Below are 57671 nucleotides of genomic sequence, written 5' to 3' on the forward strand. Positions count from 1 at the left end.
TAAAATTGACTACCCCCATGTTAAAATCCCTCCATTAATTTTTTGTCGCTAAATTGCGCCTTTTGCTTGTAAAACGGGTGTGATTTTTTCATCAATTTCCACTTTTGATACAATATTTTTCAAATAGATGATCGCTGTTTTTTCCTCATCAATGCTAAATTTCTCGAATTGTGATTGGAAATTTTGAGCAGTGATAATGATATCCGGATTCATAGAAACAGCCGATGAGATATCCGTATGCTCTAGTTTTGCCTCGACTCCTTTTTGATTTAACACATCTTCTGCCGCCATTTGCGCTGCAAAACTACTCCCCAATCCTGCACCACAAACAAATAGAATCGTTAGTTTTTTCATGATGATTTGCTCCTGTCTTGTTTATTTTTGTGTTTCTTTCATACTTTCTTCATACAAAATCGTTTCAAATTCTGTTACAGTCGTACATTGAGCTAAACGGTTTATCTTCGTCTCGTCATTGATCAATTCAATTAAGCTTTTCATAATATTCAAGTGAGAAAATGAATCGACTGCGGCTAAACAAAAAATAATACTTACCGGATCATTCTCCTCATTTCCAAATACAACGGGTTCGGCCATGGTCGCGACACTGATTCCTAGTTTATTCACGCCATCATCTGGTCGTGCATGAGCCAAAGCTAAATGTTTTCCGATCACAATATATGGACCAAACTCTTTGACTGAGGCAATCATAGCCTTGATATAGGATTCTTCAATACTCTTGTCTTTTAACAATGGACGCGCAACGCTTTGAATCGCACACTCCCAATCTGGACATTTTTCTAATAATAAGATATCGCTTTGTTTTAAGACATCTCTCAGCATCGGCTGCAACTCCTTTTTATTTATCTTTAAATTGTTCTTATCAAATGCTTCTTCTAAACTTTGATAAATTTCACTAGAAACGATTCCGCCACTTGTCTTGATCAAATCAAGTACTGCATAAAATAAGTCTGTAGAATCCTTCCCATTATTGATCAAGCGTTGAACTTGTTTATTTCGTTCTAAAAATTCTTGAATGTTTTGACGACTTTCTTCTTTAATGATCGGATCCAAAACTAGAATCGGTAATTCTTGATAGGTCAAGTTGACTGTTGAAAAAATCAAATCGACATCTAGTTTTGAGATCAGTTCCATTTCTCCAGAACTTAAAACAGCTACTACCTCAATGTTGAATAACTCTTTTAGATTTTCTGCTAATAATTTTCCTGTTGCTATTCCGTGGTTACAGATCACAACTGCTTTGTACGTGTATTTCAACTCTTGATTGATCGCACTAACCGATGTAGAAAAATGAATCGTCAAAAAGGCAATTTCATCATCACTCAATTCATTTTTCGTAATAGCTTCGATCGTTGGTGCAAATTTTTTTATGGCTAAATATATCGAAGCATAGTAGCGCTTGATGTTTTCTTTTAAAGGATTTAAAAGTTGGATTTCACTTTTGACTCTATTGATCAAACCAGCCATGTGTCGATATAATCCTTCGTGTAGTGATTCTTCTTTTTTTGAAAAGGGTATTTTTGTCGCTTGTTCGACAGATTGAATGAGCTGGATCGATAGCAATTGTGCTTGGACCCATTCAACAGAAGTACTCATGCTGCCTGTTTGAATCGTCTCTAACATAAACACAATATAATTTATTTCAGCTGTTGGCGGTCTAACTGCAAGTGTTCAGCATAATTGATCTATAAAAGACCGAATCTTATTTTGAACACTATCCGCTATTTCCCAAGATGACGTCACGATCAACTCCTGCCTAAAATAACGACTCAGCCAAACTGTAGTGAACATAACAGAATGATTTCGATAAATATCTTCTCGTGGAGAAATTGATTGATGGTAGACTTGATCTATTTTTTTTAGTATATTTTTAGGCATGTAACGAAATAACTGCTTTTCTGAAGTTGTCAGTCCCATCTCACTTTCATCAATAAACTGCAAATTGTCTATCGCTTGATTGATCAAATCATAAATCATCGTACGAATGGTTCGCTCTGATCCTTTTAAGACGATTCCTTGTTTTGGCATACTCAAAACTTCGATACCATACCTCAAAAGAATCGTTCGAACTCTGCGCATATCTTCATCCATCGTACTTTTTGAAATTTGGTACTCACTTTCTTTTTGGTATAAAAAAATAGGTTGTTCAGACAAAGAAAAAGCCAAAATCAAGTCAAAAATCCGTTCTTCCCGATTCAAATAATCAAATTCATTCTTTTCATCAATCAGGGGTTCCAACTTCGTTCTTTCCTTTAGTTGTAAGGCTAAAAACATTCCTCTTTTTCTGATTGTTTTTATTTCTGGTAGTTCTTGATTTGCTAGAAATTCGTTAATTTCCTTAATTTCATTTCTAATAGTTCTGTTACTGACTCGAAAATCTTCACTTAACTCTTCTAAAGTCACTGGATAGTCTGACCAAATAAAGCGTTTTAGGATTTGTATTGTTCGATCTTTCATCTGTTTCTCTCCTTGTCTGATTTCAGTATATAGCTGTTTGCTGCAATTGATTAGTAGAGATTGTTGCAACATTTACTTGCAAAAATGTAAGCGTAATCATTTTCGAGCAAATAAAAAAAGCTAATTTTAGTATACAAAAAAGAGCATAAAAAAAGTCTAGTTCCATTTTTTTCGGAACTAAACTTTTTTTGACTGTTCGTTACGCTACAGTAAATTTTGTTTCAGAAAGCGAACGCTGTAGCTCATCATTTGAAATTTCTTTGTCACTAATCACGACGGCTGATTTATTTTTTAAATCAACACTAGCTGATTGGACACCTGCAATTTTTTCAAAATTTTCTTTGACGATCGTTACACAACCATCGCATTTCATTCCGTTGATCGTTACTGTTTTTTCCATTGGTAAACACTCCTTATCCTTGTTTTAATTGTACTGCTTTAACTCACTAAATGACACTGACACTGACCAGGAATACAGTTGCAAGGTACTTCTTTCACTGCGGTTTTCTGTTTCTCTTTAAGCAGTGTTTCTAATCGGGTAATATCGTCAACACTCAATAAACTGTCAGTGATGATGGATTCAAGAACTTTACCGACTTTTTTGCTACAAACTTTTGTCAACAGCTCTTGTGAAAGTATTTCAATGCTAGAGCGTTCTTCTACTAAAGGAAAATAAATAAACTTATTCCCAGTCCGCTTTGTGCCCAACATTCCTTTATCGACTAAACGGCTTAGCAACGTTTTAACTGTCGTACTTTTCCACTCAGTCTTTTCATTCAGAGCTGCAGTGACTTCTTTACTCGTCGTTTCTTTCGTTGTCCATGCAACACGCATGACTTCCCACTCTGCATCTGTGATCTTTAATGATTTTTTCTTTTCTGACATAAAAAGTCTCCCTTTTACTATTCTCTTGCTTAACAGCACAAAGAACTACATCCGTAGTCAATCACTAAATTAATAATAACTCTTTTTTATACGTTTGTCAAAGAGGAGAAAGTCATTTGTGAATAGACAAAAAACTTCCGTTAAATTTTCAGAAGTTTTTCAATCTTGTTTTATTGAAAAGAGAGTTTCTTTATTGTTTCAATCAAATGCTCAGCAGTTAAGCCATATTCTTTTTTCAGTAATTCTGGATCCCCGGATTGGCCAAATCGATCTTGAATTCCGATTTTTATCACTTTTGTTGGATAATGTTCTGAAAGATATTCACAGACAGCTGAACCTAAGCCGCCGATTACGCTATGTTCTTCTGCCGTAATCAGCCAAGGTGTTTCTTTAGCTGCTTGTAAAACAAGCTTTTCATCTAGCGGTTTAATCGTAGAAAAGTTTAAAACTCGAAGATCAATTCCTAACTGTTTCAATTTTTCAGCAGCAATCAAAGCTTCTTGTACCATCAAGCCTGTTGCTATAATGGTTCCGTCAGAACCTGTTGTCAGTGTTTCTCCTTCTCCAATTTTAAACGTATTTTTTTCTGCGTGGACTCTGGTCACCGGTAACCGACCTAAACGTAAATAAACTGGTCCAGTATGTTCCATGATTGCTTCTATCGCAGCTTCTGTTTCTAAATCGTCCACAGGATTGAGGATCGTCATGCCCGGAATCACTCGCATCAATGCAATATCTTCAATTGCTTGGTGTGAGCCCCCATCTTCTCCCACAGTTACGCCTGCATGCGTCGCAGCAATCGTGACACTCAACTGCGGATACGCCACACTATTGCGAATCTGTTCATAGGCCCGACCAGCTGCAAAGATAGCAAAACTACTCGCAAAAGGACGTTTGCCACCTAGTGCTAGACCAGCCGCTGTACCGATCATATCCGCTTCTGAAATCCCCATGTTATAAAATTTGGTAGGACTCTCTTTTGCAAAAATTTCTGTTTTTGTTGCCGCAGATAAATCTGCATCTAGCACAACTAAATCTGGATGTTCTTTTAGCTTTACCAACATTTCACCATATGCTTGTCTTGTTGCTTTTTTCATTTTATTCAGCTCCCATTAACTCTGCCAAGGCTAATGCTGCTTCTTCATGTGAAGGAGCTTTTCCATGCCACCCGACTTGATTTTCCATAAAACTGATTCCTTTACCTTTGATGGTTTCACAAACAATTACGCTTGGTGCCTCAGTTTCTTTTTTTGCCATCTGAATCGCTTGAGCGATAGCTGATATGGTGTGTCCATTTACCTGCTGTACATGCCAATTAAAACTAGCAAATTTTGCTCCAATATCATTAACGCCCATAATCGCCTCGTTGGTCCCATCGATCTGTAAGCCATTATGATCAATCAGCACAATGAGCCGATTCAAATGATAATGAGCCGCACTCATCGCCGCTTCCCAAACTTGCCCTTCTTGAAGTTCTCCGTCACCTAGCAGCACAAAGGTAAAACAGTCACTATCGTTACTTCTTTTCGCTAATGCTAGCCCATTGGCAATTGATAGTCCTTGACCTAATGAACCACTTGATGCATCAACGCCATAGGTTTTATTTTTATCTGGATGTCCTTGTAAGTGACTGCCAAATTTACGTAATGTCATTAAATCACTTTTTGGAAAAAAACCTTTATCTGCTAATATCGCATATAAGGCTGGGGCACCATGTCCTTTGGATAAAATGAAATGATCTCGATCTCGTTGTTCATAGTTCTGCGTATTAATCGTCATTTCTTGATAATATAAGGTTGTTAAAATGTCGATTGCTGATAAGGAACCACCGGGATGTCCTGATCCTGCAGCCGCTAATGATTCAATAATCATCCTTCTCAATTCTTGCGCTTTTTTTTCTAACTTTTCCATGCCACACATCCTGCTTTAGTTATTCTTTTTCATTTCTTCGTAAAAAACGTTCAGCAACATCCAAGAAGATTCAGCACCAGGATCTTTGTGCCCTATTGCTCGTTCACCAAGGCGCATTGCCCGACCTTTTTTAGCGATTAATGGAATAGTAGATTCGGCTCCTTCCTGCATCATTTGAATTGCTTTTTCCATGACTGTCAGATAATCTTCCTCATTTTTATGGGCTTGTAGATACTCAATCCCTGGCAGCAGTGCATCTAACATTGTCTTATCTTGTAGTTCTGCTTTGCCTCGGGCTTGAATGGCATCAATACCAGACTGAAGCATCTCTACAAATTCTGGGAAGGTTACTTCTGTTTTCCCTTCAACCTCTTTGCCCATTTTTATGAAAAAGCTGCCGTATAAAGGTCCTGATGCTCCGCCTACTTTAGACAGTAAAATCATCCCAGATTTTTTGAGTAATGAATGAATATCTTCTGTTGTCTGATCCAGCTCTTCGATTTCTTTAGAAATACCGCGAAAGCCAATGCTCAAATTGATTCCGTGATCCCCATCTCCGATGTTCGAATCCAAAGAAGTCCAATAATCTCTTTGCTCTTCTGATAGCTCTGCCATCTTTATAAGTGAGTTTTTAAAAAAGGTTTTATTTGCGATTACTTCTGTTGTCATAGCTCATTACTCCTATCTAAAATAAAATTCTTTTAGGTATTAAGTAATAATCAGTTAAAACAATTATTACTCAATACCTAGGTCCTTATTTGATCGTATACCCGCCATCGATCACAAGGTTTTCTCCAGTGATCAAGTTTGATGCATCAGCTGCTAAAAAGAGTGCACAAGCTGCCACTTCTTCTGGGTAGCCAAAACGTCCAGCAGGGATTTGTTTTTTCATCTCTTCACCAACTTGACCTGCCCAAGCTTTTTTCCCTAATTCCGTCAAAATCACCGTGGGAGAAATACAATTCACATTAATATCATATTGCGCCCATTCATAGGCCAGCACTTTTGTCATCGAAACGATGGCTCCTTTGCTTGCACAATAAGCGACATGATTATCTAATGCCACGACTGCTGCTTGTGAAGCCATATTGATGATTTTCCCACCATTGCCACTGATTAGTTCATTTCCAACTGCCTGTGCGACTAAAAAGCTGCCTTTTACATTGATCGCAAATGTTTTGTCCCAATATTCTTCAGACAGATTTTCAGCATCATCTAGTAAAGCGACACCAGCCGAGTTGACGAGCATGTCGATTTTGCCGAAATGACTTTTTGCTGTAGTAACAGCTTGGATTACATTCTTTTTATTGGTGACATCTACTTTGATCCCAAGGCCATTTTCTTTGAATTTTTCTGAAACAAGTTGTTCTGTCTCGTCTTTTATATCAAAAATAACGATTTTAGCCCCTTTTTGTGCAAAAAGCGCTGCGATTGCTTCACCGATTCCGCTTAACCCTCCAGTGATGATCGCTACTTTATCCGTTAAACCAAAATTAATATCATATCCTTTATACTCCATTTTTTGTACTCTCCTTTTTTAAAGTTTCATATACGGCGTATCACATGACATATCCAACAATTCTTTCAATTCTTCATCTAATCTAACGATTGTGATCGACATTCCTACCATATCCATTGATGTTGCATAATTTCCAACTAATGGTCTGTGGAGAACGATGCCTTTCTCTGTTAATACTTCTGCCACGCGTCGATAACAAACATATAAATCCATGACAGGTAGCCCGCCTAAGCCGTTGACCATGACATGGTACTCTTGACCAGCCTTCGCCTGTGCATCTTCTAAAATATAGCGCAACAGCTGATCTACGACTTTATCAGCTGGTTCTAATTTACTTCGTTTGATTCCTGGCTCACCATGAATCCCCATGCCAACTTCCATGTCTCCTTCATCCATTTCAAAAATAGCTTTTCCTGTGACTGGTAAGGTTGAAGAGGATAAGGCAACGCCCATCGAATAAGTGTTACTATTCGCTTTTTCTGCTAAAGCTTTGACTTTATCCAAATCGTAGCCTTTAGCAGCTGCTGCTCCGGCAACTTTAAAGACCGGTACATCCCCTGCAACACCACGACGATCCGGTACATTTTTAGCGGAATAGACATCATCTGTAATCAGGACTGTTTCTACTCTGATTCCATCTTCTGCAGCTAATTCTACACCCATATCAAAGTTCATCACATCACCAGCATAATTACCGTACATGAATAAACAGCCTTTGCCACTATCTACAGCTTTGACCGCATCATAGCAGGCATCTGGGGCTGGTGAAGTATTGATATTACCAACAACCGAAGCATCTGCAAAATTTTCTCCAACATAGCCGATAAATAAAGGTTCATGACCAGAGCCACCGCCGACAATCACACGTACTTTAGGTTCTTCACTCATTTTTTGACTAACTAATACTCTTTTATTATCAGCAAATCGAACATACTCTTCATGTGCAGCACAGTAACCTTCTAACATTTCTTCGACAACTTCATAGCCATCGTTTACTAATCTTCTCATCTAAATCTCTCCTTCATTTTATAAAAATAATGACAATAAGAATCCACCAAGAATACCGCCAGAAACAGCTGCTAAGACATTTCTATACGACTTTTTCACATTGCCTCCAGTTAAAGCTGACGCAACCCAAACACCAACTCCGGCTGCTAACCCCATATCGACCCAGGCTGTTCCAGATTGTGTGATCATCGGTGTCGAAATCCCATGATTGATACACCACACAGTTCCCACAACAAATGCCGCTGCCATCCAACCACCAATTGCACCCCACTGATCAACCATTTTTCCCCAGATCATTCGAACGGCAAATGGAAATAAAAAGCCGCCTAAAACTGTTGCAATCCCTAAACTAATCGTCATGTTTGATTCCCTCCTTTATTCTGTTTCTGCTAAACGATCTAATTCTTTTTCTGTCATGCCAGGTTCTGGCGCAGTTGCTTCATGTTCGGTCTCTTTTGCCATGCTTTTTTCAATCGCTGCTGCAACAATTCCACCAATGACAGCCCCAATAATAACTAAACCAATTGTTGGTAACGAAGAGACGAGGCTTTCTGTCCCATTCATAAATGTGTCTCGCATAATACCACAGACCCCAATTGCTAATCCCATATCAACAAACGCCGCATCATCTTCGTTTCCGACTAAGTTAACGAAATGATTCATAAACCACATCGGACCAATAATGATAAACGCGGCTAAGTAGCCACCAAAAATGCCGAATGCCCCCAATTGTCCCCAAACCGCCATCACTATCATGCCCGCAATCGTGTAGCCGATCAATCCTCGTATGAACTTCATTGTTTTGCTCCTTTTCTTTATAAATGACTTAACTCTGCAACAACTAGTTGTTTATTTTGTGAAACGGATGCTTGAACCGCAGCAGCAAAGGCTCCTTCTACTAAAGGGCAATCCATGATTTCTACTTTATCTTTTAGCCCTTCATCCTCAATTAAATCGATCGCTGTTTCCGAACTCAAAATAGCGCTTCCAATATCACAAAAAATTAAAATATGTTCGCAATCCCGACAACTCTCTATATAGTCCATAATCATCACTGAATTTGTTCCTAAACGTCCATCGCCTGTCCCACCTGCTGAAATAACCCGCACACCGTCTAATTCACCTGTCATCTCTTCAATCATTTCTTTTGTGCCATCTGTAATTTTTTGACTATGGGAAACCAAAATTATTCCAAACATCCTTTACCCTCCTTGATCATTTTGACGGTCTTCACAATATTCGCATAGCGCTCAGGATCATGACCAAATCGTCCGACAAAAACCCCATCAACATTTTCATCTGAAACAATCAACTGAACATTTTCTTGAGAAACAGAACCCCCATAAATGATTCGTGTTTTTTGAGCTGTTTCATATGAATATAACTCTGTTAGACACTCTCTAATAATTCCATGAACTGCATGGACGTGAACAGCACTTGCTGCCAACGTTTTTCCGACTGCCCAAGCTGGTTCATAGGCTAGAATAACTTTTTCAGCTTGTTTATGCGGGACTTGATTCAATGCTAGGAATAATTGCTTCAATAACAAATTTTTGATTTCTTCATAATCCTCACTATGTTCCGACTCCCCAATGCAAAGAACGGGTATTACTTTTTTTTCTAAGGCCAATAACACTTTTTGATTGATCATATCATCACTTTCACCAAAAATCCTTCGTCGTTCGATATGTCCTAATTCGACGTAGGTTCCTTCCATATCCAGTAAAGAATCAATCGAAAATTCTCCTGTATAGGCGCCATAAGCAACCGGTGCCATATTTTGTGCACCTAACCCAATGTTCGTTTCACGGAGCAATACAGAGACTGGATAAAGAACCCCCATACCCGGACACATAAATTGCTCAACTGCCTCGACTTGTCCCGTTAACTCAGAGATTTTTTGAGCAAAATGTTGCGCTTCTTTTAATTGATTTTGATACATTTTTAAACTGATTCCCACAATCGGTTTTCTTTTCGTCATCACTCGCTCCTCCTTTCTTTTCATTCGGAATCCTTAAGCTGTCATTACTTAAAGATTCCGAATTCGTTTCTTACTTAGTAAAATTTTCCCAGTCTTTCATAAAGGCTGCAATGCCTGCATCTGTTAATGGGTGTGACCACAGTTTTGGAAAAATACTGCCAGGAATCGTGGCAATGTCTGCCCCTAATTCAGCAACCTCTTCAACATGTTTCAAATTGCGAATACTAGCGGCGATAATTTCAGTAGAATAACCATATTGATCCAATACATTTCTTAAATTTTTGATCAAGGCTAAACTATCTGTTCCAATATCATCCAGTCTACCTACAAATGGACTAATAAACGTTGCCCCTGCTTTGGCTGCCATCAATCCTTGGGCAACGGTGAAAACAAGCGTCACATTGGTTTGGATATTTTCTTTACTCAAAATATGAACCGCTTTCAAACCTGCTTCTGTCATAGGAATTTTTACCACAACATTCTCTGCCCATTTGGCTATATCGCGGGCTTCTTTGAGCATTCCTTCTGTGTCAAGTGCAATGACCTCTGCACTTACAGGACCTTCTACAAGTTCACAAATTTCTATGATGACTTCTTTAAAATTTCGGCCTTCTTTAGAGATGATTGTCGGATTTGTTGTTACTCCATCCACTAAACCCAATTCATTGATTCTTTTAATTTCATCAACATTGGCTGTATCAAGAAAAAATTTCATCTGTCTCGCTCCCTTTCTTTGTGGGTTTACTTGCTAAATTCGGATTCTTTTTGCATAATTTGATCGATTTTTCGTGCAGAATTTCCACCTTCGAATTTTACCGAAAGATATTCTGATACAACTTTTTTTGCCACTTCTATGCCAATAACTTTTGACCCCATGGTAATGATTTGCGCATTATTGCTTAATTGCGCTCGCTCTGCTGAATACGTATCGTGGCATTGCGCTGCTCTAACTCCCGGAACTTTGTTTGCAGCCATCGCCATGCCGATACCTGTTCCACAAACCAAGATGCCACGTTCAATTTTGCCCTCATTAATGCCTTTGGCTACCTCAAAAGCAATATTCGGATAATCTACTTCGTCTGGTGAAAAACAGCCAAAATCGATTACTTCTATTCCTAAGGTTGCAATATAGTCTTTTAATTGATTTTTCATTTCAAATGCATTGTGATCTGAGCCGATCCCGATTTTCATTTTCTCCACCTCTTTCGTTGTCTACATTCATATTAGCTTTTAACCTTCACTTTGTCAACGTTTATTTTCGTTTGTTTTCGTTTTTAATAAAAAAGAAAGTTATCGAAAACAAAAATTAAAAGTAATCTGTCTAGAGATTAGGTCAATATAGCCTTTTTCAGAGAGAACAATTAAACTTTTAGAGTGAATGAATTGTTTCATTTTTTCTTATAAGACAAAAAACGAAAGTAAACGACAACAAATTTGTCATTTGACCCTTAATCCTGTATACTTTAGCTAACATAAGGAGTTAAGGAGGAATAAAAATTGTATACAGACCAAAGAAGAGAGAAGATTTTGTCCCTATTGCAGGAACAAGAGTCTGTATCTGTTAATGGATTAACAGAAGTTTTAAATGTCTCCAGAGCCACGATTCGCTCTGATTTAAACTATTTAAGTAAGAATAATCTTTTGATTCGTACACATGGCGGAGCCATTCGCAGCAAAGAGGATGAAACGCTTAAAATAGACAAAAATTATGATATTCGCAAACAAAAGAATATAGATAAGAAAACACAGATTGCCAAAAAAGCCTTAGCTTATATTCAACCTGGTGAATGTATTGTGTTAGATGCTAGCTCAACTTGTTATGAGTTGGCAAAATTGATCGATCAATCTGATTTAAAATTAACGATTTTAACGAATGGTATCCGGACAGCGTCGTTATTGAAGGAAAATTTTAATTTGACGGTGATTTTAATCGGTGGTGTTGTTAAGGGCTCTTCCAATGCGGTTGAAGGAATTCTAGGGATTGAGATTTTGAAGAAGCTAAATATCGATACCTTGTTTACTTCGGCATACGCGATTTCTTCCTCTGAAGGTTTATCTGATTTTAATTTATATGAAGTGGAATTAAAAAAACGTATGGTAGAAATTGCACCACATACGATCGCATTGATCGATAGTACTAAATTTGAGAAAAAATCAATTGCAACATTTGCTAAATTAAATCAATTAGAAGTGTTGATTACGGATGATCAATTATTGGATGACGTTAAAAAATATTATGAAAATGATGTTAAAATTTTGTAAATCAATTTTTTTATTCGTAATAAAATACCTAGCTTTTGCCTTTGATAGACAGGAGCTAGGTTTTTTTCATATTTGAGAAAATACCTTGAATTACAGTGTTGCTATAACCTATGAATGAGCTTTTGTTGAATAGGTAGTATATACCAGATCATTTTTTTCATATACATGCTCAACTTGTAAACTAACCGGTCCATTCAACTCATTGAATAACCGAATCCCTTTTCCTAAAATCGTTGGGATTGTTGTCAGAATATAGGTATCAATCAAGTTTGCTTCCACTAAAGGTGCAATAATACTAGCGCCACCAACGACCCAGATTGCTTTTCCCTCTTGTTCTTTTAATTCCTGAATCAACTTTACGGGCCCTTGATTTGTAAAAAACAGCTTGTCTGTACTTTTATCTGGATGACTCGTGATGACATAAGATAGCTGTTCTTCATAGGGATACTGCTCTGGAGATAATTCATTGACTACTTGATCATAAGTCGTTCGCCCCATCACCACTGTATCGATCTTTTCCATTAATTCTTGGTAACTAGTATCCTCTTCTACTAATTCAATCCCGCCACCTAAAAAATCAATACTACCATCTGGCTCTGCGATATATCCATCAACACTTGCTGCGATATATAAAATAACTTCTCTACTCACAAAAAAACCTCCATCTCAATTAAACGTTCTCTTACCTCGAACTATTTATTGTACCTGTTTTAACGCTTTCGTCAACTACTTTGTCTAACAAAAGAAGCATAGTTGAGAGGAAGTGCATGCCTTCTTTCAACTATACTTCTCTGCTTTTTTGATTATTGCTTCGTAACCATCTTTTAAAATAGCTTGTCTTGTTGTTTCACCTAAACAGTATAGCATCGGCATTTCTTTTAAGGTTGTATTTTTAAAAACTGCAAAAAAACGTTGCCATAAGGACGGACTTGCTAGATAAACTGAGGTTATTTTGTCGGCCAATAAAAGTGTTTTTAGCTTTTGTTGATTTTTCTGAGGAACGTAATTGTCATACAGAATGGGTGTAAACAATTGATGCCCCTTTGCTATTAATTCGCTTTCGCCAAGGTTATCTGCTAAATTACTTTTTGGATATAAAATTGATGTCGGCTCTCTATTACAAGCTGCCCAAGCTTCAAATAGATGCTTTTTTGTTGGGCGTGGTGCTTGAAACATTAATTTTACGTTATTCGCTAAGAGGACTTGAGCAGTCTTCTCACCGATCACAGCAAATTTTTTCTGTTCAACATCTCTTTTACTTATTTGCTGAAAAAAGAATTCCGCAGCATGCTGACTTGTTAGAAAAACCCACTCACTCTGTTTTAGCATTACTTCAAAAGATTGCCCCATTACTCGTCTTTTTAACTCAAGTAAAGGAATTTCCACTGTTTCAAACCCTTTTTGCTGAAAATAAAGACAATCGTCGACATTATCCTGCGGCAACCGTGTTAGAAGAATCTTTTTCATCGTGATGCCTGATCCATTTCGTTTAGCAAGTCAGCTGCTACTTGCTTTCCAACACCGACTAATTCTTGTACAACAATACTTTTAGTGAATGACTGTTGTAATTCTTTATCGCCTAAGAACCCTGAAAAGTGATAGCCGTTTTGTTTTTGAACAGCATAGGCTCCAATCGGGATGTCACAATTTCCATTTAACATTGCTAAAAAAGCCCGTTCTTCCATAACTAATCTTCTTGTTGATAAATCATCGATTGGTCTTAAAAAGTCGTTCATCGCTTGATCCTGACTGCGACATTCTACTGCTAAAGCTCCTTGTCCTACAGCTGGAATACATTGTTCGCACGTTAAAATATGATAAGGGTGCGTAGGATCAGCAAACCAATTCAATCGCTTTAACCCTGCAACAGCTAAAACAATGCCATCTAGTCCTTGCTCTTCCATTCGTTTCAAACGAGTCCCCACATTCCCTCGAATCGATTCCACTTGAATATCTTCGCGTAAATTTTTCATTTGAAATTCACGTCGTAAACTACTCGTTCCGATTCTAGCAGTGTTGGGCAACTCTGCTACAGAGCTAGCTTCTCTAAAAATCAGACAATCAGCTGGATCACTTCTTTCTGGAATCGCAGCTAGTGTCAAACCATCTGCAACTTTTGCAGGCATATCTTTTAAACTATGGACCGCAAAATCGATCGAGCCTTTCAATAAAGCCTGCTCTACTTCATTGATAAATAATCCTTTTCCACCGATTTTAGACAAACTAACAGAAAGCATTTGGTCTCCTTTAGTTGTCATTGGAACAATTTCAACTGGAAAATCACCATGAGCCTCTTTCAGTAAATCTAATACGATCATTGTTTGTTTCATTGCTAAAGGACTATTTCTGGTACCGACACGGACGGTTTTCATTCAATTTACTTCCTTTTTCTTGACTTCTCTTTTTATCATACTAGATTTTATTTTTTTGACAACTGGCCAGTGCCAACTTTATATGCTAAGAAATAAAGCCCTGCTACAAAGAAACCTCCGCCAATGATATTTCCCAGATAGACACTCACCATATTTTGCCCAAAAGCCGACCAAGTATTGCCGCCTAAAAGAATCCCCATCGGAATCAAAAACATATTTGCCACAACATGTTGGAAGCCACAAATCACAAAGCCCATGATTGGTAGGAAAATCCCTACAATCTTACCAATGAAATCTTTTGCCGCAAAATTTAAATACACGGCTGTGCTGACTAAGAAATTACAGGCAATCCCTGAAAGAAATCCTTGTAAAAAAGTATCTTTGGTTCGACCAAGTGAAACTTGAATTGCTCGTTCAGCAAAATCCCCTTGTAAAGCGCCGCTTAAATAGCCAAAGAAGTAGGCTACAAATAAAGAACCGATCAGATTGAAAAGCGTCACGATCACAATATTTCTCAGCCATTCTTTGCCACTGATTTTTCTAGCAAACAACGCCATCGAAACAACCATCATGTTTCCCGTAACCAGTTCTCCCCCAGCTAACAATAAACAAATCAGCCCAAACGGAAACACAGCTGCACCGATCACATTTACCAGCGACCCCCATTCCTTTGGCATCGTTCCCATTGCTCTAATCATCGCAATCCCTGCAACAGCGATAAAAACACCTGCTAAAAATCCTAATACTGCTAACGTCAAAAAACTAGCACGCGCTTTTTGCACGCCTTTTTCAATTGTAACATCCACTATTTCTGGTGGTTGAAGTGATCCCATATTTACCTCCTTGATTTAAAAGCGAAGTGGGCTCGTTTAGCTCTGACAGAAAAATAGGAAAATATGTTTGTGACGCTCTCTGTCACAGGCAGATTTTATCTTTTTTTCGAGAGACTAGCCCGCGTAGCTTAATTAATTTGCTCATTTAAAACATCCCATTGATTTTTATACATCCTCGTCAATTCTTCATCCAAATACACAACTTCATCAAAAGAGTGATCACTTAAATACCACTGATGCACCTCATCAAAACGCTGATCACGATGCTCACCAACTTGAATTGCATACACATCAGCTCCTTGTTGTGTATAAGCCAAAATCGTTTCAAAATCGATTTTCTCAGTATCAAGCAACAAAATTTTATGTCCAAACAACGGCAATTGTTCAAACCAATCCGCACCCTTCCGACAAGAAACGACCTTTCCTAAAATGATCAACGCTGGATTTTGAACTTGATGCTCTTCAATAGTTGCTACCATCGTTTGAATCGTGGCTGTGATCGTACGCTGACGACCTAAGCTTCCCCACTCAACGATTGCCACTGGTAATTGTGGTGAAACCTCTTGCTCTAAAAGTTTCTGCTGTGTACTTTTGACTTTTTCTACGCCCATATATAAACAAATCGTACCGTTTGCTGTCAGACCTTTAAAATCAATTGATTCGTCCGCTTGACGATGAGCGGTTGCTAGCGTTAATTTACTACTATACTCACGGTGCGTTAGGGGGATTCCACTATAACTACTAGCAGCCGAAGCAGCGGTAACCCCAGGAACGATTTCATAGCTGATTCCTTCACTTTGAAGTGTACTGATTTCTTCTCCTACACGACCAAAAATACCAGGATCGCCGCCTTTCAACCTCACCACGATCTGATCTCGTTGTCCTACTTCTACCAATAATTGATTAATATTTTTTTGCTTTAATACATGATTTTTCGGATATTTCCCGCTATAAATAAAACGTGCCGAATCTTTTGCAAGGTACAATAAAACTGGATGAACCAATCGATCGTAAATGATCACATCTGCTGATTCCAGTACTCTTTTCCCTTTAAGTGTCAATAGCTCAGGATCTCCCGAACCAGCACCAACAAAATAAACTTTTCCCATAAACTACACCACGATATAAACAAGATCATCTTCGACAATCGTTTCATACGCGCGAACGCACCCTTCATCTGGCTCTTGGACTTGCCCATCATCCAAATTGATTTTATAGTCATGTAATGGACAAAATACATAGTCACCAGAAACGGTTCCTTCAGCTAAAGGCCCTTGTTTATGTGGACAAACATTTTCAATTGCTTTGACACGATCATCGCTTAAACGAAACACAGCAATTTTCTGCTGTCCAACGATCACTTCTTTGCCCATTCTAGGTGCTAACTCTTCTAATTGCCCAACATAAATTTTTTTCATTTTTATACTCTCCCCACTGTGTATAACTCTTGCTGTGTTTTATGATCTTCAACCACTTCATCCCAAGGATTGCCGCGACGTCCAGCAACTGCTTCATCAAGTGCCGCTAGCAATTCTTGACGTTTTTCAGCATTTAGCAAGACTTCTTTCACAACCTCAAAGCCCATACGTTCGATCCATGGTGCAGTGCGTTCTGCATAGATACCCGTTTCTCGATAATATTGCAGCATAGCTCCACAAATATCGATCACTTCTTGCTCTGTTTCCACGGTCGTTAGTAATACTGCTTCTTTGACTTCTGTTCCGCCATTTCCACCAACATAGATTTGGAAACCATTTTCCACGCCGATGATGCCAAAATCTTTCACACCACTTTCCACGCAACTTCTTGGACAAGCAGAAACACCCATTTTGAATTTATGTGGGGTATCGATAAACTCATAACGTTGTTCTAGTTTGATACCAAGTCCCATTGAATCTTGCGTACCAAAACGACAGAAATTCGCACCCACACAGGTTTTCACTGAACGAACCGCTTTTGCATAGGCACCAGCTGCTTTCATATCTAGTTCTTCCCAGATTTTTGGTAAGTCTTCTTTTTTCACTCCGTATAAGCCAATGCGTTGGCTACCGGTTACTTTGACCATTGGTACATCATATTTTTCTGCCACTTTGGCAATCAATAGTAATTGCTGTGGATTGGTTTTCCCACCACGCATTCTTGGAATCACTGAAAATGTACCATCGTTTTGGATGTTAGCATATAGTCGTTCGTTGACATAACGAGATTCTTTTTCATCCTCATGTTCTTTAGGCCATGCTACATTTAAATAAAAATTGATTGCGGGTCGGCACTTTGGACAACCTTCTGGATTGGTAAAATCCAGTTCACGATAGACTTCTTCAGAAGAAGTTAATTTTTTTGCGTAGATTTGGGTTACGATTTGATCTCTTGTTAAATCAGTACACGCGCAAATCCCAGTTGGTGCAGAAACGACCTCGCCACCTAAAGCATAAGCCAAGACATCGCCAATCACTGATTTACATTTTCCACAAGAACCGCCTGCTTTGGTGTGTTTGGTCACATCTGCCACAGAGGTCAAGTCTTTTTCATTAATTGCGGTCATGATCGTTTTTTTATCGATTCCGTTACAACCACAGATCACTTCATCATCTGGCCATTCGCTTACGTCAGCGCTAGCTTCTTCACCCACCATATGCAAAAGAGAAACTGGTGTATAGTCTTCAATGCTTTCGTTTTTCTTGAGAATATTATAATAGCGATTGCCTTCACTTGTATCTCCGTAAAGAACAACACCGATAACTTGATTGTCTCGAACAAAAATTTTCTTATAAGTATAATTTAAACCGTCAAACGCTTCGATGCTGTTGATTCCCTCTGTCTCTTTAATCGTTCCAGCAGAATATAAATCGCAGCCAGAGACTTTTAAAGACGTGAAAGTAGTACTCCCTTGATAAGGTTTCGCTTCACGATCTGTCAGCACATCCGCTAATACTTTGCCTTGTTCAAATAATGGTGCAACTAAACCGTAGACATTGCCGTTATGTTCAGCACATTCACCTACTGCAAAAACATCTGGAATATTGGTTTTCATAAAATCATCCACAACGATTCCACGGTTGACTTCGATAGCCGTTGTTTTTGCTAGCGTTGTTTCTGAACGAATCCCGATCGACATCACGACCATATCCGTTTCAATCGTAGTTCCGTCACTAAAAGCTAAACCAGTAACACGATTTTCACCAAGGATTTTTTGCGTAGCTTTTTCCATTAAAAATTTCAACCCTTGTTTTTCTAAATCGGCTTGTAACATCTTCCCTGCTTTTTCATCTAACTGAGTTTCCATCAGCCATTTTTCTAAATGAATAACCGTTACGTCCATTCCTTGATCTAACAACCCTTTTGCCGCTTCTAAGCCAAGTAAACCGCCACCAATCACGACGGCTTTTTGGTATTTTTGAGCTGCTTCAAGCATATTTTCTGTGTCATCGATTGTTCTAAAGCCAACAACACCAGGTAGTTTAGCACCTTCAACAGGTAAAATAAATGCTCTGGAACCTGTAGCTAAAATACATTTATCATAAGAAATTTCTTTCCCTGATTGTGTCGTGATCTTTTTATTCGTAGTATCCATTTGAACGGCTGGATCATGATTGATCAACTCAATCTGATTTTCTTCATACCATTCGAGTGGGTTCGTGATGATTTCTGAAACCGTCATTTTCTTTTGTAAAACATTACTTAGCATGATTCGGTTGTAATTTGGATAGTTTTCTTCTCCGATGATCGTGATTTGATAGCGTTCAGGGGCACGATCTAAGATTTCTTCTATTGTACGCACACCAGCCATACCATTTCCAATTAAGACAAGCTTTTCTTTCATTCTATATAAACTCTCCTTTTGTGATTTTTTGAGCAATCCGTTCGATGCTTTGTCTTTTTTAGAATAACAAGAATAAAAGCCGCTGACTATTAGGGAATCACCTAATAGTCAGCGGCTTTTCATGTTCCATTCATTTATTTCTCTAGTTCTTTCTCTTTCAATTTCTGCTCATTCGTTAACTTTCCTTTAGTACTATAGGATTCAAACACCACTAAAATAAGACCCATGGCAATAATCGCTTCTAAAATGAAATTGATAATTTCAACTTCTCTAGATTCTCTGATTCCAACAGAAAATAAACTGATGATCCACAAGAATACAAACATTACGAGAGCAAGCAGTGCGGCTGCTACGATGAATCCTCGAATCTTACCACCTTGGGTTTGTTTTGTTTCTTCCATATTGCTTTCACGGTTTTGCTCAATCGATTCTTTATTTTCTGAAGTATTTTCATCTGCGCAATCTTTTGGTGCATACTCTTGCAAGAGCGATCTCAAATAGAGTATAACTTCTTTTTCTTGATAACCTTTGATCGATTGATAATTGAAATAGACACCGTTTTGGGCTTGAAATTTTTGGTTCAATTTACTTGTCTTGATTCCTAGTTCTTCATAGATCTTGTCATCATTAATAAAAATAACGCCTTGTTCATATGCATAGCTGATACTTTCAATGTTATCCCAAGGAATCGAATACTTTGCTTTGTTTGTAAAAATTGAATAAATCGTTAGTTGTTCTGGTGTCCAACTGATCACCTTTTTCCCTTTAATGCTCAAATAAATTCCTTTAATAAAATAATAGCCAAAGAAAAGAACACCTGCAAAAAAGAGTAACATGATGAATGTTTCATTGATACTCATTAAAAGACCACATACCATTAGCCAACCAAAAACGCCAAAAAAAGAAATTAAAACGGTTCTTCCTAAAGTTTTGTTTTTCTTTTCTATTAAATACTGTTCACCCATTTTTTTCCTACCTTTTTATTTATTCTTTTTACTCAATAAATTGACTAACGCTTGTTTCTTTCCTTTTACCGCAGCAGGATCTGTCCCATAAGAAGATAGTGCAATCAAATAATCCTCCTGTTCAATCGTACTCATATTATAAAAGTCACTGTTTTCTTTTTGGCTGCAATCATTGACCCATTGATACGCTTTAGCATCTTTGACGATTTGTTGATTGATCGTTTTAGAATCTGTACAGGCAAAAATCAGATGGGCTTCTTTGATCCTTTCAGCAGTGTAAGTTGCTGTGATTAACGTGGTATTCACTAATTCATTGAATTCAGGCAGAAAGGTTGGTGCAACAAGCGTTACTTGTCCATGAGCTTTTAAAATCTCTACTGTTTTTCGTAACGCGATTCTTCCGCCTCCGATGATTACGATTTTCTTACCTGTCAAATTAAGCATTACTGGATACATGCGACGGCCTCATTAACGATTTGTTCCAAATCAAGTAATATTCGTGGATCGAATTCTAACGTTCGTGTGATCGTAATCTCCGTTGTTGGAAAGGTTTCGTTTAACTTATTTTTCATGATCGTAATCAAATGCCCATCAAATAAAAAGAATGGTACGATCACTATTTTTTGCTTCTCTATTACTAGCTTTTTACTATCTAACAAATAATCTTGTTGCCCTTTTAAACTTGTTGGAATAATTGAAAACCCGACTTGCTGCTGGATTTCCTTTGCAATTTCAATTAACACTTGTTGCGGCTCATCCGTTTGCTTTGTTCCATGAGCCACTAACATACCTACTAATTGCTCATCTGGATAAGCGTCGGCGACTTCTTGGAAACGTTCTAATAAGACTTGACGGCTCCCTTTCTTACTACCAAATGTTTCCGTTTGACTAAATTGAACCTCTGGATGCTGTGTTTTGACTGTTGCAAGTGCGGCGGGAATATCCACTAAAGCATGTTTGGCGGCGAATAATAATACTGGTACAACGATTATTTTCGTCACCCCTTTGTTGATCATTTCTGTCGCAACGCTTGGAATCGTATCTGGATGATTTTCTAAAAAAGCTGTTGCTTGGTAAAACTTTGGATCTAGCCTTTTTTCTAATCGTTGAATAAAGTCCATTGCAGCTTGATTTTTTTCAGCTTTTTGACTACCGTGAAAGATATAAAGAATTCCGATCATTTTTCTCACCTCATAAGTCGATTAATTGATGTTTCATACTATATTGCAATAATTCGCTAAATGTTTCAACTTCTAATTTTTTCATTACGTGGGATTTGTGTACCTCCACTGTTTTAACAGAAATAAATAACCGTTCAGCAATCTCTTTGTTGCTATAACCTAAAGACACAAGCGGTAAAACTTCACGTTCTCTTTTGGACAGACGCTTGTATTTCTCATCTTTTTCCTCTTTATCAACTTTTTTTAGCCAATAGTTTTGCTCATACGAACCAAACAATGGATCGATCACAATGTTTCCAGCGGCGACTTGCTGGATTGCCTTTAATAAGACAATATCTTGCGAGCTTTTAAGAATGTATCCCATTGCACCGTATTTTAACGCTGTGCGAATATATTCTTCCTCATCATGCATACTCAAAATAATCGTCTTCACTTGAGGAAAATGCTCTGTAATACGCCGTGTTGTTTGTAAGCCGTTTTCACCTGGTGGCATCCTCATATCCATCAAGACAACATCCACAGGATATTTCTCAAGTAGTAAAAATGCTTCAGTACCATCTGCGGCATCCCCTACCACAGTAATATCCGGTTGGCTTTCTAGTAACAAACGAAGACCACTTCTAACTACTGCATGATCATCTGCTATGATAATGTTCATTTGAGAACCTCCCATTGAATAGGCAAACGCAATGTCACAACGGTTCCTTCTGATTTTTCCGAGTGAACTGTTAGATGCCCGCCAATCGATTCTGCTCTTTCCTGCATATTTAAAAGACCTAAACCTTGACTAAATTCGGTCACTTTTTGGATGTCAAACCCTTTGCCATGATCTCGAACAGTTAGAACGAGATGTGCTGCTTGTTCGCTTAGTGTAACAAACAATTCATCTACAATAGCATGTTTGATACTGTTCATGACACTTTCTTGTAAGACGCGGTAGGTAATTGTTTCCACACGATCAGGAAAACGTTTATTTTCGATCATCGGAATAAAATGAATCACTACACCCGTTGTTTCTGTCAAACGATGCAATAAAGTCTCGATTGCTGGAATCAAGCCTAGGTCATCTAAAGCTGTCGGCCGTAAATCCATCGCCAGCTGTTTCACCTCACCGAGTAAGGCAACAAAATCTTCATCGATTTTTTGTAGTTTTATTGATAAGTCCTCTGTTTGCTGACACCATTTTAACTGTCTCGTTTCCAACATCAGACTATAAATACTTTGAGCCAGTCCATCATGCAGTTCTTGAGACAATACGCGACGCTCATTTTCATGTGCTTGATTGACGTATTCAATCAAACGTTTATTTTGAATCACTTGTTGCAGACGATCTTCAACCGCTAAACGACGAATACTCAGCAAGGTCTTACGTTGATCAATCATCGTATAACTACCGCTAAATTGCTCTTGTCCACCTTTTAAGTTTTCTAAAACCAAAGGAAAGGCCGCTTGATCCCAATCAGCTCTTACCTCACAATCTAGACATTTCTCCATCGTAGAATGAAGCATACAGCCTTCTCCTTTAGCAATCTCTAGCACTTTTTCTAAAGGCAACAGATAGCTAGAAGCCAAGTCGTTCGCCGCTTTATTCTGCCTAATACACGTATTTCCATCAATTAAAAAAAGTGCATCTTTAGTTTCTTCAAATACTTTTTCCATTATGCTTATTTCCATTTTTTTCACCTATAAATAAACAACAAGTTCATTTGTTTTGTCTTTAGCAACAGTCAAAAAATCTTCTGTAATAATTGTTTTTTGTCGATAGCCGATGAGCAGAACCCCCTTCACTTCACCATTCTCCAATGATGGAAAGGCTGCAACCGTTTCTAGTTTTTCCAGCCGTGTAATCGGCAGTTCAATTAATTTTTCCGGTTGCTTTTGTAATTCTGTCGCTTGGTATGCTCGCCCAGTTCGCCAAACAATACCACCAATACCTTTCCCAACTTGCAGCCGAATCCGTTGATAATGTTGATTAGTATTTCCAGCCACATAATTCCAACGGATCACTCGGACTTTAGTCACCTCATTAATTGTGGACAATGCTAAAGCAACAAAATCAACGTGAAGTTCCTCTTTTATTTGCTCGATTCTTCGTTGAATCTGATCCGTCATTTGACTACTCCTATTCCCTAATTTTTGATAAAAAGCTTGTTTTCTACTAAATCTTCTCTTATTCTTAAGCCAACATATCTTATTTTAGAAGGATTTTTTAATGAAAACAACCACTACTTTCAGTTCCAAGCATTTAGTAATGATCATTACGATGACTGTTTTTTCTTTTTCTAGTATGACGACAGCTTTTTTCTTAATGGGCATCAAAGCGTTTCCGTATTTTATCGGTGCAGCTCTGTTTTATTTTATTCCCTATGCTATCATTATAGCAGAATTTACTGGGGTTTATAAAAATCATATTGGCGGATTGTATCACTGGCTGGCTGGTCATCTCTCTGAACAAATTGCGTTTATTGCTGCTTTTTTATGGTATTGTAGTTATTTTATTTGGATGATCAGTTTATTTATGAAGATTTGGATTCCTGCATCGATTTTACTTTTTGGTGAAGATTTAACAAAAAAAAATACGACGAGCTCTTATTTTTCAACGTCTAGCATAATCGGTTTGTTCTCTATTCTAGCAGTTGTAGTAATGCTCTTTTTTGTGAGTAGAGGCTTTAAAGGGATTGCATCTTTATTATATTTAAGCGGAATTATGATGACTGTCTTACTTGTTGCAAGTCTTGGCGGTAATTTATTGCTATGGATCACCAATCGCCCTGATATCCTACCAAACCTTACGGCTAGTTTCAAAGTGATTCCGACAGACTCGTCATCTGAACAAAGCTTGGTCGGGCAGTTGTCTTTTCTGATTTTTGCGATTACAGCCTTTGGTGGTCTAGACACAATTGCAAGCTTAGTTGATAAAACAGGCAAACAAAAAAAACAATTTCCCAAATTATTGATTTTCAGCAGTTTTTTCGTTGTTAGTTGTTATTTTTTAGGTATTCTTTTATGGAGCGGCGGAACAGATTTAGTTCGTTTAAAAGCCAATAATAGTATTCATTTAGGGAATTTAATGTATGAATTAATGGAACAGTTAGGCTATGCTTGTGGTCACGCACTTTCTTTATCAGCTGCACACGTTCAATTATTAGCCCAAGTACTTACTCGTTTTACTGCTTTGACGCTATTACTTTCTTATATTAGTTTATTATCGACGATTTTTTATCTGCCGATTCGAACGCTTGTAGAGGGGACCCCTAAGCATTATTGGCACCCTCGTTTAAAACAAAAAAATAAACATGATATGCCGATTTATGCCTTGCTGATTCAAGGGGGACTGGTTAGTTTGTTTATTTTAGGTATTAGTCTTGGCAGTCACTATGTTGTCTTTTTATATAACCAACTGACGCTGATGACAAATCTTTCCAGAGCTATTCCTTATTTATTAGTGGCGCTTGCATACCCAGCCTTTAAGAAAAAACAATTAAAAGACAAACCAGAAACCGTTCTGATTCATTCAAACGCCTACGCTGTTTTTCTTAGTCGCAGTGTGATCATCAGTATTAGTTTAGCTATAGGCTTCCAACTTTATCAGCCTCTCTCTCAAGGAAATCTACTACAGAGTCTAACCTTATTGATGGGGCCTTTGCTATTTACATTGCTTGCTTATTTTCTTTATCAACGGTTCCACAGAAGAAAAGAATTAACGCAAAACAGTTAGGAAAATTAATTTTCTTTGACTGTTTTTTTTTTAGCTAAAAAAAGTAATAACAAGCGAAATAACTATGTTTCCTGTAGAATACAAAGGAAACATTTTTTCATTTCTTATATAAAAAATGAAGGAACCGTATTTTTTTGTACAGGGGGAATCTTTTTGTTTGATTTAGAAAAAGTCCAGTCGTTAAATGAGCTAGAAATTCTTCTTTATCACTATGTTTTGGAACATATGGATAATATTCCAAAGCTGACGATTCGTCAACTTTCCACAAATGGTCATGTATCCACTTCAACGATTCTACGTTTTTGTTCAAAAATGGGCTTTGATGGTTTTTCTGAATTGAAATACGCTATCAAAAATGGCGAAGAACAACAACCTTTTTTGACCAATTTTACGCTGCTACGATACACGTTGATTCTTTTTTAAAGCGCCTTAATCAACAAACGTACTATGAAACATTGAAACTTGCAATCACGATGATCACCTCCGCTCGTCATGTCGTTTTTTCAGGAATTGGCACCAGTGGGATTTTAGGAACATACGGCAGTCGCTATTTTACAAATATGGGTATCAATGCTTATAGTATCGGTGATCCATTTACCCCAATTCCTCAAAGAGGTTTTGAAAATACGTTAGTAATCATTTTATCTGTTTCAGGAGAAACCTCTGAGCTCATTAAACAGGTCACTGATTTTAAACGGTCAGGAGCTAAAATACTCAGTATTACTAATGATGAGCATTCAACGATAGCTCGGTTGGCTGATTACAACATTTCTTATTACATGCCTGATGAACGATCGATTTACACAGATCCGTATATCAATATCACCACACAAATTCCAGTTGTGGCCTTGATTGAATTACTAGCTCACCAATCAAGTAAAGAGCTTGCTGAAAAATCTGATTAAAACAGGAACTTGCCTGACTAAAATTTTGACAAAATGAAGTAGAATTGCTATGGTTTCTGAGATGATGTACCTCCTGTTTTTAGCAAAACCTAAATCAGTCGTTAAAGTACATCGGACTAATATAAAAGAGGAGCGTGACGATCTATGTCTTTTAGTATCGAGTATTTGAATAGCCAAGAAATCACTGGAAAACAGTACAAGTTCGCTATTCCTAAAACCCCTGAAGATTTTACTGAAGTCAATAATCAGAAATTAGAGATTTTACCTACTGATAAAAAGAAGATTCAGGCCTTTATTATGAATGATCCCGATAAACGTAACGGTACGTATAAATACTTTATCGAAGATAATGACGGAAATCGAACCTTTACATTAGCTAGTGGTACATATGCAGTCTTCACAAATCCTTGGGAAACGTTAGCAGATATCGATCATTTTATTGGTGCCTGCTATGGTGAGCTTTATCAAACCATTGAATATGATATTGGCGGAACAACTAACATTCAGTTACTTGATTTTGAACATAAAAAAATCACCTTAAAACTCCCTGTAGTTAGAAAATAACTATAAGACCTGAAAGAAAATGGCTTTTTACTTTTTCTTTCGGTCGTATTTTTGATTGCGTTTGTTTTTTTACATGGTACATGTTTCTCAATAGGCTCAACCTATTTTCAATACGTAAAAATTCTTTTATAGCATAATTGTAAACGCATTCACAAAAGTTAGGTCATAGCGGCCGCTTATTGAAAAAACTACTACAAGCAATTATTTTCCGTCACTTTAGTTAACCAAAGGAGAGGTTTAGAATGAATGAATGGATCAATGAAAAAGTTCTACCACCTGTTTTAAAATTCGTTAATACGAAAGCGGTTACATCATTAAGAAATTGGTTTACCTCGCCTTCAACTCCTCCTCTTTGAATCTCTTCAATCCTTTTCGGTACAATTTTCTAGATTTTGGAACGCAATTTACGTTTTATTGATCTTTTTTTGAGAATTTCATCAGCTTCATCCTGACTTTTAACTATGGTTACGTTTTTTAACAAGGAAGATTTAAACGGCTCATATTCACCTGTTTCATTAACAATGACTTTTTTTATCTTTTAATACTGTTTTTAAAGCATTCATTTTTTATCATCACCTTGTAGCCATGTATAGGCATGCTGAATCAAAGCATATTCCCAAAGATAAGAGTGCTATTAAATTATTATTCTTTTTTTCTTCATGTTGATTCCTCTTTAATCATCGTAAAGGGTCATGCTGAAAAAACTTAAAACAGATTAATACTTTTTTCATTGATTTTGGTCGATCACTAGGAAAAAAACTGGATACTCAAATGCTCCTTGATTCTGCACTGGATTTAGAATAGAAGAAAAAAGAAAAAAAGAAGCCTTAGCATGAGTATAAAAGCATTAAGTCTATGATTGAGGAGAATTGATAGGAAAAGTTTATATGAAACCCTACTTTGATTGTCCAACTTGTAAGCGTAGATATGCACCATCTGAAGGAAGTTACATAGAAACCAAAAAATAAGAAAAAGAGGGACTGTAAAGAATTTTGTTTAAGTTCTTTACAGTCCCCTATAGATACTATGAAAGGAGCAAATATTCTTTTTTGATGGTATTTGCTCCTTTCAATTTTTTACGAAATACTTACTAAATTTCATATTTACTTTTAAAAATATAAATATTAAATTTTCTTAAATCATGTAGTTAACTTTTTTTCCTTATCAAAAAGATACCACCACTAAATAAAATCATCAAAATGCCTAATATAGAGATACTTTGATAAATTTCATCACCCATTTTAGGAAGATCTTTAGAAAATGTTTTTCCTTTAGATATCTCCCCACCTGTATTTACTTGGTCGCCTGCTGTTGGTTGGTTAATTGTTGGTTTGTGTGAATCTGGCGTTCCTATGTTGCCTGTGTCTCCTTCACCGGTTTCACTTTTTGGTAATACCGTTACTATCGTTGGCGTGCCTACATTTTCTCCTGTACTTGGCGTTGCCGTGATTACTTCGCCTGCTTCTAGTGGACGGTTTGTATCGATCTTGATACTGCCATCTTCTCCTACTGTACCGGTTCCTAATTCAGTTCCACCTTGATCAGTAATCACGATGGTATCTCCTGGGGTTCCTGTACCAGTTACTACTTGGTCGCCTGCTGTTGGTTGGTTAATTGTCGGTTTGTGTGAATCTGGCGTTCCTATGTTACCTGTGTCTCCTTCGCCGGTTTCACTTTTTGGCAATACCGTTACTGTTGCTGGGGTTCCGATATTTTCACCTGTACTTGGTGTTGCCGTGATCACTTCGCCTGCTTCTAGTGGACGGTTTGTATCGATCTTGATACTACCATCTTCTCCTACTGTACCAGTTCCTAATTCAGTTCCTCCTTGATCAGTGATCACGATGGTATCTCCTGGGGTTCCTGTACCAGTTACTACTTGGTCGCCTGCTGTTGGTTGGTTAATTGTCGGTTTGTGTGAATCTGGCGTTCCTATGTTGCCTGTGTCTCCTTCGCCGGTTTCACTTTTTGGCAATACCGTTACTGTTGCTGGGGTTCCCACTTTATCTCCTACGCTAGGAGTCACTGTGATTATTTCCCCTTTTTCTAACGGACGATTCGTAGCAATTTTGATACTGCCATCTTCTCCAACAGTACCCATTCCTAACTCAGTACCTCCTTGATCGGTGATAACAATCGTATCTCCTGGTTGACCCGTTCCAGATATTTCTTGCTCACCTTCAGTAGCTGGTGAAATGGTTGGTGTTTCCGGCGTAGCAGCTATTCGCTCAACTTGTATCGCATTAATTTTATCAATCCACTCTTGTGCTTTGGTAGAAATGGCTGTTCCTTCTGAAGCAAATACTTCTGCTTTAGCTTGAGTAAGATAATCTGCTACTTTTTGATTTGCTTCTTCCTTTCCACCTGGAACAGCATCTGTGATTGCATTAATTTCAGTTGTTTTATTTGCAACTGTTGTATTTAATTCACCAAACCATGTATTCTGGTCTTTTTTATCTGATAACATCGCATCTAAGACAGCTCCATCTGGAAAATCGGGTGAAATAATAGTGTCATTTTCAGGATACAATAAATTGGCTTCGTAACTATTTGCTAATTCATTGGCTTTGGAAACATAAGCCTCGTTCGTTTTGATTTTATAGTTGTCATCAAAGTTATTTAACGAATTAATCTGTCTTTGAAGTCGCCTGATAGCTATTTCCATCTCTCGAATTACATCACTAGTCCCAATAGAAGTCTTAGAGGTAGTCCCATCTGTATAAGTAAATATTATAGGATTACGAACATAACTATCTTGTGCTTGACTTGTAGGGTTCACAGTTAAGGGCGGTTGACTCGTTAGAATTGTATAACTGTCTGATGAAGAATCTTGAACAGGTGATGTAAAGGAACTAAGCGTTCTTTGTCCAGAGCCATTACTAAACGTCACTGATCTAATTGTTTTCCCTAGACTATTAGGAACTCTAATTTCCATACTTACACCAATAGTACCACCACTTATAATTATTGGATTTCCATTATAATAACTTGGCGTATACTGGCTACTTGCTTCATCAGCATATGCAAGAATACTATGTCCATTAGCGAAGTAATCCATCATAATATTCACACCAAAAATAGTTGTGACGGCATACGAAAATACCCATATTTTTTTTACTTTTCTCATTTTAAATCGATTAACTTTTTTTATAGGTCTTTTTTTCAATATTTCTTTCATACGTTCAATTTGATAAATTCTCTGTTTTTTATCCAAAATAATTACCTCCAATGTTATATTCAATCTTTTTTTAGAAATAAATACTCAATTATTTCAATAAAAACACGCTTACTTTACAATAATTATGTATGTAATACAAATAAAAAGATCAAAAAGATGGTTTTATTTAAATTTTTCTAAAAAATATTTTGTTTAAATAGAAATTTAAAATAAAAAAAAGTCTATTTTGTAACATTAGAGTTACAACAATAGAAATTTTTTAGGAAAATTTTCTTATGACCAATTTTACAACAGAAATTATGAAACCACTAATTGCCAAAGATGATTGATTTGCGGCTTCTATAGTAGATTATAATGAACAACTTATCCATATTTTCATTATAGGAGCCGAGAAACACTATAAAGTTTAGAGCCTATTCCCCTTCTCTAGCGTAAAAATCTTATCATAAGAACAAGGAGAAATGCGGGAAAAAGAGGATATTGGATCAGTCACCCTATAAAGAAAAGATTCGTAAGTTACTTTTTGAAGAATAGTGGTCTCCAGAACAGATAGCCAATAGAATTAATTTAGAAAACAATAGATCTATTATTAGTTATCTTACTATTTATCGTTCAATCTATAATGGTCTATCTAATCAAAGTTTTCTAAAGGAAGTCCTGCGGTTAGAAAATTATTAAGACGAAAAGGAAGAAAATCAGTGAATGAAGAATTGGTGATTGTCGTAGAAGATTCACGGATGTGGGAACGATCCATGAACGTCCAGCAAAGGCTAAAATAGAGAAGAAATTGGTCACTGGGAAACCGATACTGTCCTGGGAATCCGAGGAAAATCATGCCTTATAACACTAGTTGGTCGGAAATCTCTTTTTTTGCTAGCTGGTAGAATCCATAAAAAGAGAGTGTAAAATGATGATTTTTATTCCTATTTTTCATTATTATAAGATACTGTTTACTTATATCAAATAACCCTAACAAAACATTTTCTTCTTTTTTAACTCTTTTTCCTACCTTCTCCCTAAGGTAGGTCTTTTTTGTTTACCAGGAGTTAACCATCCTTTTTGAGAAATATTTTTTTTAAGTAGTTTACAGGTTTTGAAACTTCTATAACTGAAGTTGCTAACATGAAATCTGTATGTTCTTCTGGATCTAAAGTTATTTCTTTTTCACCTTCAATACTCCCTTCATACACCAATCTAGTAAAAATAGTTTCCTTTCTTGAATCATAATTACTATCTTCATGAATAATTTTCTCAATATAAATTTTTAGACCTGTTTCTTCATATGCTTCTCTTATAGCAGTTTGCTTTGGTGTTTCTCCTTGTTCGACTGTTCCTCCTGGTATATCCCAAAAACCTGCTAAAAATTCTCTTCTCCTCGTTTTATCGTTGACCTCTTTATGAAAAGATATTTATCGTCTATTTTCAATAGTATATGCGCAATTAATTTATTTTTTACCAAGTATTCATCCTCCGTAAGTTTATTTTTTGAGTTTGGCCCTTGTCTTGGCATTGTTGCTCATTCGTTTCTAAGTGTATTTTCCCTAGTGGATCTCACTATGGAGCCGACAGCAATCAACTACTTTCTCAAACGATCCTTTTTGTGAGAAACTAGATATCTTGACTAATTGACTCTATGAATTCAAACCTTCCATTTGAATATTCAAATTTTAAAATACAGCAGTTCGTAAATTTAATTGTTTTAATTTGTTCTTGAGATAACCATTTTTGTATAAATCGATACATTGAACCTCCATGACTAACACATAAAATATTCTTATGACTTTCTTTTTTCATTATTTCAGTCAAAGTATCATTCATTCTTTCTTGTACTATTTCGCTAGATTCTCCACCATAATCTACAAAAAAATCTCCATAAGAAGTTTCACCGGGTTTAATCTTGGGATTTAACTCTTCACTTTCACCTTCAAATAAACCAAAATTCCACTCTTTTAATCCTTTTAATCGAACAACATCTTTATGTTCACAAACTATCTCAGCAGTATCAACTGCTCTTTCTTGTGTTGATGAATATACATGGTCAAACGTAATTTCTTTATCTTTAAAATAATTTTTTGCAATATTCGCCTGTTCGATTCCCATCTCAGTTAAAGGAGAGTCACAAGCCCCTTGAATTTTACCTCTTAAATTAAATAATGTTTGCCCATGTCTCATTAAATATAGCGTTTTAATTGTCATTTCCTCCTATTTTTAGATATATTTTATTTATCATTTTTTTGAGAATCTATACCTATCATTTCCAATTTATACTTGATTCACTATAATCTATCTTCAATTTTTTATTTCTGTAAGTATATTCAGTTTAAATAACCTCTAGATTTGATTTCAAAATACTATATAAGTTCTTCCCTTTATTTTGATGTTGCTTGCGATTAATGATGTTTTTTATTCATTATTCTAAGGTACTATTTACTTATACCAAACAACCCTAACAAAACATTTTTTCCTTTTTTAACTGCTTTTCCTACCTTCTCCTTAAGGGAGGTCTTTTTTGTTTACCAGAAGTTAACCCTCCTTTTTGAGAATCGCACCTTATGCACCTAACTGTCATTATTCTTAAAGTATGTAGCTAAGTCTGAAGCAACAGGAACAAATCAAAACCATTGAATATTAAATGTACTCATTCCACAGTCCTTATCACCTGAAGTAAAGAGAAAAACTTCTTACTCTTCAATCATATCTTCTACCAACTTCAATAAAGTTATATTTTCATATACATACTTCGCTTGATCATCATCTTCCATCATAATACATAAAGCTTTTTCCATAATACTTCCTCCTTCAGTTCTATTGGTTATTAAAAGCAGTAGGAGACTTGCATGCGATAATTTTCAGGTGTTGCATTTTCAATGTTTTGGTTGTTGAACATAATTGAACCTTTCGTTGTTGTCAGTATAAAAGCCAATATTTTAAGAAAGGTACTTTTCCCACTGCCTCATGGTCTAGTGATAATTGTGTGGCTACCTTTTTCAAACGATGTGGTGATATCGTTTAGGATTAATTGTTTTTCGTGTTGAAAAGAAGAGTGAGCATTTCTTTTGATTGTTATTAAGAACGTATACCCATTTTTAATTATTTTTTCAGTAAATATTCTTCCTTATTATCTTGCCAGTCGGTCAGCACTTCTCATAAGACTATTTTACGCTCCTTGAGTTCATTTGTTAATCAAATAAATTCATTTTTTTCAATTTTTCACCAAAATAAGTAGATAAACCCACCCTTATACACCTCTCAGACAGATTTAATTTCTGCTGAACACAAGGACAGAGTAAAAATGTTATGCATAAAAAAAGTCGCACAAAAAAACTCTATACACACCTTGACTAAATCTATCAAGATGCGCAGAGAGATCTCTATTATTTTAAATATGCCCACGTGGCTTCAGTTTCTTTTGAAAACGAAATAGTGGTTTGTTCTGATTCTAAGAAGACCCTAAAACTAAAAACACGTTCGCCTTCATTCAAATACAGTTCTATAAAACTATTATCAACAAACACATCAACTGTGATATTATTTGCTAATTCAGCTATTTCACATGTTCGTTTCATACCATATTCGGTATCAATTTTTTTGGCTAATTGGCCACGATCAATTGTTACTGTTTCTTTTTTTTCATCTAAATTCAATTGCCAAAAATCATCTTTTGTACCAAAGCAAATAGTCGACTCTTGTTCTTTGTTCAATTCAAATTGAAGATGATAATAGGGATATTCTAAAAGAAGTTGGTTAGTTCTTATTGTTTGTTTATCAGTAAACTGTTTTTGTACTTCTTCTGTTGGAAAACGTCTTAATTTTCCATCCACTAGTCTCATTTCTTGTGCAGTCGTTAATCCATGTTTCCAACCTTCAGTGTCAATTGGATACACTTGCTCACCACAGCCAAACCAACCAAAAGTTAATGGCAACTGATTCTTTCCATAAAATGATTGAGGCGCATAATAATCAAAGCCAGCATCCAACTCATCCACATGCTCTAATGCAAACGTTCTTTTTTCAACATCCAATTGTCCTACTAAATAAATGGAAGAAAAGCGATTTTGGTAACGATACGTTTCTTTCTCATAGCCCATCGGTGATAGAAATAAAACATCTTTTCCATCAATCGTTACAAGGCTCGGACATTCTAACATATAACCTTTATCGATCGGTAAATCAATCGTTCCTTGATACGTCCAATCCACTAAATTAGTACTCTTATACAAAAGCAATTCACCAATGTCACCGAAACCTGTTTGTTCTCCCTCCAAAAAACGACCTCCGCCAAGTAACATATAAAAAGAACTGTTACGCTCAAAAACAAAAGGATCTCTTAATTCTTGACTAAATCCTTTCGGTGCACCCTCAAGGATTGGATTCTTCGGATATTTAGTAATCGTTCCTTTTTTATCCATGATCGCCAAAGCTTGCTTCGCTACTTTCCCTGTGTCTGTTTTATAGTTCGCTGTATAAAACAAATAGAGTTCGTCATTGTATTCGAAAGCATTACCAGAATACGCACCATTTTTTTCATATTCTTCATCAGGAATAAGAGCAAAACCTTCATCCTTGAATTTAACTAAGTCTTCTGAAGTAGCATGTCCCCAATGTTTCATTCCATGAAAAGAATCAAATGGAAACCATTGATAAAATACTTGATACTTGCCATTAAAATAGCTCAAACCATTTGGATCATTCATCAAGCCTGTCTTGGGGTATAAATGATACTTTGGGAGATAGGCGCTCTCTTTTATTTTTTCTTCTAATTGACTTAAATGTTCTTGCCATTCCGTCGTATAAAATGTATATTTTTCAATTTTTTTACTCATCAATTGCTCTCAGACGTCCCTTCTTTTTATAAGGTACTACCTTTTCCTATTTCTGCTCCTTTTACCCCTTTAACACGATTCCAAACAATCAAAATAATAATTGGTAAAATAAATGCCATTAAATTTCCGATGATATAAAAGATCAATCTAGGTGGGTATACGATCGTCAAACCTGGTAGACCTGTTAAAGCAAAACTTGTTGCTTTGACATCAAATATTTTCATAAAAGCACCACCGATCCCTGCTGAAAATGAAGCAGCAAGAAATGGAATGATCGAGTCACGTAAATTGACTGCAAAAATAGCTGGTTCTGAAATACCAAATAATGTTGGAACAAAGCTAGACATTGCTGTTTCACGACGCTTAGAATTTTTCTTCGCAAGGAAAAACATGCCCAATGCTGCTCCACCTTGTGCGATGATTGAAACGGACCATAATGGTTGAATGTAGTTGAATCCTGTAGCTACCACTAATTGCGCTTCAATAGCCTGGATCGCGTGTTGTGTGCCCGTTACAACAAGTGGCTGAAGCAATGCTGCAAAAACAAAGGCACCCACAAATCCTGTTTTGTTGTATAGAATATCAATGATCCATCCTAATCCCGTGCCGATTGCATTACCGATCGGACCAAATACTAAGAATAAAGCAAGAGCAGAGAATAAAATCGTAACTGTCGGTACCAAAATAAAACTCAACGCTTGTGGTGTTTTTTTCTTCGCAAATGCTTCTGTTTTTGATAAGAACCATGCTGTTAAAATTGCTGGAAACACGCCACCCTGGAACCCAACTTGTGGGATGGATAACCCAAATACATGCCAAGAGGATAAGGTATCATAATTGCCCAAGACAAAGTCATTACGATTCATCAAATCTGGTGTAATCATCACAAAACCTAACACTAAACCTAAGATTGGATTTCCACCAAATCGTTTGGTTGCTGAATACATGACTAAGACAGGAAGATAAGCAAATGTTGTCGCAATAACGCCTAGAAAACTAGCTAAATCTTGCGCCCAAAGCCATTCCTCCGCCATTGAGCCGCCTAAAAAGCCAAATTGTGTCGTTAATAGTGACTTCAATCCTAAGATCATCGCTGCCCCAACAAAAGCCGGAATGATTGGAATGAATATATCAGAGAATACTTTAAATGCTTGTTGTAATTTATTCTGTTGCTTCGTTCCAGAGGCTTTTACATCTTGCAATGAAGCTTCCTTTATCCCTGAAACTTCTTGAAATGCAGCAAAAACCTTTTCTACTGTTCCTGTACCAAAAATAATTTGTAGTTGTCCACTATTAAAAAATACTCCTTTAACGCCTTCAATATTTTCTAATGTTTCTTTATTATAATTATTACTATCATTCAATACTAAGCGTAAACGCGTAACGCAATGAGCAGCATTCGCTATATTTTCTTTTCCCCCGACACCTTCTAAGACTTCTTTAGCAATTTTTTTATAATCCAAACTATTCATCTCCTTGATTGTTTTAGAAAAACCTTTTTTGGAACGTTCCATATACAATTATTATAATACTTGGAACGTTCCAAAAAAGCAAGGGCTTTCAAACAAAAAAAATTGGATTTATTTTTCATCCAATTTTCTAGTCGTCTTAAATGCTGTAAACTTCACTGGTAATATATGTTTCTTTTGTATAGCTAAGCTATCATCAAATTCCACTAACTCTTTCACACTTAAATGAGCAATCTCGCGTACATCCTGAGACATTGTTGAAATAGTCAATGACTGATTAGAAAAGCTTCTAGCACCATCGAAACCAACTAATTGTACATCTTCTGGAATCAACCAAGGTAAATGTGCAAATGTATTAAAAACAAATTCTGCATATCGATCTGTTACAGTAAAAATCCCATCAAAAGGACAATTCTCTGAAAATTTTTCAGTTAGAAATAGATCTAGTCTTTTGGGAAAATCAATTGAGTTTCCTTTATCTAAATAAACTTCATATTCTAATTCATTATGAGTACAATAATCAATAAAACCATTCATTCGTTCAAAAATACCTAAATTATTAGGTAACTCTCTTAAAATCAACAGCAGTCGTTTTGAACCTCGTTTATGCAATTCTTCTGCTGCTTGTCTAGCGCCACCAAAATTGTCACTTGTTATAAATGGAATAGCACTATTAAAATAACGCTCAATTGAAACAATCGGTATGTTTGAAATAAGATAGGGTTCTATATCACTGTAGGAAATAGTCAAAATTCCTTTGACTTTCTGTTCTTGCGCCATTTTTATATAGTCTAACTCCAAATTATAATCATTTTGAGAATTACATAATAACATTTTAAAATTTTGAATTTGTAATTCTAATTGGATATAGTATGCCAATTCAGAAAAAAATGGCGTCCATATCGTTGGTAATATAAATACAATGATGTCACTTTCTTGTTTTTTTAATGATCTAGCCGCTTGATTTGGTATATAATTCAACTCTTCAATTGCTTTTTCTACTCTAACAGCTAATTCTGGCTTGATTTTTACGTGATTGACATAATTTGATACAGTTCCTCTAGAGACGTTTGCTTTTTTTGCAACATCATTCATATTGACCATTCACCTTCACCTCATTAGATAGTATATCATAATAAAAAATGTGGCATGATTATTTTAAGCTGTTATTCATGTTCATTAGCAGAAGATTAAACATTTTTTGATAACAAAAACGATTGTTTTTAGAGTAATCGCTTAATCCTTTTGTCACAATACTTCTCTACTGATCTTTTTAAAAACATGAATCGTTTTTTTTACTCCTAAGCTAACAATTTTTTCGCCTTTTCTTGATTAGATAGAAAATACTCAACATTATCAAATAACATGCAGGTACTATTACCCAAGACATATACAAAAATAATCCGATTCCCAGCATAAATCCCTCAGTTATTCTAGCAAATAGAAATGGGTAAATACCATACCAATCTACCACATAACTAATCACCCCTGATAGCAAACCTGTTATATATAAGTTTGGTCCAAACTTTAAATTTTTCCATACTCTGTTCGTTAAATAATAAATCAAAATATGAATTATACCTATTTCTACAAATACAAGAAAAGGAATGAATGGAATAATCATTATTAATCTCCTTACTTTACTGATCGCTTTTGGTAAATCTAAAACTGTGAGCTCTCATAAAAGTTGTTATGGGAGTTGGTGCAGGAGCAAACCAATAATCTGTATAGTCGGTAACTAGAACATCATCTTCTGTAACGACTATTTTTACTATATTGTATTTTGTCCAATACCCTTTCTCAAAAAATTCAATCAACACACTATCTCCATCATTCAATGGTTTTCCATTTCTATCTCGATAACCGCTACATTTACTATCCACTTGTTTACTCCTTTAGTGATCGTTTTTGGGAATTCTATCTTCTTTTTTCTGTAAAGCTTTATATCTGTTCATTAGTTTTCCTATTTGTTCCAATTTCTCTAAGTCTTTGTCAACATTCCCTGAAAGAGCCTTTGAGATTTTTTCTCTTTCAACTAGAATTTGTACTTGTTCATTTGTAAGTATAGCCCGTTTTAATAACTTCTAGATTTGATTTCAAAATACTAAATAGGTCCTTCCCTTTATTTCGAAGTTGTTTGCGATTAATATATAAGACAACTTTTTCATTACTAAAATCATGGTTCAGTTTTATGTTACCTTTTGTCCCTGAAATTCCATCGGAAAATCTAAACGGTTTTGATTGTCGAATGATTTTTTTTATTGGAAGGGCATTTTTATAATTAAGTTTAGCATACTTGTTGGATACAGTTATTCCAATTATATATTGGGAAGAAAGACTTCCTGGGATTGAAACATTTTCATCAAAAATAGTTAATATCTCGGACCAAGGCACAAAAATTGTTTTTCTAGAAAAGTTGCTTACCACTCCGTCAGGTAGTATTTGAATTATTGGTTTTCCTTTCAGAATTAAATTTATTACAAAATTGCCATAGAAGTTCTTGGTGTATAGCTCAGTTATTTTTCTATTTCTTGCTTCTCCCATAACTACAAAATACCTTCCATGTTATTCTTAGGAGTATTAGCTATATTGATTGATTTTGTTTTATTTTCCATACAAGACTTATCCTCTCTTAGTTGTTGATCCTTTTTGGTATAACTCATCTTTTTTTATCTGGAAATAGGATTTCCGACAATGTAATTACTATCAACAAAATTACTGATAGTTGGATCGTTTTAAGAAAATCTTTTTCTTCTACGAAAAAATACAATCCTACAAAAAACAAGAAAAAAAACACCACATATCTTATTATTTTATTTTTCACAGTATCCTCCATATTACTCTTTTTTAATATTATTTACTTTTTCTTATTACTATACATTGCTAGTGCTACGGAACTAAAAAAATCTCCAATTGTTGCAAATAAACCTTCCATATGATTCACCTATCTTTCTTTTCATAGTTTGAGATTTCATACATGTAGCTATCGATCCTTTTTGAGGAATAATTTTTTTATTTCAGAAATTCTATACTAATTCATCACAATTAATTCAAATTTGAATTGTATTATTTACTCATACTTAACAAACAACCCTAACAAATAAAACTTTTTCATTTTTAACTCCTTTTCCTACCTTCCCCAAAGGTAGGTCTTTTTTAGTTTATAAAGAGTGAATCATCCTTTTTGAAAAGTAGTACTCCGGAAACACGCAATAGTACACAAAGAATTATTATCACTATTGAAACAGCTTCAACCACTTCACTATACATTTTCTAGATGCTCTTATAAGAGTGAATAGACCCCACATAACTACACCTAAAATTAATAAGCTCAATTAAAAAAATACTATTTCGTTTACCTTCAGATATTTTGGTACATAATGCATGTTGCTATTTTTACCGAAAAAAGGCAACGTGTCAACATACCATTAAAATTGAACATTTTTTAATTTTCAGAAATCATATTAATCAAAGTAGCCCACATACCAAGAGATATGTGGGCTACTTTAGTTAATCACGATTATGTTTACAACTGTGTTAAATGACGATATTAGTTACTTTTTTTGCGTTTAAGAGTTAATACATAAGCTCCACCTGCTAGTAATGCCATAGAACCAATTACTGTTAGCAATGGTGAGTTCGTTTCTCCTGTTTGTGGCAATCCAGCAATTGCAGAAGCTGAACTAATTGGTGTTGTTTTACCTGTTGGTTTGGTATATGCTCCAGGTGAACTAGTCGTATTTGTAATTCCCGTTGAACTAGAGCTACTAGTTGTAGTTGAAGAAGTAGTATCTGTAATGCCTCTATTATTAATCGTTAGTGTAATAGTTTCTTCTGCTAAATAACGTTTTTGACTAGCACGTGTGGTGGCCTCTACATAATATCTAATTTGGTGAACACCCGGTTCAGCTAAAGTATTTCCCACTTTATATACTTGAATTGGGTCACCAATAACTTCAAAACCAATTTTTAAACCATCCACATTTTCAAATGTCGCCCAGTTCAAAATATCTTCTTCTGTTAATTTATCACCGACATACATTGTTTTATCTGAAACATTGATAGTTGGTTTAAGTTCTTCAGAAGTGCTAGAGCTTGTAGAATCTGTACTTGATGATTCAGATTCAGAAGTGCTAGAACTTGTAGATTCTGTACTTGATGATTCAGATTCAGAAATGCTAGAACTTGTAGATTCTGTACTTGATGATTCAGATTCAGAAGTGCTGGCGCTTGTAGATTCTGTACTTGATGATTCAGATTCAGAAGTGCTAGAGTTTGTAGATTCTGTACTTGATGGTTCACTTACGTCTAAGGGAGAAGATTTTACAAGTTCTAATGCACTATTGATAGCATCAATATGTCCTGGTAGAGTAGTCTCTGAAATATATCCATTAGTGATGTCACTTTCAGCAAATCCTATATACATGTTTAACGTATCTACAGGTCCTTTTTCATACTTGGTATAGTCTACATAAGGTTTAGCTCCATCAATAACAGCTTGTAATTGTGCGACTAAATCATTAGTTGATGTCGAATCTGATGTGGATGCTCCTTCTGCAAATACTTTAGACGGTAACGTAACAGTTGTAGCTAGCGCTGAGCTACATAATAAGGTAACCCCTAATAAACTTAATTTCTTTTTCATAAAATAACTCCTTTTTTTCATTAATATAATTAATTTTACCACTTAACATTATATATTCAATAGTTTTAGAAGAAATTAATTAGAAAAAAATAAGATTTATTCAAAACTAGCAATCAATATAAATTTCAACTTATATTAGTTATGAACTTAATAAAAGTAGGTAAGACACTTATACCAAGTAAGTATATTTAGCTATATCAAAAAAACAAATGTTCTTGGAACTACTAAAAAGACACTATGATCTTATTCATAGTGTCTACATTCTGAGAGTTACTGCAATGATTTGCAAGCAACTCTTTTAATCATTCGAAAGAATCAAAGTACTTTTCAACTTTTTCCAATTCTTTATCATCATATTTTTCATATTTCTTTGCTTCATGAAGAATCTTTTTGATTTCGTGAATTGCTTTCTTCTCTGCAAACCATTTTTTCATTTCATGTTTTTTATCCACATCTTCATCTAATGTGTCAATTTTTTCAAGATCAGTATCAAGCTTCTCTACAGCTTCCGCAATCTTTTCAAGAACTTTATCTTCTTTTTTTTCGTAATCTGTCATGCTAAATTACCTACCTTTCTTTTATTAATATAATAGTATCACACTTCTACATTTTTGGTTAACAATGTATACCAATAATTTTGCATCAAAAACGAATATTTTTGGGAATCACACATTTCTTTGAATCAGCTCTATTATTGTTCAAATTATGATTGTAAGTTTTGATAGCGCAATTAGCAGAAACAAAAAGGATAATCAGCTAAGGTTGGCTCTATACTGTCTGATGTTGGTAAGAACTCACCGACATCTTTTTTAATAAAAAATAATAGAAAAGGCACCCTGATATCCTTGAGAATTAAGTCGACGAAAACCAATCAAAAGGGGAAATCAAGATGTCCTATACAAATCTTATCAAAAATACCCTAGATATTCTAGACTTAAACATTACTTTCAATGAAAATTCTTTAAAAAAAGAACGCATCAAAGGACGAATCTACCACGTATTTTCTGGTACCTTGGATTATTTCGCTCACTCCTGTCCTCATTGTGGTACTAATGAAAACGGATCGATTATTCTTTGGAGTTTTATAACCTGTCTGTCTGATTTTTTTACTACTTGTTCTTTAAACGCTGTTGGATTCCCACCTTTGATCCGGTTCAATAGATTAGTGAATTGTAAAAAAACACCTCTTGTTCATCCTCTTCATCGACTACTCCATCTGCTTCTAGTTGTAGATACACGATTTTACTAGTCTTAGTTTGGATCTTAGAAACGACCCAAATCAAGGCACTAATTTGTTATTCTTACTCCTGATTCAATACTTCGTCTTGCATCATCCCACTCGCTTTCATAAACATATACGTCACAACAGGACCTACAAAAGTAAAGCCATGCTTTTTCATATCTTTGGCTACATTTTTAGATAGTGGCGTGATATTTGGTACTTCATATGCTTCTTCATACACATTCAACTGCGGAACACCGCCAACAAAATCCCACATATACTCAGCAAAACTACCATATTCTTTTTGTACAGCTAAAATCGCTTGCGCATTTTGGATCGTAGCATTGATTTTTCTTGGATTGCGGATCATTTCGGGATCTTGCATGATTTTTTCCACATCATCCGGCATCATCCCTGCAACTTTTTGGATGTCCATATCATGGAAGTTTCTTAAAAAAACCTCTAATTTCCCAGCTGCTGCTTTCCAACTTAAACCAGCTTGAAAGGTTCCTACCGTTAACAAGATAAAAAGGAATCGATCATCATGTGTGGGGTTGCCCCACTGGTTATGGTACCAGTCGAATTTTGACGGTTGGCTCTTTTTCATATCTTTCTCCTACACATAACTTTTTGCTTATCATACCATAAAAATGAAAGGTGATAGTTTAACTATAACTAAAAATATTCTATTGACTATTAAGACGAGTGGTGATATATTTATAACCAAGTTACAAATATATCACCAGGAAGGATGTACTACTTATGAAAACTAAAATGAATCTAACTGGAAAAATCTATACAATTGAACTTTTGAGCGGAATGATTTTTTACAGCATAGGAATTCTATTTATTACGCCACCAACAACTCCAGAAATTACAAAATATCTAGCAATAGGTTTAATGATTCTTGTCTTGTTAATAATAATGGTCGTAACTATTCTTACTAATACGGAAAAACTGGATGAACGTGCATTAAATAATTTTTATAAATCTAGTAACATAACTTTTTTCTTCATTTTAATAGTTTTACTTATAGGAGGAGTAATCACACAGTTTATCCCAATAGACATTAAACTTTCAACTTCTATAATTTCATTTATACTCGCTGTAGTTCTAATACTTCATGGTTCAACCTTTAGATCCTTAGAAATATCAGGTAAATAACTCATGGGCAAAATAGAAACTACTTTAAAACAATACAGAGAAGAAAAAGGTCTGACTCAAAAAGAACTTGCGGAAAAGGTTGGTGTTCGACGTGAAACTATCCTTCATTTAGAAAACAACAGATATAATCCATCCTTAGAGCTAGCTCTGGAAATAGCAAGTGTATTTGGTGTAACTGTTGAAGCACTATTCAAATTAAAATAGCGAATCTCTAAATCCACTAGTAATACTAAAAAGCCATGTAAAATTTGCACGACTTTTTAGTATTACTTCTTAATTTTCTTCATTCCTTCAAAAAACTAATCCAACAAATTCATCATTGCTTTTGAAATATCGATAGCTTTCAATCTATAAATTTCTTTTAAAAACGCTATCTTACCCACTTGACCAAACTGTTCCTTTATCCCGATTCGTTTCATTTTTACCGGATGATTTTCAGCAACGATCTCAGCTACCGCACTCCCTAATCCACCGATCACATTGTGATTCTCTGCCGTTACGATCGGTCCTAGTTTGGCTGCTTCGATCACGATATCTTCATTCATTGGTTTGATTCTAAATAAGTCAATCACTTGAACTGAAATTCCTTGTTTCTCTAAATCGTCGGCTGCTTGAAGGGCTTCTTCTACCATAATGCCACTAGCAAAAATCGTCCCTTGTGTTCCCTCTTTCAACTTGTAGTAACCTTTAGAAAAATCTTCCTTTCCATTATAAAGTGGTTTTGCTTGTTTACGAATCGTTCGAATGTAAAACAATCCTTCAGCCGTATGTGCATATTCTAACATCGCTTTAAACTGATACGGATCTGATACTTCATAAATATGATTGTTTGGAATGACCCGCATCAATGCAAGATCTTCAAATGGCATATGGGTTCCACCATTCATCTCAGCCGTTACACCAGGATCTGTTCCCACGATGACAGCATGATTTTGAGCATAACCGAGTGACAGGAAAACTTGATCAAAGGAACGTCTCGTTGCAAATGGCGCAAACGTATGGATAAATGGAATAAACCCCGTTACAGCCAAACCAGCGGCTGCCCCCATTTCTTCTGCCTCCATGATTCCCACATTAATGTATCGTTTACCTAGTTGCTCTTTCAATTTACTGGTTCCCATTGAACTCGCTAAATCTGCCTCTAAAGCGACAACTCTCTGATCTTTTTCTGCTAATGCTAGAATTGTTTTTGTATAGACTTGCCTCATCTCTAAGTCTTTCATCCCTGATTCACCTCGATTTTTTTAGCCAACTTGGCGATGGCTTCTTTAATTGCTTTTTGACCAGCTTCATCTGGTCGAACATGATGATTGTCTACTAATGTTTCAAAATAAGGAATACCTTGCCCTTTTACTGTCTCTAAAACGATCGCTGTTGGTTTTCCCTTTAGCTGTTTCGCTTGAACGATTGCTGCTTCAATCGCATCAACATCGCTACCATCTACACGCCAACTGCTAAAACCAAAGGCCCGCATTTTTTCGACAAAATCAAACGGATCACAAATATCAGTTGTATAACCGTCTAATTGTTTCTTATTATCATCGATCAATACAATCAAATGATCCAACTTCTGATGTGCCGCAAATTGAAAGGCTTCCCAGCATTGTCCTTCATTTAATTCTCCGTCACCCACAATCGCAAAAGTATAATTCTCTTTGCTCAACAATTGATTGCCTTTCGCAATTCCTGTCGCAGCTGATATTCCTTGCCCAAGAGATCCTGTCGTCATATCGACACCTGGCGTTTTGATTCGATCTGGATGAGAGGGTAAATTAGTGCCATTTTGATTCAGACTAAAAAGGAACGCTTCATCAAAATAGCCTTTTAAAAACAATGTAGCATACAGCGCAGGTCCCGCATGTCCTTTTGATAAGACCAAATAATCACGGTCTGGATCATCTTTTCTTTCTGGTGAAACATTCAAGACCTTTTCATATAAAACAGCCAACGTTTCAACGATAGACAAGCTACCACCAAAATGACCAAAACCTAAATTATCCAGCTCCCGCATTGTATAATAACGAATTTGATCCGCAAACTTTTGTGTATCCATTATGCTACCTCCTTCGTTTCACTTCTCTTTTTCTTGCCGAAAACCGTTAACCCGATCAACAACGCCAAGACCGCCAACACTCCAGCAATGACTGCGATTTGACCGCCCATATCAGCTAATTTTCCAAGGAAGATCCCTGTCACACCATAATCTGTATCAGAAAAAGTAGAGCCTTGGAAACCTAAATCACCCATAACAGGCATTAATAAAATCGGCATAAAACTAATGATCACCCCATGAATAAACGAACCCACAACCGCTCCTCGAACACCACCTGTAGCATTTCCGAAAACGCCAGCCGTCGCACCACAGAAGAAATGTGGTACCACACCTGGAATAATTACAGTCGTACCAGTTGCGATCATAATAAACAAGCTCACGATCCCACCAACAAAACTAGTTAAAAAACCAATCAAAACAGCATTTGGTGCATAAGGAAAAACGATTGGGCAATCCAATGCTGGAATCGAATTTGGCACTAATTTTTCAGAAATCCCTTTAAACGCGGGTACGATTTCAGCTAAAATCAATCGAACCCCTGCCAAGATCACAAACACGCCAGCAGCAAACATCCCTGCTTGCTGCAAGGCATAAATAATGTAATTCGTTCCATTACTAAGATTTTCAGCAATAAACTCATTTCCTGCAAATAAGGCTACGATCGTATACACAATCCCCATCGTCAGCGTGATACTAACCGTTGAATCACGCAAGAATGACAAGCCTTTTGGAAAATTGATATCTTCGGTTGATTTTTCTTTATTTCCTACATATTTTCCGATGAATCCACTAAGCGCATAGCCAAAATTTCCTGTATGGCCCAAAGCCACTGAATCATTTTTAGTGATCTGTTTGGTAAACGGCTGAGCAATCGCAGGGAAAATCGTATTCGCTAACCCTAATGCCAACCCACCAACTAAAACTAACGGTACCGCGCTCAATTTTGTCACACTCATAATGACGGCAATCATACAGGCCATATAAAGAGTGGCATGACCTGTTAAATAGATATATTTAAATTTGGTTATGCGCGCAATCAATATATTGAACGCCATTCCTGCTAACATAATAAGTGCTGTATACGTGCCATACTTGGTCAACGCCAACGCAACGATTGCTTCATTATTTGGCACTACACCTTGCATGTTAAACGCATGCTGGAACATTTCTCCAAAGGGCGCTAATGAGCCCTCGATCACACCTGCTCCAGCTGTTACCACTAAAAACCCAACAAAGGTTTTGATTCCGCCACGAACAACATCTGAAATCGGCTTTTTCTGTAACCCTAAGCCAAGAACAGCGATCAATGCTACTAAAATTGCTGGCGTACTTGCAATATCGATCAATATATTTAAGATACTATTCATATTTTTCTCCTACCTTCTTTAGACTTTAGAGCAATCCTTCTTTAACACAGACAGCTTTCACTTTTTCTCTCAACTCATCCATATCGATGATGCTATCTAACACAACCACATTCCCTAAATGCTGCGCACTATCTGCTAAATCCCCACCAACAAAAAAGACATCTGCCAAATCAGGTGTGGCGCTCCCCATATCATAATGCGCTACCTCAACCCCTGTTACCTCTAATTCATTCAATACACTATTGATATTCATTTCCACCATAAAACTAGATCCTAATCCAGATCCACAAACGGCTGCCATTTTCATAATGATTCTCCTTCCTTTAATAACTGAATAATTGTTGCCTGGTCTTTTGCAGTTAATAATTTTTCCAAATTTTCTTTATTAGATAAAATTTTAGTCAAACTTGCCAACGCTTTTAAATGCATCTCATTATCTACAGCTGCTAAACAGATAAAAATCGTAATATCGTGCTTTGGATCATCTAAGAGCAATACTGGCTCCTCTACTTTTAGAAGGGACATCCCTAATTGTTTAACCCCATCCTCGGGTCTTGCATGAGGTAAGGCGATTCCTTTACCGATATGAATAAAGGCACCGTAATCTTTGACCTTTTGGATCATTGCTTCAATATAGTCTTCTGTGATTTTGCCTTTATTTTTCAAAGGTTGGGCTGCATAAGCGATCGCTTCTTCCCACGTTAATTTTTTATCCGTCAACTGAATCATCTCTGTCGTTAGCAACTCTGATAGCATTGGCTTCTCATCTTCTTTCACTTTTAATTTCTTAATCATTTTTCGATTTAAGATCCGGTACATTTTTTCTTTAGTAACGCCTCTTTTTAATTCGATATACGGTAATAACGTTTCAATAATTTCGTCTATGGATGGAACAACGATTCCCGGAATCAATAGGTCTTCTTGCACAGAACGAATCAAATTATTCTTTTCCAATTGTGACATGATGGGATTGACCAGATAATTTTTCTTGGAGGTGTCTAACGGAACACTGGAAAAAATCACGTCATAATCAGATCCAGAAATACTTTCAAGTTGATCAACGGTTGTGGTTAAACTAAAATCAATCGTTGGGAAAAGTTCCTTCAATTCTGACTGCATGATCAAAGACGAACTGATGCCGCTTGGACACAGTACCAACGCCTTATAGCGGATCACTCGATTTAATTCTCGCTGATTGCCGATTTCACCACCGAATAAAATCGTAAAATAGCCAACTTCTTCATCGGGAATTTTTTTACCGATCAACACTTCCAAAGGATGTAAGGCTGTTTTTGTCAAGGTGAACAATTCCCCATATTGTTCTTTGATTTCCTCGGCCAGCACATTTGCCAGTGCAAAATGGTACTTGATTCTAAAAAAAGCTGGTACCAAATGATAAAAAAGATCAAGTAATAATTTTCGATAAGCTTTAAACTCAACTGCTGCCAATCGCTCCATCTCATGAATGATCTGACTCGCACATTCCAATAAAAATTCCAGTGCTGTATCGCGAATTTCTCCTTGTGTGATTGTCATAAGAATCAGCGCGAAATAGCCTTGTTCATTTTCAATAGTGACCATTTCTGGAAATTGAGCTAAAAATCGCTGACTTGCAGAAAAAGCATTTAGCTCTTTCAATATCGCTTCTGCATGACCATCCAATCGAAATGAATGTCTTTTAGTACGTCTTAAAACATAAGCCATAAAGTAAATCGTTTCTTCGATTCGGCTTGGCACAATGACCAGTTCACTCGCTTTGATGGTTTCAAATAGATAAGAACGAACATCTGCTTCAAAAATTTTGGAATATTTCATCAAACCCTTTTTTAGGCCCCATTTCCCTGGAATCGATGCTACTAATTTAGAGATCATTTGATGTGCCTGAATCCGAATCTGTGCTTCGCGACCGAGTAAATAAAAACCAGTTTTGCGTGAATATTCCAACGTGATTTGTTGCTTAGCTAAACAGAAGCGCAACTTTTTGATATCTGCCAAAATCGTATTTTTACTCACTCGAAAAAATTCTTGATAATGATAAACAGACAGGTCCTCTTCAGCAATAAACGTCAAAAGATAAAGCAATGCTTGTCTTTCGTGTTCTGAATAGAAGATTTCTGTTTCCTGTACCCCAAAATGAAGTTCCAACCACTTATCCGATACTTGTTTAGTAAAATAAATTTTATCTTCTTCCCAACAAATTTGTGCGTAGGAAAATCGCTGCAGCTGCTCATTGAGTTTCCCTAATTGATCGATTACTGCTTCTGTAGACAATCCTGTGATCTCACTGATTTCTTGAATGGTGTAACCCACTCTTTGTACCCTATTGATAAGATAACTCATTCGATAATCAATCATCTTGTTCCTCCTGTACTCACTATATAATGTAAACGCTACAAATCAAAGAAATGTTGGGTCTAATCTGTATTTGACTTTTCAAAATAATTGGACTCAATTAAAAAATAACAAAATAGCTATGAAAGTCAATGAACTACTGACTTCATAACTATTTTGTTATTTTTTAACTATTTCTATGCATGTTCAAATGGTAGGCTTCTCTATTTTTTTGTATGCTACAACTTTTGAATGTTTATTTTCAGCGATTTCTTTTGCTCTTTTTAAAGCATGCTCTTTTGTATCGAACGAGGCAGTTGCTTTCTCCGCATTTTTAGTCTGAACATACCACTGATTTTCCCTGTAATAAACTAAAACATCGTTGTCTAACAAGTCCGCATTCATTTTTTTATCGCTATGTTGATCTGTCTTTTTTGGATTAGCTTCTTTTTTTAGAGCAGCTTTTTCTGTAGCCGTTGCCTCATCTAACCACTTCTTAGCTTGGGAAATAGCAATTGGGATCGCTCTGTCTTCTGGGTAGCCTTCACTGACTAGCGCATTAGCGATTTCAATGGTTTTCTTTTTTAGTAACGGTGCAAAATTTTTGAACGAACTGGGATAATCCTCTAAATCCCATGGCATCATTCTTCATCTCCTTAAATCATAAGATTAGTTAAGCAAAGAAGCTGCCTCCTGTAATTGAATAGACTTGTCCGGTAACATAACTTGCCTCATTAGATGCTAAAAATACATAAACAGCAGCTAATTCAGCTGGTTGACCTGCTCTACCGATCAATTCTTGTTGACCAAATTCAGGTATTTTTTCAGCAGGCTGTCCACCACAAATTTGTAAGGCCGTCCAGATTGGCCCTGGGGCAACTGTGTTCACACGGATTCCTGAGGCAGCTAATTGCGCAGCCAGGCCTTTACTAAATGAAGTGATTGCGCCTTTTGTTGCGGCGTAATCTAATAAGTTTGAACTTGGCTCAGCACTTTGAATCGAAGTCGTTGTGATGATACTACCGCCTTTTGGCAAATAATCTAACGCTTCTTGAACGGCCCAATACATCGAGATGATATTGGTCGTATAGGTATCCATAATTTGTTGTGTTGATAAATCTTTGATTTTTGCTACTGATTGCTGCATGCCAGCATTTAATACTAAAATATCTAAACCACCAAGTTTTTCAGCAGCCTCATGAATGAGTTTTCGCGTAAATGTTTCCTCTTTTAAATCACCTGGTACTAATACGGCTTTACGCCCTTGAGCTTCAATCAGTGTTTTGACTTCCTTAGCATCCGCTTCTTCAAAAGGTAAATAGTTGATTGCCACATCTGCTCCCTCTCTAGCGTATGCAATCGCTGCAGCTCGCCCGATTCCGGAATCGCCACCTGTGATTAGTGCTTTACGTCCAGTCAATTTTCCCGATCCTTGATAAGAGGACTCACCACAATCAGGTATAGGGTTCATCTTTTGTTGTAATGCGGGTGCTTCTTGCGCTTGTTTTTCAAATTTCCCGTCATAGAATCTTGTCAACGGATTTTCAATCTTGTCTGTCATCTTGATTCCTCCTCTAAATTTGTTCTCAACATAAAAGTAACAAGTAGCTTACTCTTTTACACTAATACAAATAATGAACAATGCCAAATCATATGTTTTGCTATAAATATACTTTTTAACAGTGGTTCCTTGGCTTATATGAAAAAAAATATTATAATTAGAAGGTACAAGCGAATCTATTTATAAAAAATAGGTCTTAAGATGGATGTTTGAACATTTCAAAAGTATTACAATATCATTACCATCTAGTTTCATAAACTAGTTAAACTTTATGAGGAGGAAATAACTATGAAAAATGGTAAAACAAAATTTGGATTGATTGCATTGATCGTCATCGTTTTAATCGGCATCTTTGGCATCAGTCAATACAATGGATTAGCAAAGAAAGAACAATCGGTTGAATCCCAATGGAGCCAAGTAGAAAATGTGATGCAGCGTAGAGCTGATTTAGTGCCTAACTTGGTCAATAGTGTAAAAGGTAGTATGCAACAAGAGCAACAAGTTTTTGGAGATATTGCAAAAGCTCGTGAAGCATACGGTTCTGCCAATAATGACTCTGACAAAATCAAAGCTAGTCAAGAACTAGACCAATCAGTAGGTACTTTGATCAATGTCATCAATGAAAATTATCCTGAACTAAAATCAAATGATAATGTTCAAACCTTAATGACTCAATTAGAAGGAACGGAAAATCGTATTTCAGTTGAGCGTAAACGGTACAATGACGTTGTGAAAGAATATAATGAACAAGTTGTTTCATTCCCTAAAAATATTTTTGCTAATATGATGGGCTTAGGTAAGAAAGATTACTTCAAAGCTGACCCAACTGCTAGCTCAGTTCCTTCTGTAAATTTTGATAATTCAACCACTTCAAGTAGCGGGAAGTGATGACGAATGAAAAATTTTAGACGAGGGTTATTACCTAGTGTACTATTCTTCCTTGTCGCCTTTTTCATCAGTTTCCAAACACCAGTATTCGCGGAACAATTACCCGCTTCACCTGATCGTTTCTATTTAGATCAGCCGGGAATTCTTGATGAGACGACAAAAAAGTTAGTTGATAATAAAGGCGAACTTTATAAACAAAAATCAGAAGCGCCTCAAGTTGTTTTAGCTGTGATCAACTCAACGGATGGGGACAGCATCGACAGCTACGCCCCCGATTTGTTGAAAAAATGGAAAATTGGTAATCCTAAGGAAGATAACGGTGTTTTGATTCTCTATGCTGTCAACGGTGGGGATCGAAATGTTCGAATCGAAGTCGGCTATGGCTTAGAGGATGTCATCACAGACAGCATTGCTGGAAATATTTTACAACAAGCCAAAGACGATTTGAAGTCAAGTAATGATGCTTCGATCAATAAAGGGCTGCAATATACATTCAACGCAGTGACTACCTTGATTGACAAACATTATGAATATCCAGCAGATAAAAATGCCTTGTCCGATAGCGAATTGGAAGAAGTGGCATCAGAAGATGATACTGATTTCATGGATATTTTCGCGATTTTCATTATCCTGATTCCAATTTTATTCTTTGCCTTTGGTAAAGGAGGTCGTGGTGGCCGCGGTGGCGGTGGTCCTTGGTATTGGGGCGGCGGTGGTTACGGCGGCAGCGGTTTTGGCGGCGGCTCTTCTAGTGGCGGTGGCGGATTCGGCGGTGGCGGCGGATTCTCTGGCGGTGGCGGTTCTTCTGGAGGCGGCGGCGCAAGTATTTAAAATAAGTATCATTATTTTAATCTCTCAATTCATAAACAGAGTAAAACATTAGTTGTTTTACTCTGTTTTTTTAGGTTTCAAAGCAAAAAAAGATATTCTTAAAAAATAAAAGTATAGACATTTATATAATAAGGTGGTATATTTATTTTTGTAATCGATTACAAAAAAATCAAAGGACTGATTATTATGAATGGTTTTATGGACTCTCTTGGAGAAAAAATTATGCCCCTAGCAAATAAGCTTGGGCAAAACAGATATCTTTCTGTGCTTCGAGATGCTTTTATGCTGTCATTTCCATTAACAATGTTTGGCTCGATCATCGTGGTCATCAATAATTTACCTTTTTTCAGTGATGCCACAAAAGGAACCCTCTCTTCACTCTTTGGCAATGGACAAAACGCAACAATGAGTATTATGGCTGTCTTTGTCACGTTTGGTATTGGCTATTATTTATCTAAATCTTATGATGTTGAAGGAATTTTTGGCGGAGCTGTTTCATTCGCAAGTTTTCTGTTATTGACTCCTTTTATGATGACACTTGAAGACGGGACAGAAGTTTCTGGTGTCTTGTCTTTAGATCGTTTAGGTGCGAAAGGAATGTTTATCGGAATGATCGCCGCTTTTCTTGCTGGCGAAATTTATTGTCGCATCACTAAAAAAGGCTGGCAAATCAAAATGCCTGACGGTGTTCCACCAGCGGTCGCTAAATCTTTTGCTGCATTGATTCCTGCCATTTTGACCTTATCTGTCTTCCTTTTCTTAAATGCTATCGTCACCGGTCTCTTTAATACAAATCTTCATGACGTTATTTATGAAATTATTCAAAAACCATTAGTTGGTTTAGGTAGTAGTTTACCTGCTACGCTCATTGCTTTATTCTTTGTTCAATTTTTGTGGTTCTTCGGGCTGCATGGACAAATTATTGTCAATTCTGTAATGGACCCCATTTGGAATACCTTAATGTTGGAAAATTTAGATGCTTATAAAGCTGGGGACAAATTGCCTCACATCATCACAAAACCATTTATGGAGACATTCACAGTGGGGCTTGGAGGTTCGGGGATGACACTCGCTGTTATTTTGATTATGGCTTTTATCATGAAGAAAAAACAATACCGCGACATAGGTCGTTTAAGCTTAGCTCCAGGAATTTTCAACGTAAATGAACCAGTCATCTTCGGTTTACCGATTGTTTTAAATGCAACCATTTTAATTCCATGGGTCTTAGCGCCTCTTATTGTAACTGTTCTGAATTATCTAGTCATGGCAGCCGGCATCATTCCAGCGCCAACCGGCGTGTCTGTTCCATGGACAGTACCGATCTTCTTCAGTGGGATGTTAGCAACCAATTCGATTTTAGGCGGGATTTTACAGCTTGTTGATCTGGTTCTTGTTGCTCTCATTTGGTATCCATTCCTACGTTTATTGGACAAAGAAAAAGAAAGTGCGATTTAATTGCACTTTCTTTTTTCTTTAATTGTCTATACATTCGCAATCAGGTACAATACAAGGGAGGAGGTCTTACTTTTATGAAACCAAAATACGAAGAAATCGCAGATACTTTGCGTGATCGAATAAAAAATAACATCTACCAAACAGATACACTTTTACCTAACCAAACAGACTTAGTGAAAGAATTCAACGTTAGCCGAATGACTATCAAAAAAGCCATCGGTATTTTAGTGATGGAAGGTCTGCTCTACTCGCAACGCGGTGCTGGAACAAAGGTGCTTAATCGCTCTTTTTGGGATAAAGACACATCTCCAGTCAATGAATATGATGGTCTTAGTAAACAAATGCATGACCGCCATAAAGAATTGAAGAGTCAGGTTATTTTATTTGAAGTAGAATTTCCTTCTCAACAAGTCCAAGATCGTCTAGCCATTTCAGCAGAACAGCCGGTTTATAAAATCATTCGTCTCAGAATTCTCGAAAACGAACCTTTTATTTTAGAACATACTTATATGCCTTGTGATTTGATCCCTGGTTTAACGACAGATATTTTAAAAAAGTCTATTTACACTTATATCAAAGACCAACTATCGCTTGATTTTGCTGGTGCCTATCGAAACATCCAAGCGGATAAGTCTGATCAATATGATCAAACATACTTAAACTGTAAAATAGATGATCCTGTTCTTGAGGTGCAACAAGTCGTATACTCAAAAGACGGACGACCGATTGAATTTTCCTGTAGTAGAAATCGATACGATCAACGTAGCTACTCTGTTTTAAACGTTGACTATAATTAAAAAAGGATAAAGCATAACGAAACCGCCGTTTTGCTTTATCCTTTTAATTATTTGTTATCTAGCGTATTCGTTTGCGCAATTGTTTTAAACCAATGACCTGATTTCTTGATTGTTTTAATTTGCGTGTGGATATTGGTAGAAATCAATCCATAACGATTTTTATAGGCATTTGCCCAAGACCAACAATCGATTGGTGTCCATAAATGATAGCCAAAGCAATTAGAGCCTTCTTCAATTCCTTGGTGAACCCATTCTAAATGTTCTCGAATAAAGTCAATTCGATAATCATCCTCAACTACACCAGCTTCGTTCATAAAGCGTTCTTCATTTGATATACCCATGCCATTTTCAGAAACAAACCAGGCAATATTTTTATAGTTATCACGAATGTTGATCGCAATATCATATAGTGCTTTAGGGTAAATTTCCCAACCACGATCAATGTTCATGCGACGACCAGGCATATTAAACTCATCAAAATAGCGATTTGGCAGCCATGCACCTACACTGTTTGGTGCTACGTCGGGTGCTTTTACACGATTCGGATGATAGAAATTGACCCCTAAAACATCGATCGTATTTTCTTTGATCACCGCTAATTCTTCTGGCGTACTTTCCCAAAGAACCCCATCTTTTCTAAATAGTTCGACTAATTCCTTTGGAAACTCTCCGTGTACTGCTGTATCTAAAAACATTCGATTATTAAATAACTCAGCAATGTTCGCTGCGGCTAAATCTTCTGGTGAATCAGAGGCTGGGTAAGTTGGTGTTAAATTCAAGATGATTCCGATTCTTGCGCCATCATTTTGCAACCCCATTTTTCTAAAAGCTTGAATCGCTTTAGCAGAAGCTAAATTCAAGTTATACGCTACTTGTACCGCTTTTTTTCCATCCACGATTTTTGGATAATGGAATTGATGTAAATATTCTCCTTCAACGACAACGATTGGCTCATTATGGGTAAACCAATCTTTGACACGATCTCCGAATAATTCGAAACATTTTTCCGCAAACTTCACATATAAATCTACCACATGTTTTGATTCCCACCCGCCATACTTATCATATAGAGCTACTGGTAAATCAAAATGATGTAGATTCATTATAGGACGAATACCTGCTGAAATAAACTCATCGATAACGGCATTATAAAAACGGACAGCATCTTCATTGACTGCTCCAGTTTCAAAGTCATCTACCAAACGTGTCCATTGAATCGAAGTCCGCACGCTGTTTAAACCAACTTCTTTCATTAATGCGATATCTTCTTTAAAGCTATTGTAAAAACTAGAAGTCACATCTGGTCCAACTTGGTCATAAAAATCAGTTGGTTCGATTTCATACCAGTAATCAAACACATTCGCATGTTTTTTATTGAATCTACCTTCACTTTGTGGCCCGGATGTCGCTGCACCCCACCAAAAATTATCTGGAAATACCTTTTGCATTTCAGTCCCTACTCTCATTATATAATGGTCATCTATTTTAATTATAAAGCTACAACCATAAAATGTCTATACTTTTCAAAATAAAGTATACAAAAAAAGGCAAAACTGAATTGATTTGCCTTTAAACAATTAAACTAAATTATTAACTGCTTTTGTGTATTGTAATAACTTTTGTAAGCTAAATACGTTGCAATAACCGAACCAATGCTCGTTGCAGACAGCAACATGAACGTAACCATAATTTGATATTTGATGGCATGAACTGGATCAACACCGGCAAAGATCAAGCCTGACATCATCCCAGGCAAGCTGACGATTCCAACCGTCTTAGCAGAATCAATCGTTGGGGCCATACCCGTTCGAATACTCGCACGCACGATGTCGCGTGAAGCTAGTTTGATATCTGCACCTAAAGCTAATTTTTCAAGAACGGCCTGACGTTGATCATGAAATAAACTATCCATATTACGATAGCATAAGCCGATAGCGATCATCGCGTTACTTGCGATCATACCACTGATAGGAATAATTTGAGAGGGTGTAAATTGAATCGCTCCTGAAAGAACTAAAACACCAATTGTTACCCCTGTACTGCAAGCGATCGCCAACAAAGAAATCAAAAAACCGTTTTTCAAATGATTACTCCGCTTACTAGCATTGAGTGCCGCATTGATGATAATGACGCCAGCCATTACAATCGTTAATAGTTTGCTATTGACTTGAAAGACATATTTAAGTAAATAACCGACTAAGATCAATTGAATGATCGCTCGAAAAACGCTAATGATAATATCCTTAGTAAACCCTAATTTTTCTTTATAACTGATCAATAAAGCGACAAACACCAACATCGCTGCAAATAATAAGGAAAGATCGTTCACTGCTAAATTCATTGCCCTTCCTCCAATCTACCTGCTACGATTTTCTTCACAACAGTCGATTGCGTTATTTCTTCTGTATCATGAGTCACACGAATCAACGTAATATTCTGTTCTTGATTCAATCGCAATAACCACTGATTGACAATTCGCTTACTTTTTTCATCTAAGCCTGCCGTTACTTCATCTAGAAGTAAAACTTCGGGTAGAAATATCACATTACGGATCAATGCCACTCGTTGTTTTTCACCACCAGATAATTCAGTGATTTTCTTATCCAAATATGACTTTGGTAATTCAACTTGTTCCAAAAGAGTCAACACATGGCTTTCCTGAAATACTTGTTTGCGAACCTCATAAGGAAATACAAAATTATCCCTTACCGTTTCGCCAAATAAAGTTGGTTGCTGAAAACAGTAGGATACCTGCATACGATAGCTTTCAGGTTGCAGGTTGATGATATCCTGTTCATGAAAAAGCACCTGACCATTTGTCGGTGTTATCAACAATGCTAGTATTTTGAGTAAGCTACTTTTCCCACTGCCCGAAGGTCCAGTAATGGTTGTTCTGCTCCCTTTTTCAAATGATAATGTAATATCCTCTAGTATATTTTGCTTCTCAAGTTGAAAGGATACCTGATCAACTGCAATAATTTTATTCAGTCTTTCTCACTCCATTTCTTTTCGCCTTCCTTATTCTTCCTCTTCTTACTATCAAAAATCCCTGCAGCTCCGATTGCTACACCTATTGCAATTCCTAACGTTAAATTATCAAAAATCAAACCAAATGTGACGCCCAAACAAAGCCCTATTGAGATAGAACTACCATTATCCTTACTCATTCTTTCCCCTCCCGTTTCATCGTAATACTTTATAGTAACAATTAATAATTATTGAGCGTAAAAATAAGCAGTAAAGGAGAGAGAACACTAAGAAAAAGCAATAGGATTAGAAAGTAAGCAAATTTTTTCGAATAATATTTTGCCAAGCCGATCGTTATTATCATATATAAAATGGCTACTATTGCATAGATAGCTGTTCCTTTTCCTGCAAAGTCATTGTCACTGACTTTAGTTAATATACGTAAAATACCAAATGAGATTAGCAAAGCTACTATTCCCCAAAATAGACCAAAGATTCTCTTACTATTCAAAGCTGTT

59 protein-coding genes and 5 pseudogenes (2 of these 64 cut by a window edge) are annotated in these 57671 nt (G+C 36.4%); 11 read left to right on the plus strand and 53 right to left on the minus strand.

Going from position 1 to position 57671, the window contains the following annotated elements; all coding sequences use genetic code 11:
• The 16 genes and pseudogenes from IGJ55_RS13360 to rpiB all read right to left on the minus strand — a co-directional run.
• Positions 1-19: the start of a PTS sugar transporter subunit IIC gene (locus IGJ55_RS13360; RefSeq protein ID WP_069639017.1), read on the minus strand. Its footprint begins 1271 nt before the window's first position; only the first 19 of its 1290 coding nucleotides appear in the window; its start codon is at positions 17-19; its stop codon lies beyond the left edge, outside the window.
• A gap of 29 nt (positions 20-48) precedes the next feature.
• Positions 49-354: a PTS sugar transporter subunit IIB gene (locus IGJ55_RS13365; protein WP_069639016.1), complete on the minus strand. Its 306-nt coding sequence runs from the start codon at positions 352-354 to the stop codon at positions 49-51.
• A gap of 21 nt (positions 355-375) precedes the next feature.
• Positions 376-2475, minus strand: a pseudogene (locus IGJ55_RS13370) (BglG family transcription antiterminator).
• A gap of 199 nt (positions 2476-2674) precedes the next feature.
• Positions 2675-2875 carry a heavy-metal-associated domain-containing protein gene (locus IGJ55_RS13375; RefSeq protein WP_207121064.1) on the minus strand — a complete coding sequence of 67 codons (201 nt, stop codon included), beginning with the start codon at positions 2873-2875 and terminating at the stop codon, positions 2675-2677.
• Positions 2876-2913: 38 nt separating this feature from the next.
• Positions 2914-3360 carry a CopY/TcrY family copper transport repressor gene (locus IGJ55_RS13380; protein ID WP_207121063.1) on the minus strand — a complete coding sequence of 149 codons (447 nt, stop codon included), beginning with the start codon at positions 3358-3360 and terminating at the stop codon, positions 2914-2916.
• Between the two features lie 170 nt (positions 3361-3530).
• Positions 3531-4457, minus strand: a complete 927-nt coding sequence (locus IGJ55_RS13385; protein WP_430606629.1) for a transketolase family protein — start codon at positions 4455-4457, stop codon at positions 3531-3533.
• A 1-nt stretch (position 4458) separates the two neighbouring features.
• A complete protein-coding gene (locus IGJ55_RS13390) occupies positions 4459-5271 on the minus strand; it encodes a transketolase (protein WP_430606630.1) in 813 nt (270 codons plus the stop codon).
• 15 nt (positions 5272-5286) lie between these two features.
• Entirely contained in the window at positions 5287-5940 is a 654-nt protein-coding gene (dhaL, locus tag IGJ55_RS13395; RefSeq protein ID WP_069639010.1) for a dihydroxyacetone kinase subunit DhaL, read from the minus strand.
• A gap of 85 nt (positions 5941-6025) precedes the next feature.
• Complete coding sequence (locus tag IGJ55_RS13400) at positions 6026-6790, minus strand: SDR family oxidoreductase (protein WP_430606631.1); 765 nt, start codon at positions 6788-6790, stop codon at positions 6026-6028.
• Positions 6791-6808: 18 nt separating this feature from the next.
• Positions 6809-7798 carry a dihydroxyacetone kinase subunit DhaK gene (locus IGJ55_RS13405; protein WP_430606632.1) on the minus strand — a complete coding sequence of 330 codons (990 nt, stop codon included), beginning with the start codon at positions 7796-7798 and terminating at the stop codon, positions 6809-6811.
• Positions 7799-7816: 18 nt separating this feature from the next.
• Positions 7817-8158 (minus strand): Lin0368 family putative glycerol transporter subunit, encoded by a 342-nt coding sequence (locus IGJ55_RS13410; protein WP_069639007.1) that lies wholly within the window; start codon positions 8156-8158, stop codon positions 7817-7819.
• Positions 8159-8173: 15 nt separating this feature from the next.
• Entirely contained in the window at positions 8174-8596 is a 423-nt protein-coding gene (locus IGJ55_RS13415; RefSeq protein WP_069639006.1) for a Lin0368 family putative glycerol transporter subunit, read from the minus strand.
• Between the two features lie 17 nt (positions 8597-8613).
• A complete protein-coding gene (dhaM, locus tag IGJ55_RS13420) occupies positions 8614-8997 on the minus strand; it encodes a dihydroxyacetone kinase phosphoryl donor subunit DhaM (protein WP_069639005.1) in 384 nt (127 codons plus the stop codon).
• Positions 8985-9779 (minus strand): triose-phosphate isomerase family protein, encoded by a 795-nt coding sequence (locus IGJ55_RS13425; RefSeq protein ID WP_429948826.1) that lies wholly within the window; start codon positions 9777-9779, stop codon positions 8985-8987. Before IGJ55_RS13425 ends, dhaM begins: the two co-directional genes overlap by 13 nt.
• 70 nt (positions 9780-9849) lie before the next feature.
• Positions 9850-10494, minus strand: coding sequence for a fructose-6-phosphate aldolase (gene fsa, locus IGJ55_RS13430; protein WP_069639003.1), 645 nt, complete (start codon positions 10492-10494; stop codon positions 9850-9852).
• A gap of 26 nt (positions 10495-10520) precedes the next feature.
• The gene (gene rpiB, locus IGJ55_RS13435; RefSeq protein WP_069639002.1) at positions 10521-10970 is read right to left on the minus strand and encodes a ribose 5-phosphate isomerase B; all 450 of its coding nucleotides are present in this window, start codon (positions 10968-10970) and stop codon (positions 10521-10523) included.
• A 306-nt stretch (positions 10971-11276) separates the two neighbouring features.
• On the opposite strand from rpiB, the gene IGJ55_RS13440 reads away from it, so the two are divergent.
• Positions 11277-12041 carry a DeoR/GlpR family DNA-binding transcription regulator gene (locus IGJ55_RS13440; RefSeq protein WP_429948824.1) on the plus strand — a complete coding sequence of 255 codons (765 nt, stop codon included), beginning with the start codon at positions 11277-11279 and terminating at the stop codon, positions 12039-12041.
• A 108-nt stretch (positions 12042-12149) separates the two neighbouring features.
• Here the strand turns inward: IGJ55_RS13440 and IGJ55_RS13445 are convergent, their stop codons facing one another.
• The 13 genes from IGJ55_RS13445 to IGJ55_RS13505 all read right to left on the minus strand — a co-directional run bounded on the left by IGJ55_RS13445 (position 12150) and on the right by IGJ55_RS13505 (position 23327).
• Entirely contained in the window at positions 12150-12692 is a 543-nt protein-coding gene (locus IGJ55_RS13445; protein ID WP_069639000.1) for a dihydrofolate reductase family protein, read from the minus strand.
• A 126-nt stretch (positions 12693-12818) separates the two neighbouring features.
• Entirely contained in the window at positions 12819-13508 is a 690-nt protein-coding gene (locus IGJ55_RS13450) for a uroporphyrinogen-III synthase (protein ID WP_207121055.1), read from the minus strand.
• Positions 13505-14413 carry a hydroxymethylbilane synthase gene (hemC, locus tag IGJ55_RS13455; protein WP_430606633.1) on the minus strand — a complete coding sequence of 303 codons (909 nt, stop codon included), beginning with the start codon at positions 14411-14413 and terminating at the stop codon, positions 13505-13507. Before hemC ends, IGJ55_RS13450 begins: the two co-directional genes overlap by 4 nt.
• Before the next feature lie 47 nt (positions 14414-14460).
• Positions 14461-15246, minus strand: a complete 786-nt coding sequence (locus IGJ55_RS13460; RefSeq protein WP_207121053.1) for a formate/nitrite transporter family protein — start codon at positions 15244-15246, stop codon at positions 14461-14463.
• 128 nt (positions 15247-15374) lie between these two features.
• Positions 15375-16355, minus strand: coding sequence for a uroporphyrinogen-III C-methyltransferase (gene cobA / locus IGJ55_RS13465; protein ID WP_207121052.1), 981 nt, complete (start codon positions 16353-16355; stop codon positions 15375-15377).
• 3 nt (positions 16356-16358) lie between these two features.
• Positions 16359-16664, minus strand: a complete 306-nt coding sequence (nirD, locus tag IGJ55_RS13470) for a nitrite reductase small subunit NirD (protein ID WP_207121051.1) — start codon at positions 16662-16664, stop codon at positions 16359-16361.
• A gap of 2 nt (positions 16665-16666) precedes the next feature.
• The gene (gene nirB / locus IGJ55_RS13475; RefSeq protein ID WP_430606634.1) at positions 16667-19069 is read right to left on the minus strand and encodes a nitrite reductase large subunit NirB; all 2403 of its coding nucleotides are present in this window, start codon (positions 19067-19069) and stop codon (positions 16667-16669) included.
• A gap of 134 nt (positions 19070-19203) precedes the next feature.
• The gene (locus IGJ55_RS13480) at positions 19204-20034 is read right to left on the minus strand and encodes an STM3941 family protein (RefSeq protein WP_430606635.1); all 831 of its coding nucleotides are present in this window, start codon (positions 20032-20034) and stop codon (positions 19204-19206) included.
• A gap of 15 nt (positions 20035-20049) precedes the next feature.
• Positions 20050-20490, minus strand: a complete 441-nt coding sequence (locus tag IGJ55_RS13485) for a precorrin-2 dehydrogenase/sirohydrochlorin ferrochelatase family protein (RefSeq protein WP_430606636.1) — start codon at positions 20488-20490, stop codon at positions 20050-20052.
• A complete protein-coding gene (locus IGJ55_RS13490) occupies positions 20478-21215 on the minus strand; it encodes a sirohydrochlorin chelatase (RefSeq protein WP_429948814.1) in 738 nt (245 codons plus the stop codon). The genes IGJ55_RS13485 and IGJ55_RS13490 overlap by 13 nt, the downstream gene beginning before the upstream one ends.
• A gap of 10 nt (positions 21216-21225) precedes the next feature.
• Positions 21226-21873, minus strand: a complete 648-nt coding sequence (locus tag IGJ55_RS13495) for a response regulator transcription factor (RefSeq protein WP_069638990.1) — start codon at positions 21871-21873, stop codon at positions 21226-21228.
• Positions 21870-22874: a sensor histidine kinase gene (locus IGJ55_RS13500; RefSeq protein ID WP_430606637.1), complete on the minus strand. Its 1005-nt coding sequence runs from the start codon at positions 22872-22874 to the stop codon at positions 21870-21872. Before IGJ55_RS13500 ends, IGJ55_RS13495 begins: the two co-directional genes overlap by 4 nt.
• Before the next feature lie 24 nt (positions 22875-22898).
• The gene (locus IGJ55_RS13505; protein ID WP_430606638.1) at positions 22899-23327 is read right to left on the minus strand and encodes a GAF domain-containing protein; all 429 of its coding nucleotides are present in this window, start codon (positions 23325-23327) and stop codon (positions 22899-22901) included.
• 100 nt (positions 23328-23427) lie between these two features.
• On the opposite strand from IGJ55_RS13505, the gene IGJ55_RS13510 reads away from it, so the two are divergent.
• From IGJ55_RS13510 to IGJ55_RS13520, 3 genes and pseudogenes are all read left to right on the plus strand, one after another.
• On the plus strand, positions 23428-24933 hold the full coding sequence (locus IGJ55_RS13510) for an amino acid permease (protein WP_429948810.1): 1506 nt from the start codon (positions 23428-23430) through the stop codon (positions 24931-24933).
• A gap of 153 nt (positions 24934-25086) precedes the next feature.
• Positions 25087-25838, plus strand: a pseudogene (locus IGJ55_RS13515) (MurR/RpiR family transcriptional regulator).
• 144 nt (positions 25839-25982) lie between these two features.
• Positions 25983-26402: an effector binding domain-containing protein gene (locus IGJ55_RS13520; protein ID WP_430606639.1), complete on the plus strand. Its 420-nt coding sequence runs from the start codon at positions 25983-25985 to the stop codon at positions 26400-26402.
• 1147 nt (positions 26403-27549) lie between these two features.
• Here the strand turns inward: IGJ55_RS13520 and IGJ55_RS13525 are convergent.
• The 11 genes and pseudogenes from IGJ55_RS13525 to IGJ55_RS13575 all read right to left on the minus strand — a co-directional run bounded on the left by IGJ55_RS13525 (position 27550) and on the right by IGJ55_RS13575 (position 41074).
• Positions 27550-29616 carry an Ig-like domain-containing protein gene (locus tag IGJ55_RS13525; protein WP_430606640.1) on the minus strand — a complete coding sequence of 689 codons (2067 nt, stop codon included), beginning with the start codon at positions 29614-29616 and terminating at the stop codon, positions 27550-27552.
• A 1010-nt stretch (positions 29617-30626) separates the two neighbouring features.
• Positions 30627-31090 (minus strand): annotated as a pseudogene (locus IGJ55_RS13530) (NUDIX hydrolase).
• 98 nt (positions 31091-31188) lie between these two features.
• A complete protein-coding gene (locus tag IGJ55_RS13535) occupies positions 31189-31776 on the minus strand; it encodes a histidine phosphatase family protein (RefSeq protein WP_242550990.1) in 588 nt (195 codons plus the stop codon).
• A gap of 619 nt (positions 31777-32395) precedes the next feature.
• Positions 32396-32521: pseudogene (locus tag IGJ55_RS13540) on the minus strand (spermidine/putrescine ABC transporter ATP-binding protein); the annotation flags it as partial.
• A gap of 433 nt (positions 32522-32954) precedes the next feature.
• On the minus strand, positions 32955-34403 hold the full coding sequence (locus IGJ55_RS13545) for a glycoside hydrolase family 32 protein (protein ID WP_430606641.1): 1449 nt from the start codon (positions 34401-34403) through the stop codon (positions 32955-32957).
• Positions 34404-34429: 26 nt separating this feature from the next.
• Positions 34430-35866 carry a PTS transporter subunit EIIC gene (locus tag IGJ55_RS13550; RefSeq protein ID WP_429948804.1) on the minus strand — a complete coding sequence of 479 codons (1437 nt, stop codon included), beginning with the start codon at positions 35864-35866 and terminating at the stop codon, positions 34430-34432.
• A 117-nt stretch (positions 35867-35983) separates the two neighbouring features.
• Positions 35984-36976: a LacI family DNA-binding transcriptional regulator gene (locus IGJ55_RS13555; RefSeq protein WP_430606642.1), complete on the minus strand. Its 993-nt coding sequence runs from the start codon at positions 36974-36976 to the stop codon at positions 35984-35986.
• Positions 36977-37512: 536 nt separating this feature from the next.
• Positions 37513-37755: a hypothetical protein gene (locus tag IGJ55_RS13560; protein WP_430606643.1), complete on the minus strand. Its 243-nt coding sequence runs from the start codon at positions 37753-37755 to the stop codon at positions 37513-37515.
• 169 nt (positions 37756-37924) lie between these two features.
• Positions 37925-38416: a hypothetical protein gene (locus IGJ55_RS13565; protein ID WP_069638977.1), complete on the minus strand. Its 492-nt coding sequence runs from the start codon at positions 38414-38416 to the stop codon at positions 37925-37927.
• Between the two features lie 1006 nt (positions 38417-39422).
• Positions 39423-40517 carry an LPXTG cell wall anchor domain-containing protein gene (locus tag IGJ55_RS13570; protein ID WP_430606644.1) on the minus strand — a complete coding sequence of 365 codons (1095 nt, stop codon included), beginning with the start codon at positions 40515-40517 and terminating at the stop codon, positions 39423-39425.
• A 302-nt stretch (positions 40518-40819) separates the two neighbouring features.
• Entirely contained in the window at positions 40820-41074 is a 255-nt protein-coding gene (locus tag IGJ55_RS13575) for a hypothetical protein (protein WP_069640214.1), read from the minus strand.
• A 332-nt stretch (positions 41075-41406) separates the two neighbouring features.
• Here IGJ55_RS13575 and IGJ55_RS13580 point away from each other — a divergent pair.
• Positions 41407-41613, plus strand: a pseudogene (locus tag IGJ55_RS13580) (ISL3 family transposase); the annotation flags it as partial.
• Between the two features lie 205 nt (positions 41614-41818).
• Here IGJ55_RS13580 and IGJ55_RS13585 read toward each other — a convergent pair.
• Positions 41819-42346 carry a DNA-3-methyladenine glycosylase I gene (locus IGJ55_RS13585; protein ID WP_430606645.1) on the minus strand — a complete coding sequence of 176 codons (528 nt, stop codon included), beginning with the start codon at positions 42344-42346 and terminating at the stop codon, positions 41819-41821.
• A 155-nt stretch (positions 42347-42501) separates the two neighbouring features.
• On the opposite strand from IGJ55_RS13585, the gene IGJ55_RS13590 reads away from it, so the two are divergent.
• Positions 42502-42903 (plus strand): hypothetical protein, encoded by a 402-nt coding sequence (locus IGJ55_RS13590; RefSeq protein ID WP_069640212.1) that lies wholly within the window; start codon positions 42502-42504, stop codon positions 42901-42903.
• 3 nt (positions 42904-42906) lie between these two features.
• On the plus strand, positions 42907-43107 hold the full coding sequence (locus tag IGJ55_RS13595) for a helix-turn-helix transcriptional regulator (protein ID WP_069640211.1): 201 nt from the start codon (positions 42907-42909) through the stop codon (positions 43105-43107).
• 95 nt (positions 43108-43202) lie between these two features.
• Here IGJ55_RS13595 and IGJ55_RS13600 read toward each other — a convergent pair whose 3' ends face one another.
• The 7 genes from IGJ55_RS13600 to IGJ55_RS13630 all read right to left on the minus strand — a co-directional run bounded on the left by IGJ55_RS13600 (position 43203) and on the right by IGJ55_RS13630 (position 50215).
• On the minus strand, positions 43203-44126 hold the full coding sequence (locus IGJ55_RS13600; protein ID WP_069640210.1) for a transketolase family protein: 924 nt from the start codon (positions 44124-44126) through the stop codon (positions 43203-43205).
• On the minus strand, positions 44123-44956 hold the full coding sequence (locus IGJ55_RS13605) for a transketolase (RefSeq protein ID WP_429948794.1): 834 nt from the start codon (positions 44954-44956) through the stop codon (positions 44123-44125). The genes IGJ55_RS13600 and IGJ55_RS13605 overlap by 4 nt, the downstream gene beginning before the upstream one ends.
• On the minus strand, positions 44956-46323 hold the full coding sequence (locus IGJ55_RS13610; RefSeq protein ID WP_069640208.1) for a PTS ascorbate transporter subunit IIC: 1368 nt from the start codon (positions 46321-46323) through the stop codon (positions 44956-44958). The genes IGJ55_RS13605 and IGJ55_RS13610 overlap by 1 nt, the downstream gene beginning before the upstream one ends.
• A 25-nt stretch (positions 46324-46348) precedes the next feature.
• Positions 46349-46630, minus strand: a complete 282-nt coding sequence (locus IGJ55_RS13615; protein ID WP_207120851.1) for a PTS sugar transporter subunit IIB — start codon at positions 46628-46630, stop codon at positions 46349-46351.
• Complete coding sequence (locus tag IGJ55_RS13620) at positions 46627-48678, minus strand: BglG family transcription antiterminator (RefSeq protein WP_430606646.1); 2052 nt, start codon at positions 48676-48678, stop codon at positions 46627-46629. Before IGJ55_RS13620 ends, IGJ55_RS13615 begins: the two co-directional genes overlap by 4 nt.
• 183 nt (positions 48679-48861) lie before the next feature.
• A complete protein-coding gene (locus tag IGJ55_RS13625; RefSeq protein ID WP_430608168.1) occupies positions 48862-49296 on the minus strand; it encodes a DUF2188 domain-containing protein in 435 nt (144 codons plus the stop codon).
• Between the two features lie 31 nt (positions 49297-49327).
• Complete coding sequence (locus IGJ55_RS13630; protein WP_069640205.1) at positions 49328-50215, minus strand: SDR family oxidoreductase; 888 nt, start codon at positions 50213-50215, stop codon at positions 49328-49330.
• 288 nt (positions 50216-50503) lie between these two features.
• Between IGJ55_RS13630 and IGJ55_RS13635 the strand changes: the two genes are divergently transcribed.
• The 4 genes from IGJ55_RS13635 (at position 50504) to IGJ55_RS13650 (ending at position 54186) form a co-directional block, all read left to right on the plus strand.
• A complete protein-coding gene (locus IGJ55_RS13635) occupies positions 50504-51103 on the plus strand; it encodes a LemA family protein (protein ID WP_207120853.1) in 600 nt (199 codons plus the stop codon).
• Positions 51104-51109: 6 nt separating this feature from the next.
• Positions 51110-51934, plus strand: coding sequence for a TPM domain-containing protein (locus IGJ55_RS13640; RefSeq protein WP_069640203.1), 825 nt, complete (start codon positions 51110-51112; stop codon positions 51932-51934).
• A gap of 186 nt (positions 51935-52120) precedes the next feature.
• Positions 52121-53389 carry a PTS cellobiose transporter subunit IIC gene (celB, locus tag IGJ55_RS13645; RefSeq protein WP_069640202.1) on the plus strand — a complete coding sequence of 423 codons (1269 nt, stop codon included), beginning with the start codon at positions 52121-52123 and terminating at the stop codon, positions 53387-53389.
• A gap of 74 nt (positions 53390-53463) precedes the next feature.
• Positions 53464-54186: a GntR family transcriptional regulator gene (locus tag IGJ55_RS13650; protein ID WP_069640201.1), complete on the plus strand. Its 723-nt coding sequence runs from the start codon at positions 53464-53466 to the stop codon at positions 54184-54186.
• Positions 54187-54233: 47 nt separating this feature from the next.
• Here the strand turns inward: IGJ55_RS13650 and IGJ55_RS13655 are convergent, their stop codons facing one another.
• The 5 genes from IGJ55_RS13655 to IGJ55_RS13675 form a co-directional block, all read right to left on the minus strand.
• Positions 54234-55634: a glycoside hydrolase family 1 protein gene (locus IGJ55_RS13655; protein ID WP_430606647.1), complete on the minus strand. Its 1401-nt coding sequence runs from the start codon at positions 55632-55634 to the stop codon at positions 54234-54236.
• Between the two features lie 134 nt (positions 55635-55768).
• The gene (locus tag IGJ55_RS13660) at positions 55769-56527 is read right to left on the minus strand and encodes an ABC transporter permease (protein WP_429948784.1); all 759 of its coding nucleotides are present in this window, start codon (positions 56525-56527) and stop codon (positions 55769-55771) included.
• Positions 56524-57174 carry an ABC transporter ATP-binding protein gene (locus tag IGJ55_RS13665; protein ID WP_429950015.1) on the minus strand — a complete coding sequence of 217 codons (651 nt, stop codon included), beginning with the start codon at positions 57172-57174 and terminating at the stop codon, positions 56524-56526. Before IGJ55_RS13665 ends, IGJ55_RS13660 begins: the two co-directional genes overlap by 4 nt.
• The gene (locus IGJ55_RS13670; RefSeq protein WP_069640197.1) at positions 57171-57353 is read right to left on the minus strand and encodes a hypothetical protein; all 183 of its coding nucleotides are present in this window, start codon (positions 57351-57353) and stop codon (positions 57171-57173) included. Before IGJ55_RS13670 ends, IGJ55_RS13665 begins: the two co-directional genes overlap by 4 nt.
• Positions 57354-57394: 41 nt before the next feature.
• A protein-coding gene (locus IGJ55_RS13675) for a hypothetical protein (protein WP_429948782.1) crosses the window boundary here: on the minus strand, positions 57395-57671 show its 3' portion. 8 nt of this gene lie beyond the right edge of the window; the window shows 277 of its 285 coding nt (coding positions 9-285); its start codon lies beyond the right edge, outside the window; the stop codon is at positions 57395-57397.

Origin of the sequence: Enterococcus sp. AZ170 (assembly GCF_050545135.1) — a bacterium.
In the GTDB taxonomy this organism is placed as follows: domain Bacteria; phylum Bacillota; class Bacilli; order Lactobacillales; family Enterococcaceae; genus Enterococcus_L; species Enterococcus_L ureilyticus.

Coding starts and splice junctions, on each gene's coding strand:
- IGJ55_RS13365 (WP_069639016.1), bottom strand. CDS start 354: ATGAAAAAACTAACGATTCTATTTGTTTGTGGTGCAGGATTGGGGAGT.
- IGJ55_RS13375 (WP_207121064.1), bottom strand. CDS start 2,875: ATGGAAAAAACAGTAACGATCAACGGAATGAAATGCGATGGTTGTGTA.
- IGJ55_RS13380 (WP_207121063.1), bottom strand. CDS start 3,360: ATGTCAGAAAAGAAAAAATCATTAAAGATCACAGATGCAGAGTGGGAA.
- IGJ55_RS13385 (WP_430606629.1), bottom strand. CDS start 4,457: ATGAAAAAAGCAACAAGACAAGCATATGGTGAAATGTTGGTAAAGCTA.
- IGJ55_RS13390 (WP_430606630.1), bottom strand. CDS start 5,271: ATGGAAAAGTTAGAAAAAAAAGCGCAAGAATTGAGAAGGATGATTATT.
- dhaL (WP_069639010.1), bottom strand. CDS start 5,940: ATGACAACAGAAGTAATCGCAAATAAAACCTTTTTTAAAAACTCACTT.
- IGJ55_RS13400 (WP_430606631.1), bottom strand. CDS start 6,790: ATGGAGTATAAAGGATATGATATTAATTTTGGTTTAACGGATAAAGTA.
- IGJ55_RS13405 (WP_430606632.1), bottom strand. CDS start 7,798: ATGAGAAGATTAGTAAACGATGGCTATGAAGTTGTCGAAGAAATGTTA.
- IGJ55_RS13410 (WP_069639007.1), bottom strand. CDS start 8,158: ATGACGATTAGTTTAGGGATTGCAACAGTTTTAGGCGGCTTTTTATTT.
- IGJ55_RS13415 (WP_069639006.1), bottom strand. CDS start 8,596: ATGAAGTTCATACGAGGATTGATCGGCTACACGATTGCGGGCATGATA.
- dhaM (WP_069639005.1), bottom strand. CDS start 8,997: ATGTTTGGAATAATTTTGGTTTCCCATAGTCAAAAAATTACAGATGGC.
- IGJ55_RS13425 (WP_429948826.1), bottom strand. CDS start 9,779: ATGACGAAAAGAAAACCGATTGTGGGAATCAGTTTAAAAATGTATCAA.
- fsa (WP_069639003.1), bottom strand. CDS start 10,494: ATGAAATTTTTTCTTGATACAGCCAATGTTGATGAAATTAAAAGAATC.
- rpiB (WP_069639002.1), bottom strand. CDS start 10,970: ATGAAAATCGGGATCGGCTCAGATCACAATGCATTTGAAATGAAAAAT.
- IGJ55_RS13450 (WP_207121055.1), bottom strand. CDS start 13,508: ATGAAAAAGATTCTTCTAACACGGTTGCCGCAGGATAATGTCGACGAT.
- hemC (WP_430606633.1), bottom strand. CDS start 14,413: ATGAAAACCGTCCGTGTCGGTACCAGAAATAGTCCTTTAGCAATGAAA.
- IGJ55_RS13460 (WP_207121053.1), bottom strand. CDS start 15,246: ATGGGATCACTTCAACCACCAGAAATAGTGGATGTTACAATTGAAAAA.
- cobA (WP_207121052.1), bottom strand. CDS start 16,355: ATGGGAAAAGTTTATTTTGTTGGTGCTGGTTCGGGAGATCCTGAGCTA.
- nirD (WP_207121051.1), bottom strand. CDS start 16,664: ATGAAAAAAATTTATGTTGGGCAATTAGAAGAGTTAGCACCTAGAATG.
- nirB (WP_430606634.1), bottom strand. CDS start 19,069: ATGAAAGAAAAGCTTGTCTTAATTGGAAATGGTATGGCTGGTGTGCGT.
- IGJ55_RS13480 (WP_430606635.1), bottom strand. CDS start 20,034: ATGGGTGAACAGTATTTAATAGAAAAGAAAAACAAAACTTTAGGAAGA.
- IGJ55_RS13485 (WP_430606636.1), bottom strand. CDS start 20,490: ATGTATCCAGTAATGCTTAATTTGACAGGTAAGAAAATCGTAATCATC.
- IGJ55_RS13490 (WP_429948814.1), bottom strand. CDS start 21,215: ATGATCGGAATTCTTTATATCTTTCACGGTAGTCAAAAAGCTGAAAAA.
- IGJ55_RS13495 (WP_069638990.1), bottom strand. CDS start 21,873: ATGAACATTATCATAGCAGATGATCATGCAGTAGTTAGAAGTGGTCTT.
- IGJ55_RS13500 (WP_430606637.1), bottom strand. CDS start 22,874: ATGGAAAAAGTATTTGAAGAAACTAAAGATGCACTTTTTTTAATTGAT.
- IGJ55_RS13505 (WP_430606638.1), bottom strand. CDS start 23,327: ATGACGGATCAGATTCAACGAAGAATCGAGCAAATAAAAGAGGAACTT.
- IGJ55_RS13510 (WP_429948810.1), top strand. CDS start 23,428: ATGAAAACAACCACTACTTTCAGTTCCAAGCATTTAGTAATGATCATT.
- IGJ55_RS13520 (WP_430606639.1), top strand. CDS start 25,983: ATGTCTTTTAGTATCGAGTATTTGAATAGCCAAGAAATCACTGGAAAA.
- IGJ55_RS13535 (WP_242550990.1), bottom strand. CDS start 31,776: ATGACAATTAAAACGCTATATTTAATGAGACATGGGCAAACATTATTT.
- IGJ55_RS13545 (WP_430606641.1), bottom strand. CDS start 34,403: ATGAGTAAAAAAATTGAAAAATATACATTTTATACGACGGAATGGCAA.
- IGJ55_RS13555 (WP_430606642.1), bottom strand. CDS start 36,976: ATGGTCAATATGAATGATGTTGCAAAAAAAGCAAACGTCTCTAGAGGA.
- IGJ55_RS13565 (WP_069638977.1), bottom strand. CDS start 38,416: ATGGGAGAAGCAAGAAATAGAAAAATAACTGAGCTATACACCAAGAAC.
- IGJ55_RS13570 (WP_430606644.1), bottom strand. CDS start 40,517: ATGAAAAAGAAATTAAGTTTATTAGGGGTTACCTTATTATGTAGCTCA.
- IGJ55_RS13575 (WP_069640214.1), bottom strand. CDS start 41,074: ATGACAGATTACGAAAAAAAAGAAGATAAAGTTCTTGAAAAGATTGCG.
- IGJ55_RS13585 (WP_430606645.1), bottom strand. CDS start 42,346: ATGAAAAAGAGCCAACCGTCAAAATTCGACTGGTACCATAACCAGTGG.
- IGJ55_RS13590 (WP_069640212.1), top strand. CDS start 42,502: ATGAAAACTAAAATGAATCTAACTGGAAAAATCTATACAATTGAACTT.
- IGJ55_RS13595 (WP_069640211.1), top strand. CDS start 42,907: ATGGGCAAAATAGAAACTACTTTAAAACAATACAGAGAAGAAAAAGGT.
- IGJ55_RS13600 (WP_069640210.1), bottom strand. CDS start 44,126: ATGAAAGACTTAGAGATGAGGCAAGTCTATACAAAAACAATTCTAGCA.
- IGJ55_RS13605 (WP_429948794.1), bottom strand. CDS start 44,956: ATGGATACACAAAAGTTTGCGGATCAAATTCGTTATTATACAATGCGG.
- IGJ55_RS13610 (WP_069640208.1), bottom strand. CDS start 46,323: ATGAATAGTATCTTAAATATATTGATCGATATTGCAAGTACGCCAGCA.
- IGJ55_RS13615 (WP_207120851.1), bottom strand. CDS start 46,630: ATGAAAATGGCAGCCGTTTGTGGATCTGGATTAGGATCTAGTTTTATG.
- IGJ55_RS13620 (WP_430606646.1), bottom strand. CDS start 48,678: ATGATTGATTATCGAATGAGTTATCTTATCAATAGGGTACAAAGAGTG.
- IGJ55_RS13625 (WP_430608168.1), bottom strand. CDS start 49,296: ATGCCATGGGATTTAGAGGATTATCCCAGTTCGTTCAAAAATTTTGCA.
- IGJ55_RS13630 (WP_069640205.1), bottom strand. CDS start 50,215: ATGACAGACAAGATTGAAAATCCGTTGACAAGATTCTATGACGGGAAA.
- IGJ55_RS13635 (WP_207120853.1), top strand. CDS start 50,504: ATGAAAAATGGTAAAACAAAATTTGGATTGATTGCATTGATCGTCATC.
- IGJ55_RS13640 (WP_069640203.1), top strand. CDS start 51,110: ATGAAAAATTTTAGACGAGGGTTATTACCTAGTGTACTATTCTTCCTT.
- celB (WP_069640202.1), top strand. CDS start 52,121: ATGAATGGTTTTATGGACTCTCTTGGAGAAAAAATTATGCCCCTAGCA.
- IGJ55_RS13650 (WP_069640201.1), top strand. CDS start 53,464: ATGAAACCAAAATACGAAGAAATCGCAGATACTTTGCGTGATCGAATA.
- IGJ55_RS13655 (WP_430606647.1), bottom strand. CDS start 55,634: ATGCAAAAGGTATTTCCAGATAATTTTTGGTGGGGTGCAGCGACATCC.
- IGJ55_RS13660 (WP_429948784.1), bottom strand. CDS start 56,527: ATGAATTTAGCAGTGAACGATCTTTCCTTATTATTTGCAGCGATGTTG.
- IGJ55_RS13670 (WP_069640197.1), bottom strand. CDS start 57,353: ATGAGTAAGGATAATGGTAGTTCTATCTCAATAGGGCTTTGTTTGGGC.